Source organism: Cellulomonas sp. EB106-03-03-XG116 (assembly GCF_058792015.1).
The window spans coordinates 57,672-115,209 of the sequence record NZ_JBYTEP010000008.1 but is presented as its reverse complement, the minus strand read 5'-3'; the positions used below and the strand labels follow the sequence as shown (position 1 = coordinate 115,209).

General features: G+C 72.9%; 47 protein-coding genes and 3 tRNA genes (2 of these 50 only partly in view). 32 read left to right on the top strand and 18 right to left on the bottom strand.

Translation table 11 applies throughout. The features are described from left to right. Positions 1-2,039: the 3' portion of a DUF7507 domain-containing protein gene (locus tag AC3WUG_RS05780; protein WP_492326794.1), read on the top strand. Its footprint begins 790 nt before the window's first position; 2,039 of the gene's 2,829 nt are visible here — the last part of the coding sequence; its start codon lies beyond the left edge, outside the window; the stop codon is at positions 2,037-2,039. Here the strand turns inward: AC3WUG_RS05780 and AC3WUG_RS05775 are convergent. After that, on the bottom strand, positions 2,009-2,401 hold the full coding sequence (locus tag AC3WUG_RS05775) for a YchJ family protein (protein ID WP_492326793.1): 393 nt from the start codon (positions 2,399-2,401) through the stop codon (positions 2,009-2,011). The genes AC3WUG_RS05780 and AC3WUG_RS05775 overlap by 31 nt on opposite strands. A 19-nt stretch (positions 2,402-2,420) precedes the next feature. Beyond that, positions 2,421-5,228: an Ig-like domain-containing protein gene (locus AC3WUG_RS05770; RefSeq protein ID WP_492326792.1), complete on the bottom strand. Its 2,808-nt coding sequence runs from the start codon at positions 5,226-5,228 to the stop codon at positions 2,421-2,423. A 140-nt stretch (positions 5,229-5,368) separates the two neighbouring features. Between AC3WUG_RS05770 and AC3WUG_RS05765 the strand changes: the two genes are divergently transcribed. From AC3WUG_RS05765 to AC3WUG_RS05745, 5 genes are all read left to right on the top strand, one after another. After that, positions 5,369-6,634, top strand: a complete 1,266-nt coding sequence (locus AC3WUG_RS05765) for a threonine/serine exporter family protein (protein ID WP_492326791.1) — start codon at positions 5,369-5,371, stop codon at positions 6,632-6,634. A gap of 76 nt (positions 6,635-6,710) precedes the next feature. Then, a tRNA-Ser gene (locus tag AC3WUG_RS05760) sits at positions 6,711-6,799 on the top strand. Positions 6,800-7,076: 277 nt separating this feature from the next. Beyond that, the gene (locus tag AC3WUG_RS05755; RefSeq protein WP_492326790.1) at positions 7,077-8,753 is read left to right on the top strand and encodes an FAD-binding dehydrogenase; all 1,677 of its coding nucleotides are present in this window, start codon (positions 7,077-7,079) and stop codon (positions 8,751-8,753) included. Between the two features lie 177 nt (positions 8,754-8,930). Next, complete coding sequence (locus AC3WUG_RS05750) at positions 8,931-9,518, top strand: hypothetical protein (RefSeq protein WP_492326789.1); 588 nt, start codon at positions 8,931-8,933, stop codon at positions 9,516-9,518. Between the two features lie 78 nt (positions 9,519-9,596). Then, entirely contained in the window at positions 9,597-10,550 is a 954-nt protein-coding gene (locus AC3WUG_RS05745; RefSeq protein WP_492326788.1) for an ATP-dependent DNA ligase, read from the top strand. A 1-nt stretch (position 10,551) separates the two neighbouring features. Here AC3WUG_RS05745 and AC3WUG_RS05740 read toward each other — a convergent pair whose 3' ends face one another. After that, positions 10,552-11,463 (bottom strand): DUF368 domain-containing protein, encoded by a 912-nt coding sequence (locus AC3WUG_RS05740; RefSeq protein WP_492326787.1) that lies wholly within the window; start codon positions 11,461-11,463, stop codon positions 10,552-10,554. A 166-nt stretch (positions 11,464-11,629) separates the two neighbouring features. On the opposite strand from AC3WUG_RS05740, the gene AC3WUG_RS05735 reads away from it, so the two are divergent. After that, positions 11,630-11,702 (top strand) — tRNA-Arg (locus tag AC3WUG_RS05735). A 416-nt stretch (positions 11,703-12,118) separates the two neighbouring features. Next, positions 12,119-12,334: a hypothetical protein gene (locus AC3WUG_RS05730; RefSeq protein ID WP_492326786.1), complete on the top strand. Its 216-nt coding sequence runs from the start codon at positions 12,119-12,121 to the stop codon at positions 12,332-12,334. 1,279 nt (positions 12,335-13,613) lie between these two features. On the opposite strand, the gene AC3WUG_RS05725 is transcribed toward AC3WUG_RS05730, so the two are convergent. Beyond that, positions 13,614-14,483: a helix-turn-helix domain-containing protein gene (locus tag AC3WUG_RS05725; RefSeq protein WP_492326785.1), complete on the bottom strand. Its 870-nt coding sequence runs from the start codon at positions 14,481-14,483 to the stop codon at positions 13,614-13,616. An 89-nt stretch (positions 14,484-14,572) separates the two neighbouring features. On the opposite strand from AC3WUG_RS05725, the gene AC3WUG_RS05720 reads away from it, so the two are divergent. Then, positions 14,573-14,911: a MoaF-related domain-containing protein gene (locus tag AC3WUG_RS05720; RefSeq protein WP_492326784.1), complete on the top strand. Its 339-nt coding sequence runs from the start codon at positions 14,573-14,575 to the stop codon at positions 14,909-14,911. Positions 14,912-15,095: 184 nt separating this feature from the next. After that, positions 15,096-15,773, top strand: a complete 678-nt coding sequence (locus AC3WUG_RS05715; protein ID WP_492326783.1) for an NADPH-dependent F420 reductase — start codon at positions 15,096-15,098, stop codon at positions 15,771-15,773. A 398-nt stretch (positions 15,774-16,171) separates the two neighbouring features. On the opposite strand, the gene AC3WUG_RS05710 is transcribed toward AC3WUG_RS05715, so the two are convergent. Genes AC3WUG_RS05710 through AC3WUG_RS05700 form a run of 3 tightly spaced genes read right to left on the bottom strand, consistent with a single transcriptional unit; the run spans position 16,172 to position 17,977 of the window. Further along, positions 16,172-16,570 carry a (R)-mandelonitrile lyase gene (locus AC3WUG_RS05710; protein WP_492326782.1) on the bottom strand — a complete coding sequence of 133 codons (399 nt, stop codon included), beginning with the start codon at positions 16,568-16,570 and terminating at the stop codon, positions 16,172-16,174. Continuing rightward, the gene (locus tag AC3WUG_RS05705) at positions 16,570-16,878 is read right to left on the bottom strand and encodes a carboxymuconolactone decarboxylase family protein (RefSeq protein ID WP_492326781.1); all 309 of its coding nucleotides are present in this window, start codon (positions 16,876-16,878) and stop codon (positions 16,570-16,572) included. Before AC3WUG_RS05705 ends, AC3WUG_RS05710 begins: the two co-directional genes overlap by 1 nt. A gap of 49 nt (positions 16,879-16,927) precedes the next feature. Next, the gene (locus AC3WUG_RS05700; RefSeq protein WP_492326780.1) at positions 16,928-17,977 is read right to left on the bottom strand and encodes a zinc-binding dehydrogenase; all 1,050 of its coding nucleotides are present in this window, start codon (positions 17,975-17,977) and stop codon (positions 16,928-16,930) included. 271 nt (positions 17,978-18,248) lie between these two features. Here AC3WUG_RS05700 and AC3WUG_RS05695 point away from each other — a divergent pair, with 271 nt between their 5' ends. The 4 genes from AC3WUG_RS05695 (at position 18,249) to AC3WUG_RS05680 (ending at position 22,405) form a co-directional block, all read left to right on the top strand. After that, complete coding sequence (locus AC3WUG_RS05695) at positions 18,249-19,013, top strand: SDR family NAD(P)-dependent oxidoreductase (protein ID WP_492326779.1); 765 nt, start codon at positions 18,249-18,251, stop codon at positions 19,011-19,013. Positions 19,014-19,362: 349 nt separating this feature from the next. Further along, the gene (locus AC3WUG_RS05690; RefSeq protein WP_492326778.1) at positions 19,363-20,349 is read left to right on the top strand and encodes a PQQ-dependent sugar dehydrogenase; all 987 of its coding nucleotides are present in this window, start codon (positions 19,363-19,365) and stop codon (positions 20,347-20,349) included. A gap of 66 nt (positions 20,350-20,415) precedes the next feature. Beyond that, the gene (locus tag AC3WUG_RS05685) at positions 20,416-21,282 is read left to right on the top strand and encodes an LLM class F420-dependent oxidoreductase (RefSeq protein ID WP_492326777.1); all 867 of its coding nucleotides are present in this window, start codon (positions 20,416-20,418) and stop codon (positions 21,280-21,282) included. Positions 21,283-21,529: 247 nt separating this feature from the next. Further along, entirely contained in the window at positions 21,530-22,405 is an 876-nt protein-coding gene (locus AC3WUG_RS05680; protein WP_492326776.1) for a helix-turn-helix domain-containing protein, read from the top strand. Between the two features lie 55 nt (positions 22,406-22,460). On the opposite strand, the gene AC3WUG_RS05675 is transcribed toward AC3WUG_RS05680, so the two are convergent. The 4 genes from AC3WUG_RS05675 to AC3WUG_RS05660 form a co-directional block, all read right to left on the bottom strand. Further along, positions 22,461-24,176, bottom strand: a complete 1,716-nt coding sequence (locus AC3WUG_RS05675; protein ID WP_492326775.1) for a dipeptide ABC transporter ATP-binding protein — start codon at positions 24,174-24,176, stop codon at positions 22,461-22,463. After that, positions 24,173-25,156 (bottom strand): ABC transporter permease, encoded by a 984-nt coding sequence (locus AC3WUG_RS05670; protein ID WP_492326774.1) that lies wholly within the window; start codon positions 25,154-25,156, stop codon positions 24,173-24,175. The genes AC3WUG_RS05675 and AC3WUG_RS05670 overlap by 4 nt, the downstream gene beginning before the upstream one ends. Continuing rightward, positions 25,149-26,075 (bottom strand): ABC transporter permease, encoded by a 927-nt coding sequence (locus AC3WUG_RS05665; RefSeq protein WP_492326773.1) that lies wholly within the window; start codon positions 26,073-26,075, stop codon positions 25,149-25,151. Before AC3WUG_RS05665 ends, AC3WUG_RS05670 begins: the two co-directional genes overlap by 8 nt. A gap of 173 nt (positions 26,076-26,248) precedes the next feature. Then, positions 26,249-27,877 (bottom strand): peptide ABC transporter substrate-binding protein, encoded by a 1,629-nt coding sequence (locus tag AC3WUG_RS05660; protein ID WP_492326772.1) that lies wholly within the window; start codon positions 27,875-27,877, stop codon positions 26,249-26,251. 359 nt (positions 27,878-28,236) lie between these two features. Between AC3WUG_RS05660 and AC3WUG_RS05655 the strand changes: the two genes are divergently transcribed. Further along, the gene (locus AC3WUG_RS05655; protein ID WP_492326771.1) at positions 28,237-28,845 is read left to right on the top strand and encodes a TetR/AcrR family transcriptional regulator; all 609 of its coding nucleotides are present in this window, start codon (positions 28,237-28,239) and stop codon (positions 28,843-28,845) included. A gap of 80 nt (positions 28,846-28,925) precedes the next feature. On the opposite strand, the gene AC3WUG_RS05650 is transcribed toward AC3WUG_RS05655, so the two are convergent. The 4 genes from AC3WUG_RS05650 to AC3WUG_RS05635 form a co-directional block, all read right to left on the bottom strand. Beyond that, positions 28,926-30,113, bottom strand: coding sequence for an MFS transporter (locus tag AC3WUG_RS05650; RefSeq protein WP_492326770.1), 1,188 nt, complete (start codon positions 30,111-30,113; stop codon positions 28,926-28,928). Positions 30,114-30,139: 26 nt separating this feature from the next. Continuing rightward, a complete protein-coding gene (locus AC3WUG_RS05645; RefSeq protein ID WP_492326769.1) occupies positions 30,140-31,036 on the bottom strand; it encodes an aldo/keto reductase in 897 nt (298 codons plus the stop codon). A gap of 49 nt (positions 31,037-31,085) precedes the next feature. Then, positions 31,086-31,946 (bottom strand): aldo/keto reductase, encoded by an 861-nt coding sequence (locus AC3WUG_RS05640; protein ID WP_492326768.1) that lies wholly within the window; start codon positions 31,944-31,946, stop codon positions 31,086-31,088. A gap of 102 nt (positions 31,947-32,048) precedes the next feature. Continuing rightward, complete coding sequence (locus AC3WUG_RS05635; protein WP_492326767.1) at positions 32,049-32,936, bottom strand: helix-turn-helix transcriptional regulator; 888 nt, start codon at positions 32,934-32,936, stop codon at positions 32,049-32,051. A 283-nt stretch (positions 32,937-33,219) separates the two neighbouring features. Between AC3WUG_RS05635 and AC3WUG_RS05630 the strand changes: the two genes are divergently transcribed. The 4 genes from AC3WUG_RS05630 (at position 33,220) to AC3WUG_RS05615 (ending at position 36,518) form a co-directional block, all read left to right on the top strand. After that, the gene (locus AC3WUG_RS05630; RefSeq protein ID WP_492326766.1) at positions 33,220-34,302 is read left to right on the top strand and encodes an FAD-dependent monooxygenase; all 1,083 of its coding nucleotides are present in this window, start codon (positions 33,220-33,222) and stop codon (positions 34,300-34,302) included. A 433-nt stretch (positions 34,303-34,735) separates the two neighbouring features. After that, positions 34,736-35,080, top strand: coding sequence for a cyclophilin-like fold protein (locus tag AC3WUG_RS05625; protein WP_492326765.1), 345 nt, complete (start codon positions 34,736-34,738; stop codon positions 35,078-35,080). A gap of 13 nt (positions 35,081-35,093) precedes the next feature. Continuing rightward, positions 35,094-35,531 carry a cyclophilin-like fold protein gene (locus AC3WUG_RS05620; protein ID WP_492326764.1) on the top strand — a complete coding sequence of 146 codons (438 nt, stop codon included), beginning with the start codon at positions 35,094-35,096 and terminating at the stop codon, positions 35,529-35,531. 84 nt (positions 35,532-35,615) lie between these two features. Then, complete coding sequence (locus AC3WUG_RS05615; RefSeq protein WP_492326763.1) at positions 35,616-36,518, top strand: helix-turn-helix domain-containing protein; 903 nt, start codon at positions 35,616-35,618, stop codon at positions 36,516-36,518. Positions 36,519-36,926: 408 nt separating this feature from the next. Here the strand turns inward: AC3WUG_RS05615 and AC3WUG_RS05610 are convergent, their stop codons facing one another. After that, positions 36,927-40,184: a glycoside hydrolase family 3 protein gene (locus AC3WUG_RS05610; protein ID WP_492326762.1), complete on the bottom strand. Its 3,258-nt coding sequence runs from the start codon at positions 40,182-40,184 to the stop codon at positions 36,927-36,929. Positions 40,185-40,724: 540 nt separating this feature from the next. On the opposite strand from AC3WUG_RS05610, the gene AC3WUG_RS05605 reads away from it, so the two are divergent. Continuing rightward, entirely contained in the window at positions 40,725-41,186 is a 462-nt protein-coding gene (locus AC3WUG_RS05605) for a lipocalin-like domain-containing protein (protein WP_492326761.1), read from the top strand. A 111-nt stretch (positions 41,187-41,297) separates the two neighbouring features. On the opposite strand, the gene AC3WUG_RS05600 is transcribed toward AC3WUG_RS05605, so the two are convergent. Beyond that, on the bottom strand, positions 41,298-42,443 hold the full coding sequence (locus tag AC3WUG_RS05600; protein ID WP_492326760.1) for an MFS transporter: 1,146 nt from the start codon (positions 42,441-42,443) through the stop codon (positions 41,298-41,300). Between the two features lie 551 nt (positions 42,444-42,994). Between AC3WUG_RS05600 and AC3WUG_RS05595 the strand changes: the two genes are divergently transcribed. The 7 genes from AC3WUG_RS05595 (at position 42,995) to AC3WUG_RS05565 (ending at position 50,591) form a co-directional block, all read left to right on the top strand. Then, positions 42,995-43,366, top strand: coding sequence for a DUF2255 family protein (locus AC3WUG_RS05595; RefSeq protein ID WP_492326759.1), 372 nt, complete (start codon positions 42,995-42,997; stop codon positions 43,364-43,366). A gap of 216 nt (positions 43,367-43,582) precedes the next feature. Next, the gene (locus tag AC3WUG_RS05590; RefSeq protein WP_492326758.1) at positions 43,583-44,536 is read left to right on the top strand and encodes an alpha/beta hydrolase; all 954 of its coding nucleotides are present in this window, start codon (positions 43,583-43,585) and stop codon (positions 44,534-44,536) included. Positions 44,537-44,787: 251 nt separating this feature from the next. After that, the gene (locus AC3WUG_RS05585) at positions 44,788-45,738 is read left to right on the top strand and encodes an aldo/keto reductase (RefSeq protein WP_492326757.1); all 951 of its coding nucleotides are present in this window, start codon (positions 44,788-44,790) and stop codon (positions 45,736-45,738) included. A gap of 28 nt (positions 45,739-45,766) precedes the next feature. Then, entirely contained in the window at positions 45,767-46,723 is a 957-nt protein-coding gene (locus tag AC3WUG_RS05580) for a quinone oxidoreductase family protein (protein WP_492326756.1), read from the top strand. A 265-nt stretch (positions 46,724-46,988) separates the two neighbouring features. Beyond that, a tRNA-Ser gene (locus AC3WUG_RS05575) sits at positions 46,989-47,057 on the top strand. Between the two features lie 433 nt (positions 47,058-47,490). Beyond that, positions 47,491-48,309, top strand: coding sequence for a DUF4062 domain-containing protein (locus AC3WUG_RS05570; protein WP_492326755.1), 819 nt, complete (start codon positions 47,491-47,493; stop codon positions 48,307-48,309). Between the two features lie 152 nt (positions 48,310-48,461). Continuing rightward, complete coding sequence (locus AC3WUG_RS05565; RefSeq protein WP_492326754.1) at positions 48,462-50,591, top strand: Lsr2 family DNA-binding protein; 2,130 nt, start codon at positions 48,462-48,464, stop codon at positions 50,589-50,591. A gap of 123 nt (positions 50,592-50,714) precedes the next feature. On the opposite strand, the gene AC3WUG_RS05560 is transcribed toward AC3WUG_RS05565, so the two are convergent. Beyond that, the gene (locus AC3WUG_RS05560) at positions 50,715-51,743 is read right to left on the bottom strand and encodes a hypothetical protein (protein ID WP_492326753.1); all 1,029 of its coding nucleotides are present in this window, start codon (positions 51,741-51,743) and stop codon (positions 50,715-50,717) included. Between the two features lie 846 nt (positions 51,744-52,589). Between AC3WUG_RS05560 and AC3WUG_RS05555 the strand changes: the two genes are divergently transcribed. The 5 genes from AC3WUG_RS05555 to AC3WUG_RS05535 all read left to right on the top strand — a co-directional run. Continuing rightward, a complete protein-coding gene (locus AC3WUG_RS05555; protein ID WP_492326752.1) occupies positions 52,590-52,799 on the top strand; it encodes a DUF2180 family protein in 210 nt (69 codons plus the stop codon). Between the two features lie 142 nt (positions 52,800-52,941). Then, on the top strand, positions 52,942-53,298 hold the full coding sequence (locus tag AC3WUG_RS05550; protein ID WP_492326751.1) for a VOC family protein: 357 nt from the start codon (positions 52,942-52,944) through the stop codon (positions 53,296-53,298). Between the two features lie 109 nt (positions 53,299-53,407). After that, the gene (locus AC3WUG_RS05545) at positions 53,408-54,640 is read left to right on the top strand and encodes an MFS transporter (RefSeq protein ID WP_492326750.1); all 1,233 of its coding nucleotides are present in this window, start codon (positions 53,408-53,410) and stop codon (positions 54,638-54,640) included. Between the two features lie 151 nt (positions 54,641-54,791). After that, positions 54,792-56,999 carry an MMPL family transporter gene (locus AC3WUG_RS05540; protein WP_492326749.1) on the top strand — a complete coding sequence of 736 codons (2,208 nt, stop codon included), beginning with the start codon at positions 54,792-54,794 and terminating at the stop codon, positions 56,997-56,999. Positions 57,000-57,066: 67 nt separating this feature from the next. Continuing rightward, positions 57,067-57,538, top strand: the 5' portion of a protein-coding gene (locus AC3WUG_RS05535) for a phosphatase PAP2 family protein (protein WP_492326748.1). Its footprint extends 320 nt past the window's final position; only the first 472 of its 792 coding nucleotides appear in the window; its start codon is at positions 57,067-57,069; its stop codon lies beyond the right edge, outside the window.

Here is a 57,538-nt window from a genome sequence, read left to right as displayed (position 1 = left end):
TGATCGAGGCCGCCCGGCGCAACGTTCGCGTGACCGTGAGCCCCGACGTCCGACCGGTCGTCACGGTCGAGATCGACTTCACCGGGACCCGCGGCGCCTACCAGACCGTGCTGACGCACACCATGGCCGAGGACGCCCCGGCGACCTACAAGCTGGGCTTCGCCGCCGCGACCGGGGCGGTGAGCGACGTCCACCTCGTCCGCGACGTCGAGGTCCGCACCGTCGAGCCGCTCGCACCGCTGCACCTCGTCGCGCAGGTGGCGCAGACGGACGACCTCCCGGACGCGTTCCGGACCGGCAGCGTGATCCCGTTCGACCTGGTCGTCACGAACACGGACGCCGAGCCGCTGACCGACGTGCGGGTGCACGACCCGCTGGTCGGGCCCGACGAGGTGTGCGTGGTGCCCGAGCTCGGTCCCGCCGGGTCGGCGACGGCGTCGGTGACCTGCCGGGTCGAGGTCGTCGTCGGCGCCGAGCACGCCCGGGTGGGCGAGCTGCTGAACGCGGCGCGGGCGACCGCCGTCGGAGCGGACGGCCCGGTCGCGGCGGCCGCCGACGTGCTGGTGCCCATCACCGGGAGCCCGGCGCTGCAGGTCGTCGGCTCCGCGGCGGTCGACGTCGCCCAGGGCGGCCTGGTCACCGCGGGCGACGTCGTGCTCCTCACCTACGAGGTGCGGAACACGGGCGACGTGGACGTGGCCGACGTGCGGGTCGAGGAGCAGCTGGGCGTCCCGGTCGCCTGCGAGGCGACCGGGCTGGCGCCCGGGGAGGCGACGGCCTGCGCCGCGGAGCCCTACGCGCTGCGGGACGCCGACGTCCTCGCGGGCGGGATCACGAGCGTCGCCACCGCGGACGGGTCGGTCCCTGCGCACGCCGACCCGCTGGTCCCCGCGACGAGCACGGTGGAGATCCCGCTCGTCGCGGCGACCGCCGCCCTCGCGATCACCCAGGAGGCCGCGCTCGTCGCCGACCACGGTGCCGACCTCGCGGACGTCGGCGACCTCGTCCGGTACACGGTCGTCGTCGAGAACACGGGCGACCTCCCGCTCACCGGGCTCGCGGTGGCGCACGACAGGGCGGGTTCCGCCACCTGCGTGGCGGACGACCTCGACCCGGGTGGCTCGACGACCTGCGTCGGGGACGCCGACCACCTCGTGACGGAGGACGACCTCGTGGCGGGCGGGGTGGCGGCCGTCGCCCGCGCCGCCGCCCGCACGGTCGGCGGGACGGTCGCGGAGGCGCAGCACGCCGTGACCACCACGACGCGGCCGGCCGTGGCCGGGATCGCGCTCGCGATGAGCGCGGACGTCGAGGAGGACGGTGTCCCCGACGTGCAGGTGCGGTACGCGTTCGAGGTGACCAGCACCGGCACCGTCACCGTGCGGGACGTCGGGGTGGCCGACCTGCGGGTGGGCGACGTGCCGGTCGGCCCGGTCGTGTGCGACCGCGCGGAGCTGGCGCCCGGCGAGGCGACCGGGTGCGTGGCGGAGCAGCCGTACCTCGTGACCGACGCCGACCGGGAGGCGGGGGAGGTCCGGGCGACCGCCACCGCGCACGCCCGGGCGCCCGAGGGGGTGCCGGCCGTCGACCCGGTGACGGCCGAGGCGACGGCGGTCGTGCCGGGGATGGTCGTCGACCCTGAGCCGGAGCCCGAGCCGGAACCGAGCCCCGAGCCGGAGCCCGAGCCGGAGCCGAGCCCCGAGCCGGAGCCCGAGCCGGAGCCGAGCCCGGAGCCGGAGCCGAGCCCCGAGCCCGAGCCGGAGCCGAGCCCGGAGCCCTCGCCGACCACCCCGCCGGGCGGCGGCGGGGACCGCCCCGGGACCGGCGACGGCGACGGGGGGACCATCGACGCCGGCCCGCCGGGGTCGGCGCCGGGCACCGGCCCGACCGGCGGCGTGGACCCGGCCGCGGACGCGGGCGGCCTGGCCGTCACGGGCCCGGCGGTCGCCGGGGCGTCCGTCCTCGCGCTCGTCCTGGTCGCGGTCGGCCTGCTGGTCGCGCGCCGGCGTCAGGCGGGGTCGACGGACCCGTCGACGTAGGTCCAGGCGCCGTCCTCCCGGACGAACCGGCTCACCTCGTGCAGCGACCCGCGACCCCGCGGGTCGCTGTACGAGGCCCGGAACTCGACCGTCCCGGTGGTGTCGAAGGGCCCGCCGCTGTCGGTGCGGAGGACCTCGAGCCGCCGCCACACGACCGCGGCGTCCAGGTCCACCGTCCGGGGCCGGGTCGAGCGGTGCCAGGTCGTCCGGAGGTACGCGGGGTCCCCGACGGCGAACGCGCTGTACCGGGACCGCATGAGCGCCTCCGCGGTGGCGGCGGTCCGCTCGCCGTGGTGCAGCGGCCCGCAGCACTCGTCGTACGGCAGGCCGCTCAGGCAGGGGCAGCGGGTCGGGGTCGGCACCGGTCCAGTATCGGGCGGGTCAGCGGCGGGCGTCCCGCGCCCGGACCCGGGCCCGGACCGCCCGGGACCGCAGGGCGGCCTGCCGCAGCGCGACGCCCGCGCCGGCCAGGCCGAGCGCCAGCACCGCGAGCGGGAGGCTGTCGGCGCCGGTGCGCGGCAGCTCGTCGTCGGCCGCCCACGCGCCGGACCCGCCCCCGCCCGCCGACCCGCCGGGGCCCCCAGCGGACCCGCCGCCGGTCCCGCCCTCGCCGGGGTCCCCCGCGCCGGTCACCACCACGGTGACGACCGCGTTCGCGCACGCGGGCGACACGTCGGCCGCGCACACCTGGTACGTGAACGTGTCCGTCCCGACGAACCCGGGCGCCGGCGTGTAGACCAGCGCCCCGCCGACCAGCGCGACCGTGCCGTGCGCCGGCGGTGCGGTGACGTCGGGCGGCAGGACCGTGCCGAGGTCGTTCGCGGCGACGTCGATCGTCACCGGGGTGCCCTCGGGTGTGGTCGCGGCGTCGTCCACCGCCACCGGGTCGACGAGCACCGTCACCAGCCCGGTGCTGCACAGCACCGGGATCCCGTCGTCGCACACCGTGTACTGGTAGAGGTCGCGCCCCGCGAACCCGGGCGGCGGCGAGTAGGTGGTCGTGCCGCCGGACAGCGTCACGGTGCCGCCCGCGGCGGTCGGGAACGTCTGCACGAGCGTGACCGCGTCGCCGTCGGGGTCGCTCACGGCCGGGGAGCCGGAGACCGGGGTGTCGACGGTCGTCTCGAGGACGAGCGGCGGCGCGGCCGGTGGCAGGTTGTCCGGCCACACGTGCACGGTCACCACGGCGGTGGCGCAGTCGGTCGGGTCGTCGGGCGAGCACGCCTGGTACGTGAAGGAGTCCGTGCCGAGGTAGCCGGGGCCGGGGGTGTAGACGACGGACCCCGTCGCGGGGTCGACGGTGACCAGGCCGTGGTCGGGCGGGTCGACCAGCGTCGGGGACAGCGCCGACCCGGACGGGTCGTTGGCGAGCACGTCGATGGTGACGGGGGTGTTCACGAGGGTGGTCGTCTCGTCGTCGACCGCGAGCGGGTGCACGATCAGCGTCACCGTGGCGGGGGCGCTGCACCGCACCGGGTCCTGGTTGTCGCACACCTGGTACGTGAACGAGTCCGTGCCGACGAACCCGGCGTCGGGGAGGTACCCGAACCGGCCGCCCGGCAGCAGGATCAGCGCGCCGTCGGACGGTCCCGTCACGGTGCTGAACCGCAGCTGCAGGTCCGGGTCGGGGCTGGTCCCGGTGACGGTCGAGACGATCGGCCGCCCGACCACGGTCTCCCGCACGAGGTCGTCGGCGGTCGGCGGGTCCACGACGCCGGGCCCCGGCGTGACCGCGGTGGTCACGGTCTCGGAGTCCGCGGTGCCGTCGTTGTTCGACGCGTCGGGGTCGGGCGTGGTCGCGGTGGCGCTCACCGTGTTCACCAGCACGCCGCTGCCCGGCGCGGTGCCGGTGACGGTCAGCGTGACCGTCGCGCCGACCGCGAGCGTCCCCAGCGACCAGGTGACCGTCGGCGGGGCGACGACCCCGCCGCCCGACGCCGTCACGCCGGCGAGGGCGGGCGGGAGCGCGTCGGTGACGGTCACGCCGACGGCCTCGTCGGGCCCGGCGTTGGTCACGTCGATCGTGTACGTGAGCTGCCCGCCGGGTCCCACGAACGCCGGCCCGGTCTTGCTGACCTGCACGTCGGCGGACGCGGGGCCGACCGGGTCGGCGCAGTCCGGGGCGGGGTAGTCGGCGGGCCCCGGCACCACGAGGGCGCGGAGGTCGACGTTGGTCACCGAACCCCCGCCGGTGTCGGGGAAGGCCGCGCCGGGGACGTCGACGAAGATCGGCACGAACGCGGAGTCGCCGTCGAACCCGCCCTGCACCCCGGTGGTGCCGGTGAACACGTACCGCCCGAACCCGGTGACGGCGCCGTCGTCCGCCAGCGTGGTCGCGGTCAGGGCCGCGGTGGGCGCCTGCCGCCAGGTGCCCTGGTTGACGAAGCCGCCGCCCAGCGCGACCAGGCCGGTGCTGCTCGACCCTCCGTTGTTGGTGAACCCGCCCGACGCCTGGAGCACGCACACGTTGGTCAGCGCGCCCGAGCCGTTGACCACCAGATCACCGGCGAGGGTGGCGGTCCCGGCGTTCCGGAACGGCCCGTTGACGATCGTCGTGCCCGCGGCCGTGAGCGTGCCGTTGTTGGTGAGCGACACCGGCGAGTTGAGCGTCGCGCCGCCCGGCAGCGCCAGGGTGCCGTCGTTGACGACCGTGCCGGCCGCGGGGGTGAACGCGCCGGTGATCGTCAGCGTCGCCCCCGCCGCGTTGGTGACGGTCCCGGGTCCGTTGAGCGCCAGCCCGGCGAACGTGGCCGTCCCGGCGTTGTCCAGCACGAACCCCGCGTTCACCGCGACCGACGGCATCGTCGCCGTCCCGCCCGGCGCGACGTAGATCGTGCCGGCGGCGTTGTTGACGTAGGCCGGCGCGAGCGTCGCGCCGGCGGCGACGCACAGCGTCGCCCCGGCCGGCAGCGCGTTGACGCCCCCGACCTGGGTGCCGCCGGCCAGCAGGACGACCTCGCCGGCCGCGATGTCGAGCGCCGCGCCGGTCGCCGCGCCGCTGACCGTCCGGGTGGGCGCCGCGCAGTCGTCCGCGGGGGCGGCCTGCGCCGGACCGCCGGGGACCAGGGTCGCGAGCAGCAGCGCGCCCGCCGCGGCGAGGGACCACCGGCGCCGTGCGCGCGCCCGCCCCCTCCGCGCCGCCGCCGCCGTGGCGTCCCGTCGCGCTCCGCCGCCCGACCTCGTCCGCACCCTGCCCCCGATGTCTCGTGCGCCGGCCCCCGACCAGCACGTCCGGTCACGGTACCGAGGGAGCGGCCGGGTGGCGAGGGTGCCGCCGGGCCGGACCGACGTCCCGCCGACGGCGGTCCTGGCCCGCCATCATGGTGCGCGTGCCGACCCAACCGACCGACGACGAGCTCGAGCTCATCCGCCAGTCCGGCGTCGCGCTGCGCGTCGGGCGGCTGAGCCTGTCCGCGGGGACCGGGTCCTACCGGGTCAAGTCGTCGATGGCGCGGATCGCGCGGGCGATCGGCGTCGACCGGCACGAGGCGCACGTGACGCTGACCGAGATCACCACGACCTCGCACCGCGGCCCGAGCTTCCGCACCGAGGTCGCCGAGGTCCGGTCCGTCGGCATCAACGCGGACCGGCTGGCGGAGCTCGAGCACCTCGCCGGGGACCTCGCCCGGTCGGGCCGGCGCGCGACCGTCGAGGAGGTGTCCGCCGAGCTCGACCGGATCGAGCGCAAGCGGCCGCTGTACCCCGACGCGGTCAACGCGCTGTGGGCGGCGGTCGCGTGCGCGGCGTTCGCGTTCCTCAACAACGGGGGCCCGGTCGAGATGGCCGGCGCGTTCGTCGCGGCCTGGGTCGGCCAGCTCACGCGGCGGCTGCTGCTGCACCGCGGGTTCAACCAGTTCGGCGTCACCATGCTGGCCGCCGCGCTGGCCTGCCTCGCGTACCTGGGGCTGGTGTCGGCGGTGCACGAGCTGGGTGCCACGGAAGTGCGGCACGCGGCCGGCTACGTCTCGGCGGTGCTGTTCCTGGTGCCCGGCTTCCCGCTGGTCACCGGGGGGCTCGACCTCGCGAAGCTCGACTTCTCGGCGGGCGTCGCCCGGCTCACCTACGCGCTGATGATCCTCACCTCGGCGGCGCTCGCGGTGTGGGGCGTGTCGATCGCGGTGGGGCTGTCCCCGGACCCCGAGGCCGGACCCGTGCTGCACTCCGGGCTGCTCCTGGTGCTGCGCATGGTCGCGAGCTTCGTCGGCGTGCTCGGCTTCGCGCTCATGTTCAACAGCCCGTGGCGGATGGCCCTGGGCGCTGCCGTCGTCGGGATGGTCGCCAACACGGGCCGGCTGTACCTCGTCGGGGAGGTCGCGCCGCAGGCCGCGGCGGCGGGGGCGGCGCTGCTGGTCGGGCTGCTCGCCGCCGTGATCGCGCCGCGGCTGGGCGTCCCGCGGATCACCGTCTCCGTCCCCGCCGTCGTCATCATGGTCCCGGGCGTCTCGGCCTACCGGTCGGTGTTCTACCTGTCGAACGGGGACACCACCCAGGCGCTGGCGTACGGCGTCCAGGCCGGCCTGGTGGTCGTCGCGCTGTCGGTCGGGCTCGCCGTCGCGCGGATGCTGACCGACCGGGAGTGGGGCTTCGAGCACTGACCCGCCGAGTGCCGCGGGCGGCCCGCGGGGGCCGCTTTGCCGGGTGCCCGGGACGCCCGGTACTGTGTCGCAGTCTGGAGACGTCGCATAGCCAGGTCTAGTGCGCGACCCTGCTAAGGTCGTGAAGGGGCAACCCTTCCGTGGGTTCAAATCCCACCGTCTCCGCTTCCACGAGGGCCCGGTCATGGCGACCGGGCCCTCGTCGCGTGTCCGTGCGCCCAGCGGGCGGGGTGAGCCGCCGCGGACCGGTGCGTGTCGCGGTGAGGTCGTCACACGCGGGTGAGGTCGTCACGAACGTGTGACGACCTCACCAGGATGTGACGACCTCGCGGGCGGCCGTGCGCGCGGCCGCCGGCACCATCGTCTGACCCCGGCGCCCCGCTACAGTCGCCCCAGCCGGCGCCGCGACGGGGCGACGCCGCGGGCGGCGGGGGTGTGGCGCGTGGACGCGGACGTCATCGTGGTGGGCGGCGGGCTGGCCGGGCTGGTCGCCGCCGACGAGCTGGTCCGGGCGGGCCGGCGGGTGGTGCTCGTCGAGCAGGAGAGCCCGGCGAACCTCGGCGGCCAGGCCTGGTGGTCGTTCGGCGGCATCTTCCTGGTGGACAGCCCGATGCAGCGCCGGTTCGGCGTCCGGGACTCGCTCGACCTGGCGTGGCGGGACTGGCAGGGCACGGCCGGCTGGGACCGGCTCGACGGCGACCTGCCGGAGGACGCCTGGGCGGTGCGCTGGGGTCGGGCGTTCGTCGAATTCGCCGCGGGGGACGCGCTGCCGTGGCTGCACGAGCGCGGCGTCCGGTTCACGCCGGTGGTCGGCTGGGCCGAGCGCGGCGACGGCCTGCCCGGCGGGCACGGGAACTCGGTGCCGCGGTTCCACGTGCCGTGGGGGAGCGGGACCGGGATCAGCGAGCCGTTCGCGGACCGGGTGCGGGCGGCGGCGGCGGACGGGCGCCTCGCGCTGCGGTTCCGGCACCGGGTCGACGGGCTGGTGCGGACCTCCGGCGCGGTCACCGGCGTGCACGGCGCGGTCCTGGCCGACGACGACGCCCCGCGCGGGGTGCGGACGAACCGCGACGTGGTCGGGGACTTCGTGCTCACCGCCCAGGCGGTGGTCCTCGCGACCGGCGGCATCGGCGGCGACCACGAGCGGGTGCGCCGCTGGTGGCCCGACCGGCTCGGCACCCCGCCGCACACGATGCTGACCGGCGTGCCCGCGTCGGTCGACGGCCGGATGCTCGACATCGCCGCGGCCGACGGCGTGCGCCTGGTGAACCGGGACCGCATGTGGCACTACACCGAGGGCGTCGCGAACTGGGCGCCGGTGTGGCCGGGGCACGGCATCCGCATCCTGCCCGGGCCGTCGTCGGTCTGGTTCGACGCGCTGGGCCGCCGGCTGCCCCCGCCCGGGCTGCCTGGCCACGACACGGTCGGCACGCTCCGGCTGCTGCGGGCGGACCCGGACCTGCAGCCGTACGACCACTCCTGGTTCGTGCTGACCCAGAAGGTGATCGAGAAGGAGTTCGCCCTGTCCGGGTCCGAGCAGAACCCGGACATCACCCGGCGCGACTACCGGCTGCTGCTGCGGACCCGGCTGGGTCGCGGGGCGCCGGGGCCGGTCGAGGCGTTCAAGGAGCGCGGGGCGGACTTCGTCGTCGCCGGGACGCTGCGCGAGCTGGTCGCGGGGATGAACGCGCTGACCGCGGAGCCGCTGCTCGACCCCGCGGCGATCGAGCGGCAGGTCCGGGAGCGGGACGGGCAGCTGACGAACCCGTTCGCCAAGGACGCGCAGGTGCAGAGCATCCGGAACGCCCGGCGGTACCGCGGCGACCGGCTGCTGCGGGTCGCCCGCCCGCACCGGGTGCTCGACCCGGGTGCGGGGCCGCTGATCGGGGTGCGGCTGCGCGTGATCACCCGCAAGACGCTCGGGGGGATCCAGACCGACCTCGACGGCCGGGCGCTCGGGCTCGACGGGGCGCCCGTGCCCGGGCTGTACGCGGCGGGGGAGGCGGCCGGGTTCGGCGGCGGAGGCGCGCACGGGTACCGGGCGCTGGAGGGGACCTTCCTCGGCGGGTGCCTGCTGACCGGCCGCACGGCGGGGCGGGCGGTGGCGCAGGCGCTCTGAGCCGCCGGGCCGGTGAGGGTTCGGGATGCCTGGCACGCACACGGATCGCGGCGGCCCCCGTCGTGCCGTGACCGGACCTCGCGGCAGCACCCGGTCCCCGCGGCTGAGTGGTCGCGGCGTCCTAGCGTCGACGACGTCGCGGCCCGGTTCCGCGGCGCGGGCGACGGGAGGGCGGACATGCGGAGGCTGGTGTCGCGGGTGGTCGCGACGGCGATCGCGCTGACGGTCGGCGGGGTGCTCGGCGCCGGCGCGCTCGGGGCGTCGAGCGGGCTGCCGACGGCGGGGCTCGACCTGCGCGAGGGTGCGACGGGGCGGGTCCTCGTGCCGGTCCCGGCGCCCGGGGCGTCCGCCACGTTCCACATCACCGCGCGCCCCGCCGACGGCACGCCCTCGCCGCTCACCCTCGTGCTCGGCGAGGCCACCACCCCCGACGACGCCGACGTCGAGCTGACCCTGAGCGACGCCACCGGCGCCGTGCTCGCCGCCGGGAGCGCGGAGGGCCTGCGCGGCGCCCGGCTGGGGCTCGGCCTGGTCGGCGAGGAGCCGGTGACGGTGCACGGCACGGCCACCCTGCCCGAGTCGGGGCCCGCCGCCGCGGCGGGCGCGACGCTGGTGCTGCCCGTCCGGGTCGGCACCGCCCCGGACGGTGCCCGGTGGTCGCCCGGCTCCGGCGACCACGCGCCCGCGGGCGGCGTCGCGGCGGGCGTGCGCGTGGTCCGCGCGGCCCCGGCCGTGTCCGCGGCGCGGCCCGCGACGAGCGCCTGACGAGTCCGGTTTCACCCGGTCGAACGAAATCGGACGAAACCCCACATATGTGGAGGAAAGCGGGCGTACAGTTCGGCCGTGGCCCGAACGCCGGAGGACCCCAGCGGTCTCGCCCTGGCGCGCCCCGTCCCCGGGCTCGACGACACCGTCGGCCTGCCCGGCGGCACCGCCTGGGAGCCCAAGTGGGACGGCATGCGGCTGCTCGCGCTCGCCGACGGCCCGCGCACGCTGCTCCGGTCCCGGCACGGCGCCGACCTGACGCGGGCCTTCCCCGAGGTGACCGACGCGGTCGCCCGGCTCGTGCCCGCGGGGACCGTGCTCGACGGCGAGCTCGTCGTCCGCAGCGCCGGCCAGGTCGACTTCGGCGCGCTGCAGCGCCGGGCCGGCGCGGCGGACCCCGGCGCGTTCGCGGCCGCGCTGCCGGGCGAGTTCATCGTGTTCGACGTCATCCAGCGCGAGCACGTCGACCTCCGGCCCCAGCCGTTCATCGAGCGGCGCATCGCCCTCGAGGAGCTCGCCGCCGGCTGGGTCGGCCCGCTGTCCACCTCGCCGCTCACCGGCGACGCCGGCCTGGCCGCCCGCTGGTTCCGGGACCTCGCCGGGCTGGGCGTCGACGGCCTGGTGGCCAAGGGCCTCGACCAGCCCTACCGACCCGGCACCCGCGACTGGCGCAAGGTCAAGCACCGCTCGGTCGTCGACCTCGTCGCCACGGCCGTCACCGGGTCGGCCGCCCAGCCGGGCGCGCTGCTGCTGGCGCTGCCCGTCGACGGCGAGCTGGTGCCCGTCGGTCGCTCGGGTTCGATCGGGCTCGCCGCGGGGCTCGCGCTCGGGCGGCTCGTGACGCCGCTCGGGCCGCCGGGCGGTGCCACGTCGGCCATCGCGACCCGGATCGCGCCGCTGGTCGTCGAGGTGTCCGCGGACGTGCCGTGGGCCGACGGCGCCCTGGCGCGACCGGCGCAGTTCCTGCGCGCCCGGCCGGAGCTGCACCCCGTCGAGGTGGCGGCCGGCGCCGTGCTGGTGGGCTGCGGCTGACTCAGCCCGCGTCGGGCAGCGAGCGGGACCGCCGCTCGGCCGCGACGAGCGCCAGCACGACCGCCGCCCCCACGGCGAACGCCGCCGCCGCCAGCCCGACCTGGTCGCCCGGCGCCAGCAGCGTCCGGTCGTCCTCCTGCCACGGCCACAGCGCCCGCAGCGCCCCAGCCATCACGCCGGACAGCAGCACGAGCGTCGGGCGGCGCTGGCGCTCCAGCAGCCACTGCAGCGCCTTCACGAAGCACGCCAGGCCGATCACGATCCCGGCGAGGAACACCGCGACGTAGCCCCAGTCCCGGTCGTTCAGCGCCGCGAGCGTCGGCTGGTACAGCCCGAACGTCAGCAGCAGGAACGACCCCGACGTCCCGGGCAGCGCGAGCGCGCACGCCGCCACCGCCGCGGCCACCAGCACCACCGGGTAGGTGGGGCTCAGGTGCTGCGGCGGCAGCCCGACGAGCAGGAACACCGCGGCCGCCACCACCAGCGCCCGCGCCACCTCGCCCGCCGACCACCGCGCGCCGGCCATCCGCACCGGCACCACCAGCGCCGCGGCCGTCATGCCGAGGAACAGGCCGTAGAGCGGGACGGGGTGCTCCTCCAGCAGCGGCGCGATGAACCGCACCGTGATCAGCAGCCCGGGCACCATGCCGATGAGCAGCGGCACGATCACCGACCACCGCACCTTCCGGAGCTCCGCGCGGGCGCGCTCGCGGTCGGTCGCGGCCAGGCGCAGCGCGGAGATCGCGTGCCCGGCGCCGGTGACGGCGGTCTCGTAGGCGCCGGTCACCAGGGCGACGGTGCCGCCGCTGATGCCGGGCAGGGCCTCGGCGGCGCCGACGAGGGCGCCACGGGTCAGGGACCAGGGAGTCGAGGCGGGGCGGGACGTGGTGGCGGCGGAGGCGTCGTCAGGCACCCGGTCGACGCTACGGGGCGTGCAGGGGCCGACGCGAGGCGGCGGGGTACCTACGCACACCGTGCGCGGCACCGTCCCCGGCGGGGTGTGGCCGGGCGCACGTCGATCCGGTTTGGGCAAGGGGCGGTGCGACCTGTACTCTCTTCAACGGCCCTCCGGGGCCGATGCGCCCGTAGCTCAATGGATAGAGCATCTGACTACGGATCAGAAGGTTGGGGGTTCGAGTCCCTCCGGGCGCACACACGAGACGAAGGCCCAGCACCGGAACGGTGCTGGGCCTTCGCCGTTCCGCCAGGATCCGCGTTCTTGCAGTTCAGCGGACCGTGACGCGCCGGACACGGCCGCACCGAGGTCCGACGTCACCGTCGATGTCGAGCCGGTAGGGCCGCCGTCCGCGCCGCCCCGACCGCGCCCGCGGACACACCCCGGGACACACCCGCGCACACGCCGGGACACAGTCGCGCCGCCGTCGCGTGACGGGAGTGCGCGCGGTGGTGTGCGGGTACTGCCGGGTTCCGCAGAAGCCGGACCTATCCGGTACATGCCGCGACTACCGCCACCGAGCATCGCCGTCCGAACTCACCGGGGTCGGGTCCTCGACCCCCCGCCGGTCAACCCGCTCCTCGCGGGGATCCGGCCCACCAGCCACCGCCCCGTGCCCCGTCGCACGCTGCGTCCGGTCAAGCAGGCCGCCGCGACGCCGGTGCCCGCCGGGTACGTCGACGTCGCGGTCGCGGCGTCGCTGCTGGACCGGCCGGAGCACCTCCTCGCCTACCGCGCGCTCCACCACCCGCAGGAGCTGCCGCCGCACGTCCTCGTCGACGGACGCCCCTACTTCCGCCGAACCGATCTTCCTGGAGTCACCTCATGAGCACCTGGTCCCGCCCGTACATCACCGTCACCGACGCCGACGGGTTCCGCGTCAACTGGACCCTGCCGAGCCCGATGCCCTGGCCCGCCGGCGCCTGCGCCGACGAGTCCCTGCGCACCCCGGCCGACCTCGGCCTGCCCGTGGGCGGGACCGTCCAGGTCCGGTGGCGCACCCCGAACCACCCCAACCCGCGCTCCCTGAAGCGACCCACGTCCGACCTGCAAATCGTGGCCCTGGCCGGCGACGTCCGACGCGCTTACCTCGCCGAGGGAGCCGGCTGGACGCCTGACGCCAACGGCTGGCCGCTGCGCGTGCGGAGCCAGCGGGCCGCCACACCGACGCCGACCACCACCCCGGCGGTGGAGAAGACGGACGTCGTCCCGGTCATCGGTCCCCGCGCCGTGGTCAGCCCCGCCAACGCGACCATCGCCGACATCGCCAGCGGCCGGCTGCCGCTCGGCGCGACCGTCGCGCAGATCGTCACCGCGATCCGCCGCAAGCGCGAGGTCGAGTGGGCCGGCGCGCACAAGGTCAACATGCACAACATGCTCGACTTCCTCGAGCAGGTGCTGGTCTACACCGAACCGGTCGAGGACGACACCGACGCCGACCTGCCCGAGGTCGCCGCGTGGATGCGCGCCCGCCTCGCCCTGCCCGGGGTCGAGGTCGGCGGGTCCGTGCACATCGCGCTGCTGCTCGCCCCGGACCTCGAGCGGGCCATCGAGCACCGCCGCTACACCGACCGGCGCACCGAGCTGCTCAACAACCAGGCCCTCAAGCGGCACTACGACCAGTGGTCGCGGTACGAGGCCGCTATCGCCCGCCGCGCCGGCAGGTCCATGGGCGGGCAGCAGCCCAAGCGGCCCGCCGACCTGGTGCTGCGCGCCCCGCAGGTCCCGGTCGCAGCCCAGCCCGAACATCACCTCGTCCTCGTCGCAGTTGAGGATCAGCCCTGGGGTTCGCGACCGGTGGTGACCTGTTCGGCGGGCGGGCGTTCTTTGCCCTGGGCGAGCGCTAGCGCCGCTGCACACTCGTTCGCCACGACGGCCAATCGGCCTTCGAACGCGGCCCAGTCGGGGCACGACCTGCGTGACTCCCTTGTCGAACGACTGCACGGTGCTGTCGAGCTGCGCCACGGCACCGCGCGTAGCGCTCAAGGTTCTCGTTCGCCTGTGACCCACGGGGTCGTGGGCGGAGTCGCTCCCGATCCCCGTGCCGGGCAGACGTTCAGCGTTCGGCGCGTCCCGGAACCGAGCCGACGCCCGGCGACTGTCGCCGTCTACTGCGCACCGGGCGTGGGGTCAGGACGTGCAGCCGCGGCGTGCGCCGCCAGCTCCCGCAGTCGGACGAACGACTCGGTCCCGGCCTCGGCCGTCCAGATCACGACAAGCTGGTCGGGGTCCTGCGCCGACGACAGGATCTCCCACTCGAGGCGGAGTTCACCGACTACCGGGTGGTGGAGGGTCTTGACGCCCGTCCCTCGGCTCGCGACCTCGTGTGCGGTCCACAGCTGGACGAAGAACGGGTCACGCTCGGACAGTTCCGCGACCAGCGCCTCTAGCACGGGATCGTCCGGATACCGGGCGCTGTCCATACGGAGCTGAGCGATCGCGAGATCAACGACGCCCGGCCAGTCGGCGTACAGGGTCCGCATCGACGGGTCGGTGAAGAGAAGGCGCAGGAAGTTCCGCTTCGGCTCGGGGATCGCACCGAAGTCCGCGATGAGCGCCGCCCCCAGGGTGTTCCAACCGATGATCTGTGTCCGTCGCCCCAAGACGAACGCCGGGGTGTTCGACAAGTCGTCGAGCATCCGCTGCAGCGGCGCCTGGACGCGCTGGCGCGGCGGCCCGCCGGGATCGTCGCCGACCTTGCCCGCGAGCTCGAAGAGGTAAGCGCGGTGGTCATCACCCAGCCGGAGCACCCGGGCCAGGTCGGTCAGGACCGGGGCGGAGGCGGGAAGTCTGCCCTGCTCCAGTCGCGAGTAGTACTCAGTGCTGATCGAGGCGAGACGTGCAACCTCCTCCCGGCGCAAGCCGGGGACTCTGCGCGGCGAACCGGACACGTCGAGGCCGTAGTCCGCCGGACGGAGGTCGGCTCGGCGCGCCCGCAAGAAGTCCCCGAGCTCCCGCCACCGCTTCTCGCCAGCCACGTGAGCAGTATCCGCCACCGCGGGTCGTCGAAGGGGGGTGAGTTTTCCTCCCCTTTTGAGGTCGTCCGGGCGGTGGCACCGTCCTGCGCATGGACACCAACGCAACGCTTCCGAGCGTAGGACAGACCTGGCTCGCCGACCTCGGCCCGAACACGCCCCTGGGCCACTTCACCGTCGAGATCACCTTCGACACCCCCACGAGCGTCACCTTCTTCGTCACCGGTGGGGCGATCGCCGGCCGCACCGAGACGATGGACTACACCACCACGAAGGTTCGCGACGGCTTGTACGTTGTGCGCTGGACCGAGCCGGACTCGGGTGATCACGTGACCCACATCGAGGACTACACCGAGGGCGCGTGCATGGCCAGCTCGGTCATCGGCGGCGAGTTCATCCAGCTCGCCGGCACCTGGACCCGCGTCCGCTGACCACGGTCTGAGCGAGGGGCGTGACGGACGCGCTGACCCGCCTGTCCCAAGCCACGGTCGGGCCGGTGCGTTCTCTCCGTTGCACCTCGTCGCCCAGCGTCTCGGCAGCGCCGCTAACCGGCTCGGCCCAGCGCGACAGAGGACCCGCAGGTCATCTTGAACTCTTGATACGGAAAGGCACCACATGAAGATCGCCGTACTCGGCACCGGGATGGTCGGCCGCGCTCTGGCTGCGCGGCTGGACGGGCTCGGGCACGAGGTCGCCATCGGAACTCGCGACGTCGACGCCACGCTTGCCCGCCCCGAGACCGACGGCGCGCCGTTCTCCCAGTGGCTGGAGGACCACCGCGACGTCCAGCTTTTGTCGTTCGCCGACGCCGGGGCTTTCGCCGAGCTCGTGCTGAACGCGACGGCGGGCGCACGGTCGCTCGCGGCGCTCGAGGCCGTCGGCGAGCAGAACCTCACCGGCAAGGTCCTGCTCGACTTGGCGATCCCGCTCGACCTCTCGGGGGGCCTGCCGCCGCGGCTGATCACCGCGAACGACGACAGCCTCGGTGAGCAGATCCAGCGTGCGTTCCCTCGGGCTCGCGTAGTCAAGGCCCTGCACACCGTGTATTTCGAGGTCATGATTGACCCCAGCCGGATTCCGGGAGCGCACTCGGTCTTCGTCGCAGGAGAGGACGCCGACGCGAAGGCGAGCGTCCGCGGGATCCTTGAGCAGTTCGGCTGGCCGTCGGGCTCGATCATCGACCTCGGGGGGATCCGCACCGCGCGAGCTACTGAGATGTACTCGCGCCTGTTCTTCGACCTCTACGCCCAGTTCGGCACCTTCGACTTCAACATCAACGTGGTGCGCGCCTAACACACCGAACGGGCGACACGTAGCCGGGGACCGTGCACTGCACGGTGCCCGGCTACGACGTTGTTTGCGCTGGTCGACAACGGGCGACGCGTGCGTCGGCCCGTGAGATCGACCCAGCCATCACCCGCGAGCGCCCGCCGTGATCACCACATCGAGGGCGCCGGGCGCCGGTCCGACAAGTCCCGTACGAGTCGAGAAGCTCCGACGGGCGAGCCGAAGACGCCGCAACCGCGCTGCACGAAGCCGCGCACGTCATCGCGCACGGCGACCTGGAGCCCAAGGAGGTTCCTCGCGCGATCCGCAAGCTGGTTCGGCTGCGTGGCGTGAGTGGTCCGGCGCCGCGGCGCCGGAAGACCGCGCCGGCCCCCGCACGGGGTGCGGGGGCCGGATCCGGTTCGTCAAGCGGAGTACTGCTCGTCGGTGACGTGCTCGAGCCACGTCGTGGTCGCCGCCGGGTCGTCCGCGCTCTCCAGCATCGCGAGGTGCTCCATCCAGCACTCCGCGGTGGCGCCGTGCCAGTGCTCCTCGCCGGGCGGGGTGTAGACGGTCCGACCGGGCTCGACGCGCAGCACCCGGCCGTCGCGCGTGCCGACGAGCGCGGTGCCCTGAGTGACGCGCAGGTACTGGCCGCGGGCGTGGGAGTGCCAGGCGGTGCGGGCGCCCGGCGCGAAGCGGACCGTCGCGACGGACATGCGCTGGCCCGCGTCGTGCGGCACGGCGACCATGTCCACCCAGACGTCACCGGTGAACTGCTCCGGCGGGTTCTTCCCAGTGGTGGGGTTCGGGTCGATCTGCATCAGGCGAGCACCTCCTTCGCGAGCGTCAGGGCGGAGACCGCGCGGGGCCACCCGGCGTAGAACGCGACGTGGGTGATGGCCTCGACGATCTCCTCCTGGGTCAGGCCGTTCTCCAGGCCCATCGGGATGTGGCCGCGCAGCTGCTCGGTGTTGCCGGCGCTGACCAGGCTGGTGATGGTGATCAGCGAGCGGTCGCGCGGGGACAGCTCCGGGCGCGCCCACACCTCGCCGAACAGCACGTCGTCGGTCAGGTGCACGAACGCCGGGGCGATGTCGCCCACCATGCGCTGCATCGGGGACTCGGTCATGGGGATCCTCCTGGTTGCTCGTGGTCGGGTGCGCGGGTGGGTCCGCCGGTCAGGGGCGGAGCATGACCTTGAGCGCCTCGCGGGCGTCCATCGCGCGGTACCCGTCGGCGGCGTCGTCGAGGGAGACGGTGCGGTCGAAGACCTTGCCGGGCTCGATCGTGCCGTCGAGGACCTGCGTGACGGCGTCCTCCAGGTAGGCGCGCACGGGGGCCGGGCCTCCGTTGAGCGTGATGTTCTTGCCGAACAGCGAGCCGAAGCCGACCGGCGCCTCCTCGTACTGCGGGACGCCGACCCGGGAGATGACGCCACCGGCGCGCACGATGCCGTACGCCTGCTGGTAGGCGGGCATGTGGCCGACGGCCTCGAGCACGACGTGCGAGCCGGCGCCGTCCGTCAGGTCGAGCACCCGTTGCACGCCCTCGTCGCCGCGCTCGGCGACCACGTCGGTCGCGCCGAACTCGCGGCCCAGGTCGGTGCGCGCGGTGTGCCGGCCCATGAGGATGATGCGCTCGGCGCCCATCTGCCGGGCCGACAGCACCGCCGACAGGCCGACTGCGCCGTCGCCGATGACGGTGACGGTCTTGCCCGGCGCGACGCGGCCCATGAACGCGGCGTGGTAGCCGGTCAGGTACACGTCCGACAAGGTCAGCAGCGAGGCGAGCAGGGACTCGTCCGCGGTCGACGGGTCGACGTCCGGGACGACGACGAGGCTGCCGTCGGCCAGCGGGATGCGCGAGAGCTCGGCCTGCAGGCCGTTGGTGTCCGGGGTCGCGTAGAACCCGCCGTGCGGGCAGGCGGTCTGGAAGCCGTCGCGGCAGATGGGGCAGGTGTTGTCGCTGAACGCGAACGGGGCGATCACGAAGTCGCCCTTCTTCACCGAGGTGACGGCCGAGCCGGTCTCCTCGACGACGCCGATCAGCTCGTGGCCCATCGACTGGCCCTGCTCGGAGGCGGGCATCGAGTGGTACGGGTGCAGGTCCGAGCCGCAGACGCACGCGCGGACCGTGCGGACGATCGCGTCGGTCGGCTGCTGGATGACGGGCTCGGCGGTCTGCTCGACGCGGACGTCGCCGGCGCCGTACATGAAGGTCGCACGCATCAGTAGAACCTCCTCTGAATGGGACGTGGGATGTGCATCTAGGGTCCCGCGGCGGGCCTGCGGAGTCGCGCTCAGGACGGCCTCGAGGCAGGCCCTATCAGGACCCCCCTGCCGGCGCGCCGACCCCGACGCCGGCTCCTACCGTCGAACCGCGCAGCGCTCGCCGGGTTCGGTGCGACGCACGTCCGGTTGTCGGTCTCTCGCGACCGGCGACCCTCCCCACATCGAGTCCGCCTCACACCGAGGCCCTCCCACACCGAGGAGGAACGACATGCCCGAGAACCACGACTTCGCCGGCAAGAACGTGTACATCAGCGGCGCGGCCCACGGCATCGGCCGGGCGACCGCCCTCGCGTTCGCCCGGGCAGGCGCCGGGTTGACGCTGGTCGACCAGGACGCGGACGGCAACGCGGAGACCGCACGCCAGGTCACCGCGCTCGGCGCTCAGGTGCTGGAACTGCCCGGCGACGTGACCGACGAACGGCACGTCACCCGTGCCCTCGAGCGCACCGTCGCCAAGCTCGGCAGCCTCGACATCGCGTTCAACAACGCCGGCATCGAGCAGGACATGGGTCCGATCGACGAGCTGAGTGTCGAGCGGTGGGACCGCATCATCGAGGTCAACCTCCGCAGTCTCTTCCTCGCGCTCCGGCACCAGGTCCCCCTGATGAAGGCCGGCGGTGGCGGCGTGATCGTCAACACCACGTCCGGCGCGGGCGTCAAGGCGTTCCCCGGGCAGGCGGCGTACGTCGCGGCGAAGCACGCCGTCGTCGGCCTGACCAAGGGCGCCGCACTGGACTACGCGGACAAGGGCGTCCGGATCAACGCCGTCGCGCCAGGGATCATCGACACGCCGATGCGCCAGCGGGTGTTCGGCGCCGGCGACGAGGGCTACCAGAGCGCCGCCCAGCAGGAGCCCGTCGGGCGGCTGGGGACCCCTGAGGAGATCGCTTCGGCCGTCCTCTGGCTCGCCGGCCCGGGTGCGGCGTTCACCGTGGGGCACACCCTGGTCGTCGACGGTGGTCAGACCGCCTGACCAGCAGGTTTCCGCTGACCCGTCCTCGCGGCGCGGAGAGGGGGTCTGGCAGGACCCTCCCAGACGCCCTCGACCGCTGTCTACGGTCGCGTGCATGACCACGTCAGCGCACGTCGACCACCACCGCCCCGGTCGCGGGATGGTGCGCGTGGACGCCGGGGTCGGCCTCCTGGCGGCCAGCACCGGCACCGCGACGCCGGATCCCCGCCCAGCCCCGGTGGGTCCGGCTCGCCGAGTCACCCTGGGGAGACCCGTGCGACAGCGCCCACTGTGGCCGTGTGCGCTCACCCTGGCGCTGCTGTCGGCATGCAGCGCAGCCGGACCTGACGCACCTGGTCCCGGTAGCACCGTGGCGACGACGGCGGACGCCGGACCCACCCTCGCGGGGCCGGCCGTCGTCGCCACCGGGCTCGACGCTCCCTGGTCCGTCGTGTTCCTCGACGGCGTCCCGCTCATCAGCGAGCGGGACAGCGCACGCGTCCTGGAGCTCGCGGCCGACGGGACCGCACGCGAGGTCGGAGTCGTCGAGGGCGTGCGCCACGGCGGTGAGGCGGGCCTCCTCGGGCTCGCCGTGGACGACAGCGACAGGCTGTACGTGTACTCCACGGGCGCAGACGGCAACCGGATCGAACGCTACGAGGTGACCGGGACGGCCGGCTCGCACGCACTCGGAGACGCCGTCACCCTCGTCGACGGACTGCCTGCAGCGAGCTACCACGACGGCGGTCGGCTGGCGTTCGGGCCCGACGGCATGCTGTACGCCACCGTCGGGGACGCCGGCATGCGCTCGAGCGCTCAGGACACCGGGTCCTTGGCCGGCAAGATCCTGCGGATGACACCCGACGGGGAGGCCCCGCGGGACAACCCGTTCCCCGGCTCGCTGGTCTACAGCTATGGACACCGCAACCCCCAGGGCCTGGCCTGGGACGAGGACGGCACCCTGTACGCCTCGGAGTTCGGGCAGGACACCTGGGACGAGCTGAACGTCATCACCCCGGGCGCCAACTACGGCTGGCCCGAGGTCGAAGGCATCGCCGCTCAGGACGCGTACGTCGACCCGGTGCAGCAGTGGAATCCCGACCAGGCCAGCCCCTCCGGCATGACCTACCTCGAGGGCACGCTCTACCTGGCAAATCTGCGCGGCACCCTCCTGCGCGCGGTGCCCACCTCGGACCCGGCCACCTCCCGCGACCTCCTCGCCGGTGAGGTCGGCCGGCTGCGGGACGTGACGGTCGGCCCCGACGGACGCTTGTGGGTCCTGACCTCCAACACCGACGGGCGCGGGCAACCCGGCCCGGACGACGACCGGCTGCTCACGCTCGAGGGGACCGGGTGAGCAGGACCGATGGGCCACGGCCGCGGTGAACCGAACACACCGAGCACGACGGATAGGTGCTGACTCATGGAACTCGGTCTCCACATCGCCGACTTCACCTGGAACGGCGGACCCCGGACCCTCGGGCCTGAGCTGGCGCGCCATGTCCGGGACGCGGAAGCCGCCGGGATCACCCGCATCACGGTGATGGATCACTTCTGGCAGCTCGGCGAGGACCACGGCCTCGGCCCGTACGAGCACGACATGCTCGAGGCCTACACGACCCTGGGGTTCATCGCCGCACACACCGAGAAGGTGCTGCTGCACACACTCGTGACCGGAGTCATCTACCGCGAGCCGGCGATCCTGGCGAAGCAGATCAGCACCCTGGACGTCCTGTCCGGCGGTCGTGCCGGCCTGGGCATCGGCGCCGCCTGGAACGAGGACGAGTCCCGTGGGCTGGGGCTGCCGTTCCCGCCTCTGAAGGAGCGCTTCGAGCGTCTCGAGGAGACGCTGCAGATCTGCGAGCAGATGTGGTCGCCGTCCGAGGAGCCGTACGACGGGCAGCACTACCACCTCGGGCGGACCCTGAACGTCCCGCAGGGGCTGCGCGAACCGCGTCCGTACGTCATGGTCGGCGGCGGAGGCGAGAAGAAGACGTTGAGGCTGGTGGCGGAGCACGCCGACGCGTGCAACATCTTCGCGACGCCGCAGGCGGCCCACAAGCTCGAGGTCCTCCGCCGCCACTGCGAGGACGTCGGGCGCGACTACGACACGATCGAGAAGACCACCAGCTGGCTCGTCACACCCGAGACCACCAAGGACGACATCGTGCGCACCGCGCACGCCATGCGCGACCTCGGCTTCACGGTGGCATACCTGTTCGCCGGCGGGATCACCGAGCCCGGCGCGGTCATCGAGCTGTACGCCTCCGTCCTGCCCGAGATCCAGTAGCTCGACGCCCGCTCCCGCTCGGGCGCTGACCGGCTGTGGACCGAGCATGCGGCAGCGGAGCCACGTCCCCCCGATCCCCTCGGCCCGCCCGTCCCCTGCAACGGGCGAGCCGAGGGTCGCGGACGTCCCAGGCGACGCACGGCGGCCCCCGGCGCGGGTGGGTGCCTGCGCGCCGGACCTCCCCGGGGCAGAGGGGGGTCTGAGCGACCCCTGCTCGCGCGTGCACGACATGCCTACCCTCGACGGCATGGACCCTCGTGAAGAACTGCGCGACTTCCTGATGACCCGTCGTGGGCGAATCACCCCTGAGCACGCCGGGATCGCCACGGTCGGCATCCGGCGGGTCCAGGGTCTGCGACGTGAAGAGCTGGCGATGCTCGCGGGTGTCTCGACGGACTACTACTCGCGCCTGGAGAAGGGGAAGGTCGCGAATCCCTCCGAGTCGGTGCTGGAGGCGGTCTCGCGTGCGCTCGAGCTGGACGAGGCGGAGCACACCCACCTGCTCGACCTGGTCCGCGCCGGGGCACGCGGGAACCGCAGGACCACGCCGACCAGGCGTGGCGGCCCTGCACCGCGACCCAGCCTGCAGTGGATGGTCGACGCGATGACGGACGCCGCGGCGTTCGTCGTGAGCCCGGTTCTCGACGTGGCCGCGATGAACCACCTGGCTCGCGCCGTCTACTCGCCGATGCTGGAGGGGGCCCGGGACCAGCATCCGAACTTCGCCAGGTTCGCGTTCCTCGACCCTGCGTCGCGTGACCTGTACCCCGACTGGGAAGGAGCCGCGCGGGTGGCCGTCGCGCAGCTCAGGCTCGCGGTGGGCCGCCATCCGCGCAACCGCGCGCTGTCGGGACTCATCGGGGAGCTCGCGACGCGGAGCGAGGACTTCCGCTCGCTGTGGGCGGCGCACGAGGTCCGGCTCCACTTCGCCGGGACCAAGCACTTCGTGCACCCGGCGGTGGGCGCGCTCGAGCTCAGCTACCACACGGTCGAGCTGCCCAGCGACCCCGGGCACGCGCTGACCATCTACAACGCGGTCCCGGGGTCGCCCAGCGCGGACTCCTTGCGGCTGCTGTCGGCGTGGGCTGCGTCACGAGCCGACGAGCCGACCCGGACGACGTGACGGGACGTCTGGCTGGGCTCGTTCGACGTCGAACTCGGCCGGCTTCCCGGGGGCGTCACCGACCTGACAGCACGGTCGGGATCGATGCTCCGGGGATCGCATCGAGCAGGTCACGCGTGTACTGCTCGCGCGGGTGGTCGAACACGTCGTCCGTCGGGGCGTGCTCGACGACCCTGCCGCCCTGCATCACCACCACGGAGTCCGCGATCTGCCGCACGACCGCCAGGTCGTGAGTGATGAACAGGTACGCCAGCCCGAGCTCGCGCTGGAGCCCGGCCAGCAGCTCCAGCACCTGGGCCTGCACCAGCACGTCCAGGGCGGAGACCGCCTCGTCGAGCACGACGACCTCGGGCTGCAGCGCGAGCGCCCGAGCGATCGCGACGCGCTGGCGCTGGCCGCCCGACAGCTCGTTCGGGAACCGGCGCATCGCCGTCTGGGGCAGGGCCACCATGTCGAGCAGCTCGCGGACCCGGGCCTCGCGGCTGCGCCGGTCGCCGACCCGGTGCAGGCGCAGCGGCTCCTCGAGCGTCCGGTAGATCGAGAACTGCGGGTCGAGCGACCCGTATGGGTTCTGGAACACCGGCTGGATGCGCCGGCGGAACGCCATCTGCCGGCGCCCGGTCAGCGCCCCGACGTCCTGGCCGTCGAACTGCACGGTGCCGGACGTCGGCTCCAGAAGCCCGAGCACCATGTTCGCCGCGGTCGACTTGCCGGAGCCGGACTCGCCGACGAGCGCGAGCGTGCGCCCCCGTGCGAGCGAGAAGCTGACGTCGTCGACCGCGGTGAACTCGCTGGTGCCCGGCCCGTGCCCGCGCAGGCGGAACACCTTGGTCAGGTGCGAGGCCACGACGACCTCGTCCCGGCGCACCTCGGGCTCGGCGGCGTGCTGCGCGAGCTCCTCCTCGCTCGTCCGCCCCGCGGCGTGCGCCACCTGGATGCGGCGGGACGACAGCGACGGGGCCGATGCCACGAGCCGCCGCGTGTACGGGTGCTGCGGGTCGGCCAGGATCTGCCGCGCGGGACCCGACTCGACGACCTGCCCGCGGTGCATCACCACGAGGTGCTCGGCCCGCTCGGCGGCCAGGCCCAGGTCGTGCGTGATGAACAGGACCGCGGTGCCGAGCTCGGACGTGAGCGTCTCGAGGTGGTCGAGGATCTGCCGCTGCACGGTGACATCCAGGGCGGAGGTCGGCTCGTCGGCGATCAGCAGCGTCGGGCGGGCTGCGAGGCCGATGGCGATCAGTGCGCGCTGGCGCATGCCGCCGGAGAACTCGTGTGGGTACTGGTCTGCGCGCCGCGCGGCATCGGGCAGCCCGGCCTCCGCCAGCAGCTCGGCGACCCGGGTGCGGCGCTGGGCGCGCGAGCCGCGGAACCCGTTCGCGCGCAGTGCCTCGTCCACCTGGGTGCCGATCTTCCACACCGGGTTCAGGTTGGACATCGGGTCCTGCGGCACCAGGCCGATCTCGTCGCCGCGCAGCGCCTCCATCTCCCGGCGGCCGAGCCCGACCAGCTCGCGTCCGGCGAACCGGATGCTGCCGCCGGTCACCGTGCCCGTCCCGGGCAGCAGGTCGATGACCGCGTGGGCGGTGGTGGACTTGCCGGAGCCGGACTCGCCGACGATCGCCACGGACTGCCCCGGGTAGACGGTCAGGTCGGCGCCACGGACCGCCTGGACCTGGCCGGCGGCGGTGGTGAACGACACCTCCAGCCCGCGGATCTCGAGCAGCGGGGCGGCGAGGTCGACCGGCGTGCGGGGGGTAGGAGTGCTCATCGCGTGCGTGCCTTCGGGTCGAGGGCGTCGCGCACGACGTCGCCCATCATGATGAAGCCGAGCACCGTCAGGGCGAGGGCCCCGGCGGGGAACAGCAGGATCTCGGGGTCGGTGCGGATCGCGCCCTGCGCCTGCGAGATGTCGCCGCCCCACGACACGGTCGACGGCGGCAGCCCGATGCCGAGGAAGCTCAGCGTGGCCTCGGCGACGATGAACGTGCCGAGCGCGACGGTGGCGTAGACGATGATCGGCGCCGCGGAGTTCGGCAGCACGTGCCGCACCAGGATCGCGGCACGGCCCATGCCGAGGGACCGGGCAGCGGTGACGAACTCGTTGTTCTTCACCGACATCACCGTGCCGCGGGCGATGCGGGCGATCGACGACCAGCCGAACGACGCCAGCACCACGGCCACGGTCAGCGCGGTGCGCTCGGTGGCGACGCTCATGATGACGATCGCGGCCAGCACCAGCGGGATCGCGAAGAAGATGTCGGTCAGCCGGGACAGCAGCGTGTCCGCCCAACCGCCGAGGTAGCCGGCCAGCGCGCCCATCAGGGTGCCGACGGCGACGACGATCGCGGTGGTGAGCACGCCGACGGTCACCGACGCGCGGGCGCCGTGGATCGTGCGCGAGTAGATGTCGCAGCCCTGCCGGTCGAAGCCGAACGGGTGGCCCGCGCGCGGTCCGGCGAGCGCGTCCGCCAGGGCGCAGGTGCGCGGGTCGATCGACGTGAACACGCCGGGGACGACCGCGACGAGCACCACCGCCAGGATCAGCACGCCGGACACCCAGAACAGCGGCCGGCGGCGCATCCCGCGCCACGCCTCCGTCCAGAAGCCTGCGGGCGCGGCCGTGGTGGTGACCGCGTCGACGGCACCGAGGCCGCCCTCGTCGGTCGGCCGGGCGACGTGCTCCTGGCCGGTGCGCGGGGCGGTGCGCGTAGCGGGCGCGGTGCCGGGGGACAGGGGGGCGTCAGGCATAGCGGATCCTCGGGTCCAACGCGGCGTACAGCAGGTCGACCACGAGGTTGGCGACGATGTACACCAGCACGAGCACGGTGGTCAGGGACACGACGGTGGCGTTCTCGCCGCGGGTGATCGCGTCGTAGAGCGTCCCGCCGACCCCGCGGATGTTGAAGATGCCCTCCGTGACGATCGCGCCGCCCATCAGGGCGCCGAGGTCGGCGCCGAGGAACGTGACGACGGGGATGAGGGAGTTGCGCAGCACGTGCCGACCGGTGACCTGGGTACGGGACAGGCCCTTCGCCCGGGCGGTGCGCACGAAATCGTCAGACAGGTTCTCCTGCACCGACGTGCGCGTCAGGCGCAGCACGTAGGCGAACGACGTCGCGGCGAGCACGACCGCGGGCATCAGCAGGCTGACCACGCCGGGGTCGCGGCCCGCGGTGACCGGCAGCCACCCGAGGTTCACGCCGACGACGATCTGCAGCACGAAGCCGATGACGAACGTCGGCACGGCGATCACGAGCAGGCTGAGCACCAGGACGGTCGAGTCGAACACCCCACCCTTGCGCAGGCCGGCGACCAGGCCGAAGCCGATGCCGAACACCGCCTCGATGATCAGGGCCATCACGGCGAGCTGGAACGTCACGGGAAGCGCCTGCGCGATCACCTCGAGGACGTCGCGGCCCGTGAACGTGACGCCGAAGTCCAGAGTGAAGATCCCCTTGAGGTACAGCAGGTACTGGACGAGGAACGGCTCGTCGAGGTTGAACTGAGCCCGGATCTGCTCCTGCACGGCGGGGGCGAGACCGCGCTCGCCGCCGAGCGCCGCGACCGGGTCGCCGGGGCGCAGGAACACCAGGGCGTACAGCAGAAGCGTCGCTCCGAGGAACACGGGGATGACCTGCAGGAGTCTGCGGCCGATGTACCAGCGCATGCCGATGTCACTTCCGTCTCGGGGAGACCAGGTCCGGGCGCGGCGCTCCCGCGCCCGGACCTGGGGGCCGATGCGCACCCGGCCCTGGCAGGCTGTGGTCCGCGCCGGCGGTCGAGAGGGCTCGGGCCCGCGGCGTCGCCGACCGGGGGACGACAGCGCCGCGGGCACCGCCCTCACTCGGTCTTGGTGACCTGGTACAGGATCGGGTCGGAGTCCCAGCCGAACTCGACGTCGTCTACCGTGTCGGCCCAGCCGCCCGTGGCGTTGGAGTACCACAGCGGGATGCCGGGCAGGTTCTCGAACAGGATCGTCTCGGCGTCGGTGTACAGCTGGACGGCCTGCTCCGGGTCCGACGCGCCGTTGGCCTCGGCGAGCGTGGCGTCGAAGTCCGTGCTGGACCACTGGCCGTCGTTCGAGCCCGCGCCCGTACCGTAGATCGGGCCGAGGAAGTTGCTCATGGCCGGGTAGTCGGCCTGCCAGCCGCCGCGGAACAGGCCCGGCACGGTGCCGGAGTCACGGGCGTCCAGGAACTCGTCGAACGTCGGGTACGGGAAGAACTCGCATCCGATCTCGAGCACCGTGCGGATGTTGTTGCACACCGCGTCGACCCACGTCTGGTGGTCGGAGTCCGCGTTCGAGGCGATCTGCAGGGTGTATTCGCCGAGCGGCTCGACGGTCTCGGCCTGGGCCCACAGGTCGGCGGCCAGGTCGGCGTCGTAGTCCAGCACGTCGTTTCCGGGGATGTCCTCGGTCCAGCCGTCGATCACCGGGGAGGTGAAGTCGGTGGCCGGCGTGCGCGAGCCGGCGAAGATCGTCCCGGTGACCTCCGCGCGGTTGATCGCGTGCGAGATCGCCTGGCGGCGCAGCAGGCCGCCCGCGCCCTGGAACTCGGGCAGCCACTCCGGCACGGTCAGGACCTGGATGACCGCGGCGGGCTGGTTGACCGAGCGACCCTCCAGCTCGTCCTCGAACGTCGCGAACGCCGACGACGGGACGTTCTTGATGATGTCCAGCTGCCCACCGAGCAAGTCGTTGTAGGCGGAGTCCTCGTCGGTGTAGGCGATGAGGTCGACGCCGCCGTTCGCCGGCGTGCGCTCGCCCGCGTAGTCCGGGTTCGGGACCAGCGAGATCTGCGAGTCGTGCTCCCAGGACTCGAGCATGTACGGGCCGTTGCCGACCGGGGCCTCGCCGAACGCCTCGGGGTCGTCGTAGAACGACTCGGGCAGCGGGAAGAACGCCGCGTAGCCCAGGCGGATCGGGAAGTCGGACTCGGGCTGGTTGAGGTTGACGACCAGCGTGCTGTCGTCCTCGACGACCAGGCCGCCCTCCTCGATCAGCGAGGTGTTCGCGTCGTACGAGAAGCCCTGGATCGGCTCGAAGAAGTACGAGAGGTTCTGGGCGTTGTCGAGCTGCGCGGCCCAGTCCCAGGCGTTCGCGAAGCTCTCCGCGGTGACCGGGGTGCCGTCGGTGAACGTCCAACCGTCGGCGATGGTGATGGTCCAGGCCTGGTTGTCCTCGGACTCGATCGACTCGGCGACCTCGTTGTGCACCCCGCCCTCGGCGTCGTAGTACACGAGGCCGGCGAAGATGTTCTGCACCGTGGCCGAGCCGTTGGTCTCGTTGGTCATCGTGGGGATGAGCGGGTTCTGCGGCTCACCGTTGCTGACGGTGACGATGCCGCCGCTCGAGCCGCTGCTGCTGCCGTCCTGGGCGCCCTCGTCCGAGCCGGACGTGCAGGCGGTCAGGGCGAGGGCGCCGGCCAGGCCGAGGGCCGTGAGCGCGGCGAAGCGTCTGGTTCTCATGTGTTCCTCCGATGCGAGGCGGCGAGGGGGTGTGCCGCCGTCGGATGACGGCCGCCGGCTTGCCGGGGACGCGTCACGAATCGCGATGTGGACCCGGGGAGGCTATGTCCGATCCCGAGGGCAGAACGTCGATTCTGCAGCACGGAGTGCGTTCGTTATGCATCCGGGACCGTGGTTTTACGTCCCTGACACAGAACTGCGCGGAACGATACTGGGCGTTCTTGTTCGCGGCGGCGCGCGGCTCGTGCCGCGCAAATACCTCATCGCTGCGCCGATGACAAGGGGTCGGTTTGTCCCTCCGTCACCGCTCGCAACGGGGGGTAGCCTCGAGTGTTCACCGTGCTCGGCACCCGAGGAGAATGCTGACCTTGCCCACCCCGAAAATGCGCCGGCCGCGTGGAGCGGCGACTCGGCTGCGCATTCTCGACGCCGCGGACCTGCTGTTCTACCAGCGGGGGATCCGCAACGTCAGCGTCGAGGACATCATCGAGAGCGCCGACACGACGCGCATGACGATGTACCGGCATTTCCAGTCGAAGGACGAGCTGGCGCTCGCGTATCTGGAGCGGCGTGCCGACGCGGAGCGCCGCACCGTCGAGGCCCTGCTGCACGGGGGAGCGGCGCGAGGCGCCGACGTCCTCGAGCTGCTGGCCGACGCCATCGGCCTGGAGACGGCGGCCGGTTCGTTCCAGGGCTGCCCGTTCCTGAACGCGGCAGGGGAGTTCCGGGAGCCCGGGCACCCGGTGCGCGTCATCGTCGAGAAGCATCGTGCGTGGTACCGCGGCATCGTCGAGCGGTTCCTCGACGCCGCCGAGGTCGACGACCCGGCCGGGACGGCCGATCGGTTCGTCATGCTGCGCGATGGGGCGATGGTCCGTGGGTACTTCGGTGACGGCACCGGCCAGATCGAGGCGCTCGAGCGTGGCGTGCGAGCCCTCCTCTCGGACGAGGTGTCGCCGGCCGCGTGACGTACCGGGATCGGTCGGGGCTGAGCGCGGCGGCGCCCCGGTCCTCAACGGAGGACCGGGGCATCGGTGAGCGCCGCGCGTCAGCTCGTCGAAGCGAGCCGCTGTCGGCTCAGGGCCCACACCGCGAGCGCGAGCAGTGTCAGTCCGCACCCGGCGACGACGATCGCGTTCCACCCTCCGGCGCTCCACAGGCTCCCGGCGAGGCCGGACCCGACGGCTCCGCCGAGGAAGTTGCTCACGACGATCGCGGTGTTCAACCGGCTGCGGGAGTGCCCGGGGAGCGAGAGCAGCCGCGTCTGCGCGAGGACCAGGTTGCCCTGCGCGGCGACGTCGAGAACGACGATCACGGCGAGCAGGGCGGGGATCGAGGCCTGGGACGCCCACGCAGCCACGAGGGAGGTGAAGAGCAGGAGCAGGGCGGCACCGGTGGCGGGCACGGACCATCCCCGGTCCGTCAGGGCACCCGCCCGCCGGGCTGCGAGCGCCCCGGCGAGGCCGGCGATGCCGACGAGGCCGATCTGGGTGACGGAGAAGTGGAAGGGGTCGGCGGTGAGCAGGTAGGTCAGCGCGGTCCAGAACATCGAGAACACAGCGAACCCGGAGGCGGAGATCACCAGCGTGGGGGCGACGGCGCGGTACCGGGTCACGGTGGTCAGGACCGACCCGAGGAGGCGGAGGTACGGCACCCGCTCGCGCTCGTCGAGCTCGGGGATCAGGGAGCGCAGCACGAACGCCAGGGCGATGATCGCCACCGCGGCGCCGGCGAAGATCGCCCGCCAGCCCCACAGGTCGGCGACCACTCCGCTCACCGTGCGGGACAGCAGGATGCCGATGAGCGCCCCCGAGGCCACGGTCCCCACCACCTTCCCGCGCTGCTCGGGGGCGGCGAGCTCGCTCGCGAGCGGGGTGAGCAGCTGGGCCGAGACAGTGGTGAGACCGAGAGCCGCCAGCGCTGCGAGGAGCACGCTGAACGTGGGAGCAGCCGCGGCGCCGATCAGACCCGCGGCGGACACGCCGAGGAGCGCCGGGATGAGACGTCGCCGGTCCAGGACGTCGCCGAGCGGGACGATCAGGAAGATGCCGAGCGCGTACCCGATCTGGGTGACGGTCACGAGAACGGCCGCGGACGCAGCGGGAACGCCGAGCGAGGAGGCGATGACCTCGATGAGGGGCTGTGCCAGGTACAGGCTGCCGACGGCCGTGCCCGCGGCGACGGCGAAGGTGACGGTCCGTCCGCGGGTCATCGCCCGCGCGGTCTCGGTGGTCATCGTGCTCCTCGTTGCCGTTGCCGGACTCAGCTCTCGCTGACGTCGACGTCGAAGGTCGTGGGGTCGACCTCGTCGGGGTCGGGGCCTCCGCGCCTGCCGGTGTCCAAGGCGTCGAGACGGCTCAGCTCGGCGCCGGTCAGCTCGAAGTCGAGGACGTCGAGGTTCTCGGCGATGCGTGCCGGGTTCGTCGACTTCGGGATCGCTGAGCGGCCCTGCTGGAGGTGCCAGCGCAGCATGACCTGGGCGGGGCTCTTGCCGTGCGCCGCGGCGATCGCGGCGATGGTCGGGTCCTGCAGGGCGCTGGTGCGGTTCTCCCCCCACCCCGGGTAGAACGTGATGCCGCCGATCGGGGACCACGCCTGGGTGAGGATGCCGTGCGCGGCGTCCGCGGCCTGGACGGCGGGCTGCGTGAAGTACGGGTGCAGCTCGACCTGGTTGACCGCGGGGACGACCTCGGTGCGCGCCAGCAGCGCGTCGAGGTGGTGCGGCATGAAGTTGCTGACCCCGATGGCCCGCACCTGGCCGTCGGAGAGCAGCTGCTCCAGGGCGCGGTACGCCTCGACGGTGCGGTCGAAGTGCTGGGGCATCGGCTGGTGCAGGATCAGCAGGTCGATCTGGTCGACCCCGAGCTTGCGAGCGCTCTTGTCGAACGCGTGGCGGGTGGCGTCGAGCCCGTAGTCGCTCACCCAGACCTTGGTCTCGAGGAACACCTCGGAGCGGTCGAGGCCGGAGCGGCGCACGCCCTCGCCGACCTCGCGCTCGTTGCCGTAGCCGGCCGCCGTGTCGATGTGCCGGTAGCCGGCGGTCAGGGCGGTCGCGACTGCGGCAGCAGTGTCCTCGGGGGCGCTCTGGAAGACGCCGAGCCCGAGGGCGGGCATCGTGACGCCGTTGTTGAGGGTGAGCTGGGGAACCTGCCGGGTCATGGGCGGTCCTTCCGTGGGTGTGGTGGGTGCGGGTGGTCGGCGGTTCGGCTCAGGTGTCGAACCGGTGGGTGCCGAGCCAGGCGACCGAGGCGGGGTCGTGGTGGTCGAACGCGGAGCTGGCACCGGTGTCCAGGGTGGCGATGCGCGCCATCTGCTCGTCCGTGAGGGTGAAGTCGAGGACGTCGAGGTTCTCGCGCATGCGCTCGGGCCGCGCGGACTTCGGGATGACCACGATGTCGCGCTGCAGCAGCCAGCGCAGGACGGTCTGGGCGACGCTCTTGCCGTGCTGGGCGGCGATCTCCGTCAGGACCGGGTGGTCGAACAGGTCCGTGCGTCCCTGGCCGAGCGGCCCCCAGCTCTCGTGCTGCACGCCGCGCTCGCGCATGATCGCGTGGTCGGCGGTGCGCTGGAAGAACGGGTGAGTCTCGATCTGGTCGACCGCGGGGACGACCTCGTTGTGCTCGATGAGGTCGACGAGCCGGTCGGGGTAGAAGTTGGAGACGCCGATGGCGTGGACCAGGCCGTCGGCGTTCAGCTGCTCCATCGCGCGCCAGGACCCGTAGACGTCGCCGTAGGGCTGGTGGATGAGGAACAGGTCCAGGTGGTCCAGGCCGAGGCGGTCCAGAGACCGGTGGAACCCGGCCTTCGCGGCGGTCTCGCCGGCGTCCTGGACCCAGAGCTTGGTGGTGATGAAGAGGTCCTCGCGGGCGATGCCGCTCGCGGCGATGGCACGGCCGACGGCGGCCTCGTTCTCGTAGGCGGCGGCGGTGTCGATGTGCCGGTACCCGGCCTCGAGGGCGTCGCTGACGACGCGCTCGGCGTCGTCGCCGGCGACCTGGTAGACGCCGAACCCGATGGTCGGCATCTGAACGCCGTTGTTCAGCGTGACGGTGGGGATGTGCGGGCTCATGCCTGCGTCCTTCCTTGCGAGGTCCGCGCAGCGGGATCCGGGAGCGCGAGGGATCGACCGACCGACCAGGTGGTCGTCGGCACGGATGGGAGGTGGTCCGGCTCAGAGCTGCCGGGCTTCGTCCTGGTTCTCGCCGGCCTGCGCGTGGGCGGGGGCAGCGGTCCAGCTCGCGAGCAGCTGCATAGCCTCGGCGGTCCGGGAGGCCGGCTCGACGACGTACACGAGCATGACCAGACCGGGGTACGCCGGCATCTCGAACGTCTCGTACTCGAACTCGACGTCACCCACGGACGGGTGGTGGTACCGCTTGGTCCCCCGGCGGTACTGCACGACGTCCTGCTCGGCCCACAGCGACCGGAACAGGTCGCTCTGGGTGGACAGCTCGCCGACCAGGCGCACCAGGCCCGGCTCGTGGGGGGTCTTCCCGGCGCTGGCTCGCAGGATCGCGACGTTGTTGCGCGCCGCGAGGTCGTAGTCCCGGTAGAAGTCGCGGGCCCTCGGGTCGAGGAACTGGAACCGCGAGGCGTTGAACGGACGGTCCCCCGCCTGGTCGGCGAACGGGTACAAGGCCCACCCCAGCGTGTTGCCCGCCAGGAAGTCCATGCGGCCGTTCTGCACGAACGCCGGCGCGGTCATCGAGTCGAGCACGGCCTGCAGGCCGGCGGGGACACGCGTGGGCATGGTGCGCCCGGCGTGCGGTGCGCGACGCCCCTTCGCCCGGGCGAGGTTGCGCAGGTGCTCCTGCTCGACGTCGTCCAGCCGCAGGGCACGCGCGATCGCGTCGAGGACCTCGTCCGACACGTTCTGCACCCGGCCGCGCTCGAACCGGGTGTAGTAGTCGATGCTGACGCCCGCGAGGAAGGCGACCTCCTCGCGTCGCAGCCCGGGCACCCGGCGCGCGCCGGCGAACGGCTCGACGCCGACGTCCTGCGGCGTGAGCCGGGCGCGGCGCGAGACCAGGAAGTCGCGCAGCTCGGTGTTGCTGTTCACGTCGTCGAACGTACGCCGCTCCCACCGGGCCCGCCCGGCCCTGTTCAGCCTGGGGTCTGTCAGACCCCAGGCTGTCCCTGCCACGGCTGGACGTCCCTCTGCCGCCGCACGCGGGACACCGCTTCACTGCTGGACGGTCCGATCCGCCGCACCTGACGAGGCAACCATGACCCGCACCGCGCCCTCCGCTCGCCCCGAGCTCTCCACGTCGCGCCGGACCGTGCGCGTCCAAGCCAGCGCCGGCTCGCCTACCGCGCCGCGGGACGAACCCGACACGCGGCGCGTGACCGCGCTGGTCGTCGGCGCGTCGCTGTCCGGCCTGATGTCCGCCCTGGCGCTGTCGCGCGCCGGGATCGACGTGACGGTGCTCGAACGCTCCGGCGCAGACCGGCCGTCGGGGGCAGCGCTCGGGGTGGACGCACGCGACCTCGCGCCGGTGATCGGGTCTGACGCGACCCGCCGAGTCGTCGCCCGGCTGGGCGCGAGTGCCGGATCCGGCGTGGTCCCCGCGACGTGGGCGGCGCTCCACGCCGGGCTCCGGGACGTCGCCCTCGCCGACCCCGGCGTCGACCTCCGGCACGACACCCGGGTGACCTCCGCCGGGCAGGACGACGCTCACGTCTGGGCACGCACCGCGGACGGTGCCGAGCTAGCCGCGCAGGTCCTCGTGGGCGCCGACGGATACCGCAGCCTCGTGCGGCGCCGGATGTTCCCCGAGCACCCCGAGGCCGCGTTCGCCGGCTACGCCCTGTGGCTCGGGATCGCCCTCGAGCGCGAGCTCCCGGGCGTCGAGTGGCCCACGCGGTTCGACATCGTCTCCGCGAGCGGCTACCACCTCCTGGGGTACCCCCTGGCCGGGGACGACGGCTCGACCCGGCCTGGACACCGGCGGATGGGATGGGCGTGGTACGACGCGAGCCGCAACGACGTCCTGCACCGCGCCGGCGTCGTCCAGGGCGGCCGTGCGCGGGGCTCTCTGACCGGCGCGCAGATTCCCGAGGGCACGTACCGAGCGCTCATCCGGGAGGCCGGACGGACCTGGCCCGCCCCCTGGCGGGACGCGGTCGTGCGGACGCTCGAGCGCCGCGCCGCGGTCTGCATCCCGATCACCGAGTACCTCCCCGAGCGCCTGGTCACCGGCCGCACCGCTCTTGTCGGCGATGCCGCGCACGTGCCCACCCCGATGACCGGCATGGGCTTCGCCGCGTCGCTGGCCGACGCCGACGCACTGGCGGCGGTCCTGCGGGGCACGCGTCCGGGCGACGTCACGCGAGCGCTGCTCGCGTACCAGGACCGTCGCCTCGGACCAGCGCGTCGGCTGGTGCTCGACGGGCAGCAGTTCAGCCGGTCCTTCGCCGCAGGGTGACCAGGAGCCGTACGGCGTCTCGCGTCGCGGTCGTCAGGCGTGGGGGGACGTAGCCGGTCCCCCCACGAGGCGTGCACCGCCGGAGGGCGCGTGCCTACCGTCGACGCGGCGGGCACCGAGATCCGTCGTCACTTTCTCTGCCGCGAGGAGCAGCACCATGCGTCTGGTCGTCGAGCGCCCCCGTGGCGACGTCCGTGCCCACCGGCCCTCCGGCGGCAGGCTCGCCGTGGGCATCGTGGTGGGTGCGCTCACGGGGGCGCTGGCCGCAGGATGCACCGCGAGCACGACCTCGGAGGGCACACCCGGCGCGGCGTCTCCCGGCACGCCCTCGGCGAGCGCAGGCACGAGCCGGCCGACCGGGTCCGCCACCACGACACCGCCCGCGTCGGAGCCGGCCGCCCCCGGGGACGACGTCGTCGGTGCGGTCGTCCGGTTGACGTCGCAGGACACGCACGTCGACGTCACCATCGACCAGGACAGCCCCGCGGTCCGGGACTTCCTGTCGATGCTGCCCGTCACCGTCGACGTCGAGGAGTTCGCCGGGCGGGAGAAGATCGCCACGCTGCCGCGCGCGCTCGAGTACGCGGGCACTCCGGGCTCGGACCCCGAGGACGGGGACCTGATCTACTTCATCCCGTGGGGGAATCTCGGGTTCTACTACGACACCTCCGGCATCGGCTACTCCGACCAGACGCTGCACCTCGGCGTCTACGACGCCACGATCGAGCAGCTGGAAGCCCTGGAGGGCACCGGTGTCACGGTCGAGCGGCTCCCGTGATCCGGGGGACGAGATGACCGGCAGCCCGTCGGTGCCTGCAGACCCGGTGCGTCTCCGGATCCGCTCTGGTGACGCGACGATCGGTGCGACGCTGCTCGACAACGCAGCGACCCGCTCGCTCGTCCCCCAGCTCCCGCTGTCCGTGCGCTTCTCGGACTACGGCGGGCAGGAGAAGACCGCGCCGCTCCCCGGCCCGCTCAGCACGGCGGGCATGCCGGGAGGTGACTCCGCGCGTCCGCTGGACCTCGGGTACTACGCCCCCGGGGAGGTCCTGGTCCTGTACTACGCGGACGTCGGGTACTTCCGCGGCATCGCCCGGCTGGGACGCCTCGAGACCACCGTCGAGGCGGTCATGGCCGTGCCGGACGGGACGGACGTGGTCATCGAGCTCGCCGACCCGCCACGACGTGTGCAGCTGGAGGACGGCGAGGACACACCGGCGCGGTCGTAGCCCCACGTGGTGCCGGCGAACCCGGGCGAGGGGGTACCGGGCGGACCCTGGTACGCCCGTTCCGACGAACCTAGGGTCGCGAGCATGAACGCACGTGACGAGCTCCGCGACTTCCTGATGAGCCGACGCGCGCGCACGACGCCCGAGCAGGTTGGCCTCCCGACCTCCGGCAACAGGCGCGTCCCCGGTCTGCGTCGCGACGAGGTCGCGTCCCTGGCCGGCCTGTCCAGCGACTACTACGCGCGCTTGGAGACGGGGCGGGTCGCCAACCCGTCCGACGCGGTCCTCGGGGCCGTGTCCCGTGTCCTCGAGCTGGACGAGGCCGAGCACACGCACCTGCTCGACCTGGTCGCCGCCCGCGCACGACGCTCCCCGCGGCCCGCCGCGACCCGTCCCGGAGGCCCCGCCCCGCGTCCCTCCCTGCAGTGGATGGTCGACGCGATGACCGACGCCGGCGCGTTCGCCGTCAGTCCGTCACTCGACGTCGTCGCGATGAACGCCCTCGCCCGAGGCCTGTACGCCCCGATGCTCGACGGCGCGGGCGGCGCCCGGCCGAACTTCGCGCGGTTCGCGTTCCTGGACGACGCCTCGCGCGACCTCTACCCGGACTGGGCCGGTGCCGCTCGTACCGCGGTGGCGCAGCTGCGCATGTCGGCCGGGGCCTACCCGCGCAGCCGGAAGCTCGCGGGACTGGTCGGCGAGCTCGCGACCCGGTCCGAGGAGTTCCGGGAGATGTGGGCGACCCACGACGTCCGCCTGCACCACGCCGGGACGAAGTACTTCCAGCACCCGGCGGTCGGCGCCATCGAGCTGAGCTACCACACGCTGGACATCGCGAGCGACCCGGGCCATCGGCTGACGATCTACAACGCCGTCCCGGGTACGCCGTCGGCCGACGCGCTGCGCCTCGTCGCCGCGTGGGCGGCGACCCGCGTCGACGGGCAGGAGACGACGGGCCGCCGGCCGGCGCCTGCCCGGGACTCCTGATCGATCCGCCCGGGAGCGCACGGACAGTGCGCTCCCGGGCCGAGCTCACGCGAGGACGTCGAGTCCCGACGAGGACAGCACGACCGGGGCCGGCACCGGGGCCGGCGCGGGTCGAGGTGCAGCGGTGGGAGCAGCCGCGCTGATGACACCAGAGCCCACGGGACCGATCGAGCAGGACATGGATCCACCTCCTGAGGCGGGCCCGGCGGTTCCGGGCCTCGTCCGGCTGTTCGGCGGCGCGGCGACGTCGCTGAGCCGTCGTGGGAGGACCTGACAGGTCTCCCCAGGGTGGGGCGGCGGCGCGCTCCCCGAGGACCCCGTGATGCGGTCTGCCGCGCGGTCACCGGTAGAGCGATACACGGCCGACCGGGGCACGGACGCCTGCCCGTGCCCCGGCCGATTGTTTCGTCAGTCGCGCAGGAGCTCGTCTTCCTGACTCGGGTCGACCGCGAGGCCGCGCAGGTTGCGGCGGTCCGTGACGTCCGCGCCCGGAGGGGTGCCGCCGAGCTCGACCGTGATGGCGTCCACGCTGCGGATCAGTGCGGCGGAGGCCGCCTCGTCGGTGATGCGCCGCTCGACGACCGTGCGGAAGCGCTCCAGGTGGACCAGCGCGGTCCGGTCGTCGCCTCTGGCCTCGGCGGCGCGGACGCGGAACAGGATGTTCCGCAGCTGCACGACGTCCCGGCCCTGGACGACCTGGGTCTCCTCGAAGTGGCGCAGGAGGATGTCCAGGTCGCGGAGCGAGGTCTTGACGTAGAACCGGAACGTCTCCGACGTGACGTTGCCCGCCGGGTCGGTCGCGGTGACGACCAGCGTGTGCTGGCCCAGCGCGAGCCTCCACAGCTCGAGCGGGACGGACAGGTCGATTGGCTCGCCGTCGAGGGTCGACGCAACGGTGGCGGTCGGGTCGTCGATCGTGAAGCCGAAGTCGATCGTCCCGCCGACGCCGTACAGGCCGCCGTCGGTGAGGCCGGGCAGCTCGAACGTCGGAGCGGTGGTGTCCTCCGGCTCGACCGTGAACGTCGCCCGCAGGGGCAGGTCCTCGGACGACCTGCCCACGAGCACCGTGTATTGACCGGGCGCGATCTTCCAGCTGTCGCTGGCCTCGTCGAAGTACCCGAGCGGGTGCGTCGAGGCGGTCGGGTCGATCTGGACGTCCACCTCGGTCGCCGAGCCCGCTTCGGTGCTCACTCGTGCGTACCCCACCAGCCGGTTCGGCTCGCCGGTCGAGTCCGGGAGGTCGAGGTAGACCTGCGCGGCCTCGTCGCCGTCCCGCGTGCCGGTGTTGGCGACCGTGAACCCGACGTCGATCGGTGAGGTCCGTCCTGCTGGGGCGTTGACCTCGAGGTCGCTGTAGTCGAACGACGAGTAGGACAGGCCGTAGCCGAACGGGAAGAGCGTGTCGACGCCTGCCGTCTGGTAGCCCTTGTAGCCGACGGCGACGCCCTCGGTGTAGTCCACGTTCACGTCGCCCGCGCCGGCGTACGGGGCCACGACTCCTGGGGCGAGTGCGTCCTCGCTCGCGGGATAGCTGAGCGTGAGCTTGCCGGACGGGTTCACGTCACCCCACAGGACCCGGGCGAGCGCCCGACCTTGCTGCTGACCGCCGAAGTACGTCTGCACGACGGCCTCGACGTCGTCGAGCCACGGCATGGTGACCGCGCCGGCCGAGGAGAGCACCACGATGGTGTTGGGGTTGGCCGCGGCGACGGCTTCGATGAGCTGGTCGCCGCTCTGCGGCAGCTTCAGCGACACGCGGTCGTGCGCCTCGCCCTCGATCGTGTTGGCGTACACGATGGCCACGTCGCTGCTGGCTGCGGCGTCGACGGCCCTCTGCATCTCCGGTGACTGCGCGTCCGGGGGTGTCTTCCACTGCAGCAGCACCGTGCCGTCGTTGAGGATCTCGAACGGGGCGTTGCCGTTGAACGTGACCCGGATCTGGTGCGCCTCACCCTCGACCCAGCTCAGGTCGGGCGTCGTGGCGACGGGAAGCGTTCCGGGCGCGCCGTCCATGACCAGGACCTGCTGGCCGTCGAGCTCGAGCGTGGCGTCACCGAGCCCGGTCAGCGACAGCTGGTACGTCCCCGTCGCCGGCGGCGTGATCCAGCCCTCGTAGACGGCGGAGCCCGGGCACGTCGGACAGCTGACCGGCGGCGGCGCGACCTGCGACGGTCCCGGGGTGTCGAGCGTGGAGAGGATGCCGACGTCGTAGTTGACCTGCGGCGCGATGCGCTGCTCGTCAGGCGCTCCCTGGAAGTCCTGGGCCCGCCAGAACTGCGCGTCCAGGCCGGTGCCCTGACGGTTGGTGGGAGAGAGCACCGACGACGGCACGGCCGTCATGTCCCGGGCCTCGAGCATGTTCGCGCCGTTGGCCTGGTCGTTGCCCGCCACCCACTCGACGGTTGCGCCGGCGTCGGTCGCCCGTGCCGTGATGCCGTCGAGCGTGGTCGTCTCCTCGGTCGCGAGGACGAACGGCGTGCCGCCACCGATGGCGATGTGGTCGGCGTCGGCGCCGATCACTGCGATTTCCTGGGCGTCGTCTGCGAGGGGGAGGGCGCCGTCGTTCTTGAGCAGCGTGATCGCCTGCTCCTGCACCTCCTGGGCGATCCTGCTGCCCTCGGCGACGTCGATGGTGCCGGGCTCGATGGGGTTCTCGAAGAGGCCGAGCCGGAACATCGTAAAGAGGATGCGGTAGCACGACTCGTCGAGCCGCGACTCCGGGACGCTCCCGTTCTGAACCGCCTCGAGCAGGTGCTCCGAGTAGGCGTCCTTGTCCCCGGTCTCGATGTCGACGCCACCGTTGAGCGAGCCCAGGGTCGTGTGCGCTGCGCCGTAGTCGGTCCCGACGAAGCCGGTGAACCCGAAGGTGTCGAGGTACCCGCGCAGCGTGTGCGGGTTCTCGCACGCGTACTCGCCGTTGACCTTATTGAACGCACACATGACGCTGCCGGCGTCGGCATCCTTGATGGCGGCCTCGTAGGGCAGCGCGTGCACCTCACGAAGCGCCCGCTCGGTGACGATGTTGTTGCCGCCGTTGCTGCGGTTCGTCTCCTGGTTGTAGGCGAGGTAGTGCTTCAGTGTGGCCATCACACCGTTTTCCTGGAGAACGGTCGTGAAGTCGGTCAGGTAGTCGGCGGTCATGATCGGGTCTTCGCTGGGGCTCTCGTTGGTGCGACCCCAGTACGGGTTGCGCAGCATGTCACCGACGGGGCTGAGCAGGACGTTGGCGTCGCTGGCGAGGGTCTCGGCGGCCACCTGCTCCGCGTAGCGCCTCGTGGTCTCCCGTGACCACGTGGCGCCGAGCGCCTGCGCCGAGGGCAGCGCGGTGGCACGCTCGCCCGTGTTGAGCGTCTGCCAGCCGTGCGCGTGGATGCCCGACGCCGAGTCCTGCATCGCGAGCTCGGGGATCCCGAGGCGGGGGATCGGGGCGTTGTAGAACGCGTACGTCCCGAACTCCTGGTTGCCGCTCATGAGGTCGACCTTCTCCTCGAGGGTCATCTCGGCGAGGAGCAGCGTCGCGCGCTGGTCGGGCGACAGGGAGGTGTCCATCCACGGCCACGGCTCGTCGGCCGTCGCAGGCGGCCCGACAGCGAACGCGCTCGTCAGGATGAGAGCCGCGGCGGCGATGATGCCGGCTGCTCGCCTTCGTGCTGACGTCGTCTGCATCGTGTGGCTCCTTCGCCATCACCGTGCGCCTTCAAGGCCGACCGGCATGGGCCCGCGCGAACCCACGGCGGCCGTCCGGCCGCCGTGCGAACGGTGCGTTCCACCCGGGGTGCGGCGGTGATCACGGGCGTGTGCTGCTCGGACGTCGGTGCCGTGATCCCGCGACGACTGGAGTGCAGCATGCCTCCGTGTGGCTCTGCGGGTCCACCGTGTCTGCTTCGGCGAACTCCCCTGTGTAGACGGAGCCCTCTACGCCGAAGGCTTCCGACAACGTCCGATTGGATCACGGATGGTGGGCCGGCGGTACCCCTGCGTCGTCCCTCCGGTCGTCCTCCAGCCGGCGCCGCGCCAGCGGTTCGGTGACGTCGGCGACACCGCTGCGCGAGCACGGCGACCTCTCCGAGCGCCGGAGGCCGCGGTCGGGACGCGACAGGTCGCCCTCGCTGGGAGATGGGGGGACCGGTCCGGTCCTCCCGCCGGACCGAGACGTCCGCATAGCGTCGATTCGCTGGTGACCCCCCGAGCACGAAAGGTCACACCATGACATTCCCCAGATACATCGCGCTTCCGATACTGGCCGCCGGCGTCCTGCTCGCCGTCACCGGCTGCTCGCAGTCCGCCCCTGCGCAGGACGTCGACCCGATCGTCGGCGAGTGGACGATGACCACGCTCGAGACTGCCGCCGGCGAGGACTGGGAGACGGTGCCGTACTCCGGGCAGGTGGTCTTCACCGACTCCGGCACGATGGCGGTGCAGGCGATGAACCCCGACACCGACGCGCCCGACACCCCGCTGACGGTCAGCGGGTACGAGGCCTACTACGGGCCGGTGACGCTCGATCCCGAGGCCGGGACGTTCGAGGTGGAGATCGAGTCCGCAGCCGCTCGCGACATCATCGGCGAGACGTTCACCCGCAACTACGAGGTCACGGACGACACTCTCGTCCTGACACCGACCGACGAGGCCGAGGGCTGGCGCGTCACGTACGAGCGCGCCGGCTGACGCGGTCCACGGACACGGGCACGAGCCCGCTGCGCGACTCGCGCAGCGGGCTCGCCTGTCCTCCGCTGCGGGAGCAGGCGGCTCCCCGCGCCGCCGGGTGCGGCGCCGGTGTCACCTCGCGCTGAACGCGGTGCGCCGGCCGGCGACGCTCAGCACCAGCGCCACCGCGCCCAGCACGGCCATGAAGAGGGCGAGGACCACGCTGTCGAGATGCTCCAGCAGGACCGCGCCCGTCGTGCCGGCCGCGAAGATCGCGAGGTTGAACGCCACCGGCAGGAACGCGTTCGCGACATCGGCGTGCTCACGACCCGCACGCGTCAGGGCCGCCTGGAGCTGGGCGGCCGCGCCGCCGAAGGTCAGGCCCCAGAGCACCGACGCCGTCAGGACAGCCGGCCGTGAGCCCTGCCCGAGGGCGAGCACGACACCTGCGACGACGAACAGCGCGATGCTGAGGTGCAGCAGGAGCCGGGGATGGCGGTCCAGGAGCACGCCGGTCAGCCCTACACCGCCGATCGAGGCGATCCCGTAGACGAGCAGCACGAGATCGGGGCGCAGCCCGGTGCCGCCGTCACGGAGGAACGGGGCGATGTAGGTGTAGATCGTGTTGTGCGCCAGCATCCACACGAAGATCACCGCCAGCACCACCGGGACGCCGGCCATCGTGAACACCCGGGCGAGCGGGGCACGCGCCGTGTCCGCGTGCTGACCGGGGACGTCGGGGACGCACGCGGCGATGAGCACCAGGGAGAGCAGCGCCAGGACGCTGAGGCCGCCGAACGACCACCGCCAGTCGAAGGTCGTGCCCAGCCAGGTACCCAGCGGCGTGCCGAGCGCGAAGCCCAGGGGAGCCCCGATGGACACGATCGACAGCGCGAGCCCGCGGCGCTGCGGCGGGCTGATGCGCATCCCGTACATGGCGAGCATCCCCCAGATGATCCCGCAGAACGCGCCGGCGACGAACCGGGAGACCAGCGAGAGGGCGACGCTGCTGGAGATCGCGGTGACCGTGTTGGCGACCGTCAGGAAGGCGATGGACGTCAGGATCAGCGGCTTGCGCCGTACGCCGCGCGTGCGGCTGATCACGGGCACCGTCACCAGGACCGTGCCCAGCGCCCAGACGCTGATGAACTGCCCGACCACCCCCTCGCCGGTGCCGAGCCCGCCGGCGATCACCGGTAGCAGTCCGGCCGGCATCGTCTCGGCGCTCACCAGGACGAAGCCCATGAACGCGAGGAGGACGAGCGGCCCCCACGGCATCGAGGCCGGCGGGGACGCGGACGGGGGAGGCGAGGCGACGCGGAGCGAGCCGCTCGTCGGTGCGGGGGAAGGGCGTGCGTGATCCATGGGCTCTTTCGGGTCGTGGGGGCCTGCGGCCGCTGCGGTGGCCGTCGGCAGAAGGCGCGGCCCGGGCTGCTGCCGGCGGATCGGCTCCCGGGAACGTGCTCCGTTCTACGTGCCCCGGACCGTCGGTGCCAGGCCTTGACGCACCCCCCGATCGCCGCGCCCCGGCTGGATCGACCGCGCCGACGCCGGCCGGCTCCCCGCACCGCTTGGCGCCTCGGCGTCCGGTACGGCCGGCCGGAGAGGGGGTCCTGCGCGACCCTCCCTTGAACGCGGCCCTGGCTGGCTCCCGGCCCGCGGTCGAGGCTTGTCGGGAAGGACGAGTGGTGGCCGCGGGCGGTGCCGACGTCCGGGAGATCCAGGTGGGCCAGCTCGTGGCGCACCGCCGCATGGACTCCGGCGGCGTACGCGGCCGCCTGGTCCCCGACCTGACCCCTGATCCCGACCGAATCCGCGCAGGAGAGACCATGACGAGTTGGACCGACCAGCAGCTGCGGACGTTCGGCGACGCTGGTGAGATCCGGCTGGCCACCGAGCGCCCCGACGGCACTGAGCGGCGCGCCGTCCCGATCTGGGTGGTACGTGCCGGGGAGGGCGTGTTCGTCCGCTCCTACAACGGCTCTGACGGCAGCTGGTACCGCCAGGTCGTGCGGCACCCGAGAGCTCGGATCACCGCCGCCGGGATGAGCGCCCGGGTCGAGCTCGAGGCGGTCAGCGGCCCGACCCCGGAGGTGGACGCCGCCTACGCCGCGAAGTACGGCCACAGCGGCTACGGCGCGGCGATGATCCGCCCCGCCGCGGCCGCCACCACCCTGCGTCTGCGCCCGGCCGACGCGTGATCGACCGGCTTCGTTTCTTGTGGGAAGGAGGCGGCGCGGTGCGCGCACTCACCGAACGACCCAGCTACCTGGTGCAGGCGTTCTCGGGCTGGGTCGCGTTCCACGATCCCGCGCCGGGGTCTGCGCACCGGGGGGTGCGACAGGGCCTGGAGTCCGCCGAGCACCCCTCGTACAACCGAAGCATCCCGTTTCACACATCTTGAGGAGCAGCACACCATGCCGCTGACCCCTGACGGCTACACGTTCGAGCTCGCCGAGGGCGTGACCCGCCGCCGGGTGCGCTACCGGAACCGCTACGGCATCGAGATCGCCGCCGACCTGTACCTCGCCGCCGACCTCGACGAGTCCGCCCCGCACGCCGCACTCGTGATCGGCCCTCCCTATGGCGGCGTCAAGGAGCAGGGCCCCGGCGTGTACGCCAACCAGCTGGCGCGCCGCGGGTTCGTCGCCCTCGCGTTCGACCCCTCGTACAACGGCGAGAGTGCCGGCGAGCCGCGGCACGTGTCCTCCCCGGACGTGTTCGCCGAGGATTTCTCCGCCGGCGTCGACTTCCTCGGCACCCTGCCGTTCGTCGACCGACGGCGCATCGGCGCGATCGGCATCTGCGGCAGCGGGGGATTCGCCCTGAACGCTGCGCAGGTCGACACCCGGATTGCGGCGGTGGCCACCTCGGCGATGTACGACATCAGCGGCGTGCAGCGTGACGGCTGGTTCTACCAGCAGGGCGACGAGGACCGTCGCGGGATGCTCGACGGCCTGGCCCAGCAGCGGTGGGCCGACGTGGACGCCGGCGAGCCGGCCCTGACCCCGGTGTTCCCGGCCGAGTTCCAGCCCGAGGGCCTGGACCCGATCACCGCCGAGTTCCACGAGTACTACGTCACCGAGCGCGGCCACCACCCTCGCTCGGTCGGCGGGTTCACCGTCACCAGCAGCGCCTCGCACGTGAACCTCGGGGCACTGGCGCACCTGCAGGACATCGCCCCGCGGCCCGTGCTGCTCGTCACCGGTGAGCACGCCCACTCGCGCTGGTTCTCGGACAAGGTTCTCGAGCAGTCCGGCGACAACGCCCGCCTGCTCGTGGTGCCCGGTGCCCGGCACATCGACCTGTACGACCGCACTGACCTGATCCCGTTCGACGCGCTCGACGAGTTCTTCGCCAAGAGCCTCTGACACGACCACGACGGTGGCCTTCGACCGTGCAAGGCCACCGTCGCCCGGTCCCGCACCTTCGACGACAGAGAGCTGCTTGCGCCATGCCGACCTCCGCTCCCCGATGGGAACGCTCGGACCAGTAGGGGGTCCTGTTTGAACCCCTCACCTGCGTCGCGACCCGAGAGCGCGCTGCGTAGCGTCATTGGTCACCACCCCGCCCAGCCCGGTTCCCGCCGGTGCGTGGCGCCCCGACGAGCACGAGGAGATGTATGCGCACCGTCGCACTGGGGTCGAGCGATCGCCAGGTGCCCAACGTCATCGCGGGCATGATGAGGATCGCGGGCAGGACCGACGACGAGATCCGCACCGTGTACACCACGGCGCGCGACGCCGGGATCGACTTCTTCGACCACGCTGACCTCTACGGCTTCAACCACCCGGGCGGCGGTCGTCACCTGTGCGAGCAGCGGTTCGGCGACGCCCTGCGGCTGAGCTCTTCGGAGCGGGAGCAGATCGTCCTGCAGACGAAGACGGGCATCGTCGCCGAGGAGTGGCACTACGACTCCTCGTACGAGCACATCGTCACGTCCGCCGAGGAGTCGCTGCGCGCGCTGGGCACCGACTACCTGGATGTGCTGCTCCTGCACCGTCCCGATGCGCTCGTGGAGCCGGACGAGGTCGCTCGGGCGTTCGACCACCTCGAGACGACGGGCAAGGTCCGCTCGTTCGGCGTGTCGAACCACACCCCGCGACAGATCGACCTGCTCGGGACCGCGGTGCGTCAGCCGCTGGTGGCCAACCAGGTCCAGCTCTCGGTGACGCATTCCACGATCGTCGCGCAGGGTCTGTCGGCCAACATGGTCGGGCAGGAGGACTCCCTCGTCCGCGACGGGGGCGGGATCGTCGACCACGCCCGGATCAACGGCATCACGCTGCAGGCGTGGTCGCCGTTCCAGAAGGGCTTCCAGGACGGGGTGTTCTTCGGGTCGGAGGACCATCCGCAGCTGAACGCCGAGCTCGACCGGCTGGCGGCGAAATACGGCGTTCCCCCGATCGCCATCGCTACCGCCTGGATCACCCGCCACCCCGCCGGCATCCAGGTCGTCCTGGGAACCACCACCCCCGATCGCGTCCGCGACGCGGCCCTGGGGTCGGACATCCCGCTGACGCGACCCGAGTGGTACGGCCTGATCCAGGCCGCCGGCCACAACGTCCCGTGATCCGCCGACCTGAGCGAGGAGCTCCGTCATGAGCCGCATGCGTGCGTACGTCGCCCACCCCGGAGCCGATCGCCCCGTCCTCGAGGACCGGCCGGTCCCCGAGCCCGCCCCCGGCGAGGTGCTCGTCCGAGTGCACGCGGCGGCGCTGAACAACGGCGACCTGTCGCCGGTCGACACGTCGCAGGTCCCCGGATTCGAGTTCGCCGGCGAGGTCGTCGGTGCTGGTTCCCACGCGGGCGCAGAGCTCGTCGGGCGTCGGGTGATGGGCATCGGCGCGGGAGCGTTCGCCGAGTACGTCGTCGCGCACCACACCCACGTGATCGTCGTTCCCGAGGGGATCGAGCCGGGAGCGGCTGCGGCGCTGCCGACTGCGCTGTCCACGGAGTACGGGGCCGTCCAGCGCTCGGGGCTCGAGACGGGAGGCACCGTGCTGATCACGGCAGCGACCTCCGGCATCGCCCTGCACGGGATCCAGGTGGCGAAGACCCTCGGCGCCGGGTCGGTCATCGGGACGACCCGCGACGAGGGTCGGCGCGCCCTGCTGGAGCGCGCCGGAGCCGATCACGTCGTCGTCGCCGGCGAGGGGGACCTCGCCGATGCGGTGCAGGCCGTGACGGGTGGGCGGGGAGCGGACGTCGTGCTCGACCACGTGGGCGGAGCGATGCTCGACGACGCGATCCGGGCCGCGGCCCGGGGTGGTTCCGTGGTGAGCGTCGGTCGCCTCGCGGGCAGGTCCGCCGAGGTCGACCTGTTCGGGCTGGCACGCCGCGCCGTGATCCTGCAGTCGGTGTCGTTCGGGCTCACCCCGCCGCACGTGCTCGGCGACCTCCTCGCCGGTGTCAGCACCGACCTGATCCCAGCAGTCCGCGAGGGTCGGATCGCGCCGGTGCTGGACAGCACGCGACCGTTCGAGCAGCTCGGTGAGGCCCTCGACCGGCTCCGCACCGGACAGGCCGAGGGCAAGGTCACGATCGAGCTGCTCTGAGGGGAGCGCGAGCTCGAGGTGGCCGGCGTCGCGGCACACCCGAAAAGAAGGAGAGCACCATGGAGCACGCCCACCTCGGCAGGTCCGGGCTGGCTGATCGCGTTCGCGGTCGTCGCCGACTCATGACGTGGCGGACACATAGCGGACTGTCTTGAGGGTGTTGACGGACGGCGAGGTGCAGGAGGAGGGTTGTAGGTTAGAACCTACACACGGCCCACGGAGGTCCTGGTGGACGCGTTCGACTCTCCCCGCACGGTCCCCGGACGCGGGGTCGAACACACCCAGCATCTGACTACGGATCAGAAGGTTGGGGGTTCGAGTCCCTCCGGGCGCACCCAGCAGGCACAGGCCCAGCACCGCAACGGTGCTAGGCCTCAGTCGTTCCGTCAGGATCCACGTCGTTGCAGCTCAGGCGCTACTTCTCACCCGGGACCCGAGTGCTGCCCGTCAGTCCGGGTGACCTGGTGTGGGCCACGAACTGTGTTGTGGCGCGGGTGCGGCCCGACGGCACCCAGCGGTGGGTTCCGGGCCCGGGTCGCCACGTCGAGCTCTACCTCCTGCGCGTGTTCGTCCAGGACCCGACTGCCCGGCACGAGCTGGCTCAGCTCAGTCGCGACTTCGGGGGGCTCCCTGGACACCACGTGCAGGAGATGCTCGTAGCAGGTGCCGGTGTCCGTCGGCGCTTCCGCCGTCGGGCGACTGTGCACGGGTGACCGCTCCAGCCCGATCGTGAAGTGGGCGTCAGTGCTGTCCCCTACGTTCGGGTCGTGCCTTTCGATGCCGTCGCCGTCCGCGTCCTGATCGCCTCGCCCGGGGACGCCGTACCCGAGCGGGACAGCGTCGAGCGCGCGATTCACAGCTGGAACGCGGCGCGCGCCCAGCGGTCAGGGGTGCTCCTGCTACCGGTGCGGTGGGAATCCTCGTCGGTGCCGGTCCTGGGCGCGGACGCGCAGAGCATCATCAACAGTCAGATCGTCGACACCGCCGACGTCGTCATGGCGTTCTTCGACGCCCGCCTCGGGTCGGTCACCGCGCGCGGCCTGTCAGGGACCGCCGAGGAGATCGAACGCTCAGCGGCTGCCGGCAAGCCGGTGCACGTGTGGTTCTCCGATGAGGACCTGCCCTGGAACGTGGACCTGGAGCAGTTGCGGCGGCTACGCGAGTTCCAGTCCGAGCTGCAGACCCGCGGGCTGCTGGGCACGTACGCCGACCCCGAGGACCTGGCGTTCCAGGTCCGGCAGGCCCTTGAGCAGGACGTCGAGCCGTGGACCCACCGCGATGCCGGCCAGGGCGCCCCGAGGACCGGGCGCCCGCGGCTTCGTGCCCGCGGCGTCCAGCGCGCGTCCGCTTTCGAGGTAACAGTAAGCAACTCCGGGACGGCGCCCGCGGAGAACCTCGTCGTTCGGGTCCGCAACGACCGCGGCATCGAGCTGCAGGCGCACGGCCACGGCGACGGGGTGACGCTCCACGATGGAGCCTCCCTGACCTGGCAGTTATGGCTCTCCATCGGTTCCGGCACGCCGTCCGTGGTGCACATGGAGTGGATCGAGGCCGGCCAGCCACAGCAGATGGACCAGCCGATCTAAGTCCCGCGGTCACCCAGCCCACTCAGTGCGGCCGTGGCCACCGGCACTGTGACGGATCCACGCACGGCTGTCCGGGTTGTTTCTGAGGCCCCGCGGCACCCGTGGGTGGCGAACGGCACCCGTCGGCGCCGCCGACACGCTTGGATGAGGGGATGCAGGAGATGACGGTCCAAGTCACTGAAGGCGCCCTGAGTAAGGTCGCCAAGGGCGCGCACACTGCACTCGTGGAGCTGGTCCGCAACGGCATCGACGCCGACGCCACCACGATCGACATCACCGTCGACACCGTCGCCGGCCCCGTCGTGACCCTCGACGGGCGCAGTGCAGACGTGCCGGTACGGGTCCGGGTGGTGGACGACGGACACGGGATCTCTCCCCAGATCGCCGCCGGCGCGTTCGGCCGGTGGGGCGACTCGTGGAAGGCGGTCAAGCGGTTCTCTCCGGGCAAGCGGCTGATGCTCGGCAAGAACGGCGAGGGTCGTTTCGCGGTCTACGGGCTCGGTGCATCCGTGGAGTGGGACTCGGTGTACCGCGGCGAGCACGGCGACCTCGACGACGCCCAGTCCCGCAGAGTGCGGATCATCGGAAGCGCATCACGCCGTGACCACCTCGCGTGGGAGGAGCACGACGTACCGCCGGGAGGTGGGCACGGCACGACGGTCACCATCGAGCGCCTGGACGACAAGGGCTGGCTGCTGGAGGGCTCCTCCCCGCAGAAGCTCATCCCTGCTTTCGCGCTGGCAATGCGCTCCTACCCGGTGAGCATCACCTACCGGGGCGTGGCGCTGGATCCCTCGAGCGTGATCGAGACCGAGGCCGACTACCCGCTGGCCGTGCCGGGAGCCGAGGCCCGGTTGCGGGTCATCGAGTGGAACCGCCGGCTGGACCGCAACCAGCTGATGTGGTGCGACCTGAGCGGGATGACGTATTACGAGGAAGACCCAGAGATCCCCACTCCGGGATACCACTACACCGCGTACGTGGAGTGGGACGGTGCCCGGGCCGCATCGCACGACTTGTCGCTCGCGGACGGCTTCGCTGAGGAGCTCAAGCCGCTGCGTGACGCCGCGCGCCTCGCCCTGCACCAGCACTTCCTCGAGCGGGCCAAGGAACGCCGGGCCACCCTCGTCGACGACCTGCAGTCCGAGGGGACCTACCCGTTCGTCGGTGAACCCGTCGACGACGCCGAACGCGCCGAACGCGACCTGTTCGACGTGATCGCGGTGTCGGTGGCTCCCACGGTGCGGTCGATCAAGAACCACAAGGCGAAGCGGATGACGCTGTCGCTGCTGCGTGAGGCACTCGCCGCTGGCCCCAGTCGGCTGCGCAGCGTCCTCGAGCACGTCCTCGACCTGCCCGCCGAGGAGCTGGCGCAGCTGCACGACCCGCTGCAGGACATGTCGCTGTCCGGGATGGTCCGGATGGGCCGCACGGTCCACGAGCGGCTGCTGACCTTGCAGGGGCTGCGCGGGATGCTGTTCGACACCGAGCTCTACCGTCGTGTCCTCGAGCGTCAGCACCTGCACGAGCTGCTCGCCCGGAACACCTGGATCTTCGGTGACGAGTACGCGCTGTTCGCCTCCGACCAGACCCTGCGGACCGTGGTTCGGCGCCACATCGGTGGGCACCTGAACCGCGAGGACCTGCTTGACGCAGGCGTCGACGCGCTCGGGGATCGCGGCGACTTGCGACTGGACCTGGGACTGGCGGTGCAGATGCGTTCGTCCGCGACGGACCTGCACGTGCTGGTCGTGGAGATCAAGCGCCCGAGCGTCGACCTGAGCGAGGAGCACGCCGAGCAGATCGTGCGGTACGCCCGCGCCCTGACCCGTGACCCGGAGATGGCCGGTCGCAACGTGCGCTGGGAGTTCATGCTCATCGGACGTCAGACCGACGACGACCTTCCCAGTCGCCTCGACGAGACCGGTGAGTACACCAAGCTCGACAAGCTGCATCCCGTGCGAGTGGTGCCGTGGGCGGACGTGCTGCGCAGCTGCGAGTTCCGCCTGGAGTGGCTGCGTCAACTGCTGGGCGACGAGCCGTCGCGCGACGAGGGACTCGCGCACCTGCGGTCCGTACACGACACGCTGCTGCCAGCCGACCGCGTCGACGGTTCGGTTCCTCGCCCCAGGACTGGACCAGCCGGAGACGATCCTGCGCGCGTGCGCGCCTGGGCTCAGTCCATGGGCATCCAGGTCGCGCCGCGCGGCCGGATCGCGGCGACGGTCATGGACCAGTACCGCCAGGCACACCCAGTGGCATCGCCGGTGGACGCGACCTGAGCGGTCCCTTCCCCCGGCCTGCTGGTTCCCGGGACGGGCGCGGCGCGACCCGCGGGCAAGGATGAACACGTAGCCAAGGCTCTAGCACGACGTCGACGACCGGGCGGCGGTGCGCCGCCACGGCTACTCGAAGGCGTGGTCGGGGAGGAAGCGGGCGCCGGAGCGCGCCGCGAACGCCTGGAGCGGGCCGAGAATGCCGGCCCAGGTCGCCGCGTCCGCGAGCACCGCCTCGAGGTGCAGCGCCCGCAGCGTGCCCTCGGACGCCAGCACCTGGATCACGGCCGCCTCGGCAGGGTGGGCGAGCTCGTTCGCGTCGGTGATGACGTCGGTGACCGTGACCGGCCCCCCGTCCGTGCCGACGAAGCCCGCCTCGGTCAGCGCCCGCGCGGCGAGCGCCGCGTCCAGCGGGGCGAGCAGCTCCGGACGCTCCAGCCCCTCACCCGGGCCGCGGGCGAGGGTCATGTCCTCGCCCGCAGGCCGCGCCTGCGCGACCGGGGTCGCGAAGGGCTTGGACTCCTGGCGCGCGGGGGAGTTCACCGGCCACCAGTCGCTCGACCACCGGGTCGCCGGGGAGGTGGGCGCGGTGGTGGGCGCCAGGTCCAGGTACGGGCGCAGCAGCGACGGTGCACCGGGGGCGAGCGGCAGGGGGTCCGACCCGGGCCGGGCGAACCTCGCGAACAGCCTGCCCTCCTCGCGCAGCGACGGCGTGCCCTTGTACGCACCTCTGCCCCAGGTCCACAGCATCCCCTCCTCCTCGCCCCCGTCGCCGAGGAGCAGGGTCGGGGCGTGCTGCCGGCGGTCCGGCTGGTTCGGGCGCTCCTCGAACGCGTGCCACTGCGCGCGACCGGTCTCCCGTTCAAGCACCAGACGCACGTAGAACGACAGGCCCTCCGCGGCCACCTGCGCCCGGCGAGTCCCGGCTGAGGCCGCGCGTTGCTCCGGAGAGTCCTGCTGGAACCCGCACGGCGTGGGCCAGAACGCCGGCACCTCGTCCTCGCCGACACCCGGGCAGCCCTGGTCCACGAACGCCACGAACCACCGCCACAACGGCAACAGCGAGGCGGAGGAGCCGTCCATCTCGTCCAACGGACCGCCGGTGGCCTGCATCCACACCGCCAGCTCCCGCAGGCGCACCGGCTCGAGCGCGATCACGTGCTGTGCGAGTTCCTCAGCCTGCTCCCGCGTGGTCTTCTGAAAATACATCATCACCCCGGGAGGTAGATTGTAAACGGAATGCCAGCATTCACAAGTCGAGTCAGGACGGAGGGCGATGGGCCGATCTTCCCGTTCCAAGAGCTGGCCAGGAAGTGCCAGTGCACGCTATCGGTCTTGCCGGCTTGCAACAGGGCGGCATCCTTCTGGATTTGACGCTGCGCAAACTGACTCGAAACTCGCCCCACCTTCACCTCGTGAAGCGTTACATCTCCAGCGTCGTCAACCGTAACGACGTCCGGGTACCTGCATCCTCTGCACGATGCCGGCCGATCTTGGCTCAACCACAACGGTTCCTCGCGAGCGGACATGACCGGCTCGCCAAGTTGCTGCCTCACGTACTCCTCGCCTGCCTGCCCAGAGTTGATGTAACCCGTTGGCCTCGTGGGGTTCCGCACAAGCGTGGCCAGATTATTGGAGACCATCCGTTCCAGGTCGCCGACCGGCCTGTCCCAGCTCGCCATGTCGGCGAGCTGCCGGCAGTACGCCTGCAGCACCGCTCGCGGGGATCGCGGGCCAGAGGGTGCCGGGTGCACCGCCGCATCGTGGACCGACGTCGCCCGCCCCGGGCGTCAGGCGACTGCTGTCGCCCCATCGGGTGACGCCCGAGGTCGCCGACCCTCCGCCCCGCTCGACCGGGTCGTGCGGCGCCGCCGGCAGCCCGCCGCCACGGCGGCCCGCTCGGGCGACGCGACCCGCGACCTGTCCACGATGAGGACGCCGCACCCGACCCCGGCGACCTTCGCCTAGATTGGAATCATTCCAGAACAACGAACGGAGATCCGGGTGCTCTGCTACGAGGACGCCAAGAGGAACGTCGAGGTGCCGGCCGTGGCGTCGTGCCACGGCTGCGGTGCGGGGGTGTGCCTCGACCACCTCCAGGAGCGGTCCGTCCCCCGCGTCACGACCAACGGCGTGGGTGCGCCGACGGTCCGGCCCGACGGCCGGGTGCTGCACTGCGCCTCGTGCCTGACGGCGGCGGCCCGCGGGTACTGAACGACCGGCCGCGCCCGGCCAGCAGCCCGGCGCGCGCCGTCCTGGGCTCAGGGAGCCCGGGACCCCGGCGCGTGGCTCACCCGGGCCGCCCAGGGTCGCGGATCTCGACCACCCCGCCTCCGCTCCGCTCTACCGTGAGGCCATGACGACGCTCACCGTAGGCATGATCACGTTCGACACCACCGACGCGGTCGCCCTGGCGACGTGGTGGGCCCGGCACGTCGGCGGGACCGTGCGCGACGAGGCGGACGGCTGGTTCGTCACCGTCGAGCGGCCCGACGGCCCCGCGCTCGCGTTCCAGAAGGTCGGCGACCCCACGCCCGGGAAGAACCGGGTGCACCTCGACATGCACGCGCAGGACCGGGAGACCGCCGTGCGGGCCCTGCTCGCGGACGGCGCGTCGCTGGTGGCGCAGCAGGAGATGCCCGGGTTCCGCTGGACGGTGCTCGCCGACCCCGACGGCAACCAGTTCTGCATCGCGCAGGCGGACGGCGCCTGACGGCACCGCGGCCGACCCCGACCGGTCGGTAGGATCGCCCGGCAACGCTGCGCTCGCTCGCCGGCGGGGCCAAGGACGTCCGAACCGCGGAAAGGCAGCACAGCAGGCCGTGTACTCGCTCCTCCTGACGATCGTCTACGTCGCCTTCATCAGCCTCGGGCTGCCCGACTCCCTGGTCGGGTCCGGGTGGCCCGTGATGCACGAGGACCTCGGGGTCCCGCTGGCGTTCGCCGGGATCCTCACGATGATCATCTCGGTCGGGACGATCGTGTCGAGCCTCGCCTCCGACCGCCTCACGCGCCGGTTCGGGGCCGGCCTCGTCACGGCCGTCAGCGTCGGGATGACCGCGGCGGCGCTCGTCGGCTTCTCGCTCTCCGGCTCGTTCTGGCTGCTCTGCCTGTGGGCGATCCCGTACGGCCTCGGGGCCGGGGCGGTCGACGCGGCGCTCAACAACTACGTGGCCCTGCACTACGCGGCGCGGCACATGAACTGGCTGCACAGCTTCTGGGGCGTGGGCGCCTCGATCAGCCCGTTCATCATGAGCTACGCGATCGGCACCCGGCTGGGGTGGTCGGGCGCGTACGGGATCGTCGGCGGCATCCAGATCGCCCTCACGGTCGTGCTGCTCGTGAGCCTGCCGCTCTGGGGCCGGGTGAACCCCGTGCGGGCGGCCGAGCCCGCCGGCGACGACGAGGACGCGCCGGCGTCGGGGGCGCGCACGGCGCACGTCCCGCTCGCGCAGGCGCTGCGCATCCCGGGCGTGCTGCTGATCCTCACCGCCTTCTTCGCCTACTGCGCCCTCGAGAGCACCGCGATCCTCTGGGCCTCGACGTACCTCGTCACCGACCGCGGCGTCGACACCGCCACCGCGGCGGCGTTCGGCTCGCTGTTCCTGCTGGGCATCACCGGCGGGCGGTTCCTGGCCGGGTTCTTCGCCGACCGCGTCGGTGACACGCTCATGATCCGCGGGGGGTTCGTGACGGCCGCGGTCGGGGTCGTGCTCATCGCGCTCCCGGTGGGGACCGACGTCCTCGCGCTCGCCGGCCTCGTCGTGGCGGGGCTCGGCTGCGCGCCGATCTACCCGGCGATCATCCACTCCACGCCGGTGAACTTCGGGCGCAGCAGCTCGCAGGCGATCATCGGCATCCAGATGGCCGCGGCGTACACCGGGTCGACGCTCGCGCCGCCGCTGTTCGGGGTGCTGTCGACGTGGGCGGGGACGTGGATCTTCCCCCTGTTCGCCGCCGTGCTCGTCGCGCTCGGCCTGGTGATGTCCGAGCGGCTCAACCGCCTCGTCGCGCGCCGGGTGCCGAGCGGAGCCGGGGTCGGCGCCTCGTCCTGACGGCGCACGTGCCGGCGGGCACCACCCCGTCCGGACACCCGGTCGTACCGCGCACGCGGTAGCCGGTCCGCGCCCGCACGCCGATCCGGAGGCACCCCCCGCCGGGTGAGCATCGTCGACGTCCCGGACGACCGACGAGAGAAGACATCCCATGGCGACGTTCCTCGCACAGGTCGGGCGGTTCAGCGCCCGGCACAGGCTGCTGGTGGTGATCGCGTGGCTGGCGCTGTTCGCCGGCCTCGCCGGCGTCCTCGCAGCCAACGGCACGGGGGAGAGCGCCGACGACACGATCCCCGACTCCCGGGCCTCCCAGGCGCTCGAGCGGATGGCCGCGGAGTTCCCCGGGTCCGCCCCGGCCGAGGACGCGCAGACCCTGCAGCTCGTGTTCCACCCGGACGCGGGCGATGTCGCCGACCCGGCCGTGGCGCAGCGGATCGGCGCGGTGCTCGACGAGGCGGCCGACCTGCCCGGCCTGCGGTCCGTGACCGACCCGTTCGACCCGGCGCGCCCGGCGGTCGCGCCGGACGGGAGCCTCGCGGTGGCCACCCTGACCTACGCCGGGCTCGACGAGGCCGGCCAGGAGGCGTCGTACGCGGCGGCCCTGCGGCTCCAGGAGCAGGCGCCCGCCGACCTGGGGGTCGAGCTCGGCGGGAACCTGGTCCCGCTCGGCGCGCCCGAGCAGGGCGTGGGCGAGCTGATCGGCGTGCTCGCGGCGTTCCTGGTGCTCGTCCTGACCTTCGGCACCCTGCGCGCGGCGGGCGCGAACCTGCTCGTCGCCGCCTTCGGCGTGGGCCTCGGGGTCCTCGGCGTGCTCGCGTACGGCTCGATCACGCCGATCGGCGAGAACTCCCTCATCCTCGCGGCCATGCTCGGCCTCGCGGTGGGGATCGACTACGGCCTGTTCGTCCTGTCCCGGTTCCAGCAGGAGCTCCGGGCGGGCCGGACGGTGGAGGACGCGGTCGCCCGGGCCACCGGCACCGCGGGCACCGCCGTGGTGTTCGCCGGCGCGACGGTCGTCGTCGCCCTCGTCGCGCTGGTGGTGGCGCGCATCGGGTTCATCACCGTCATGGGCGTGGCCGCCGCGTTCGCGGTCGTCGTGGCGGTGCTGCTGTCGCTGACCCTGCTGCCGGTGCTGCTCCGCACGATGGGGCTGTCCGCCCTGCCCCGCCGGCACCGGCGGGCCCTCGCCGAGGGCCGGCTGCGGACGGAGGCGGACGCGGACACCGGCGCCGGCGGGTTCCTGCGCCGGTGGGGCGCCCTGGTCGTGCGGCGCCCGGTCGTGTCGCTGCTCGCCGGCGCGGTCGTGCTGGTCACGGTGGCGCTGCCGGTGCTGGGCATGCGGACGGCCTTCCACGTCCCGGGCGGCGCGGACCCGGAGTCGACGGAGCGCGCGGCCTACGACCTGGTCCTCGACGCGTTCGGCGGCGTGCAGAGCCCGCTGATCGTGCTGGCCGAGGGCGACCAGGTCGCGGCGCGGACCGCGGCGGTCGAGGAACAGCTGGCCGCCCTGCCGGGCGTGGCGAGCGTGAGCCCCGCCGAGATCGCGGACAGCGGGCGGGTCGCGCGGATCACCGTCGTCCCCACCGGCGGGCCGATCGACGACGCCACGAAGGACCTCGTGCACGAGCTGCGCGCGGACGGCGGCACGCTGGTCGACGGCGTCACCCTCGAGGTCACCGGCGAGACCGCCGTCGGCATCGACCAGGACGCCGCGCTGAGCTCCGCCCTCGTCACGTACGTGGTCGTGATCGTGCTGATCTCGATGGCGCTGCTGGTGCTGATGTTCCGCTCGGCCCTCGTCCCGGTCGTCGCGACGGCCGGCTACCTGCTGTCGGTCCTGGCGTCGTTCGGCGCGAGCACCGCGGTGTTCCAGTGGGGGTGGCCGTTCCCGCTGATCCGGGCCGCGCAGGGCGACCCGATGATGAGCCTGCTGCCGATCCTGCTCGTCGGGGTGCTGTTCGGGCTGGCGATGGACTACCAGGTGTTCCTGGTGTCCCGGATCAAGGAGATGCACGACCGCGGGATGCCGTCCCGGGACGCGGTCCTGGCGGGCTTCTCCCGCGCGGCCCCGGTGCTCGTCGCCGCGGCGTCGATCATGACCGTGGTGTTCGCCGGGTTCGCCAGCAGCACGTTCGCGGTGGCGGCGTCGATCGCGTTCGGGCTCATGGTCGGGGTCGTCGCGGACGCGTTCGTCGTCCGGCTGGTCCTGATGCCGGCGAGCCTGACGCTCCTCGGCGAGGCGGCCTGGTGGCTGCCGCGGTGGCTGGACCGGGTCCTGCCGCACGTCGACACCGAGGGCCACGCCCTGGCGGACGCGCCGGCGGCGCCCGCGCCGGACCCGGAGCCGGTCCGCGCCTGACTGCCGCGCCGCGCCCGCGCGCCGCGCTCGTCGAGCGCGCGCGGGCGCGGCCTGGGACGATCGCCCGATGCCCCCCGAGCCCTGGTACCGGCGGACCGCCGCCTCCGCCCGACGGTCGGCGCTCGCCGTGTGGCACCGCCGCGGGGAGCTGCGCGACCCCACCTCGCGCGCCGCGGTCGTCCTCGGGCTGCTGCTGGTGGTCGTGGGCGTCACCGGCCTGCTGGTCGTGCACGACGCGGTCGCGGAGGGGGACGACCTCGCCGAGGCCGACCTCCCGGTGCTGGACTGGCTGGTCGCGGCCCGCGGCCCGGGGGTCACGGCGTTCCTCACGGCGGTCTCGGCGGTGACGGGGCCCAGCGTGCTCCCGGTGGTGGTCGTCGCCGCGTGCCTGGTGTGGGGGCTGGCGACGCGCTCCTGGTGGCAGCCGGCGCTGCTGGCCGGGGCCATGGTGCTGTCGACGCTGGTGTCGCTGGCGATCAAGTCGGCGGTGGCCCGCCCGCGCCCGCCGCTGGACACCATGACGGTGCCGGGGTCGGAGT

What these genes read in the sequence shown, in the direction of transcription:
- AC3WUG_RS05750 (WP_492326789.1), top strand. Translation starts at nt 8,931, where the DNA reads ATGCGGAGGCTGGTGTCGCGGGTGGTCGCGACGGCGATCGCGCTGACG.
- AC3WUG_RS05720 (WP_492326784.1), top strand. Translation starts at nt 14,573, where the DNA reads ATGGACACCAACGCAACGCTTCCGAGCGTAGGACAGACCTGGCTCGCC.
- AC3WUG_RS05715 (WP_492326783.1), top strand. Translation starts at nt 15,096, where the DNA reads ATGAAGATCGCCGTACTCGGCACCGGGATGGTCGGCCGCGCTCTGGCT.
- AC3WUG_RS05710 (WP_492326782.1), bottom strand. Translation starts at nt 16,570, where the DNA reads ATGCAGATCGACCCGAACCCCACCACTGGGAAGAACCCGCCGGAGCAG.
- AC3WUG_RS05705 (WP_492326781.1), bottom strand. Translation starts at nt 16,878, where the DNA reads ATGACCGAGTCCCCGATGCAGCGCATGGTGGGCGACATCGCCCCGGCG.
- AC3WUG_RS05700 (WP_492326780.1), bottom strand. Translation starts at nt 17,977, where the DNA reads ATGCGTGCGACCTTCATGTACGGCGCCGGCGACGTCCGCGTCGAGCAG.
- AC3WUG_RS05695 (WP_492326779.1), top strand. Translation starts at nt 18,249, where the DNA reads ATGCCCGAGAACCACGACTTCGCCGGCAAGAACGTGTACATCAGCGGC.
- AC3WUG_RS05685 (WP_492326777.1), top strand. Translation starts at nt 20,416, where the DNA reads ATGGAACTCGGTCTCCACATCGCCGACTTCACCTGGAACGGCGGACCC.
- AC3WUG_RS05680 (WP_492326776.1), top strand. Translation starts at nt 21,530, where the DNA reads ATGGACCCTCGTGAAGAACTGCGCGACTTCCTGATGACCCGTCGTGGG.
- AC3WUG_RS05675 (WP_492326775.1), bottom strand. Translation starts at nt 24,176, where the DNA reads ATGAGCACTCCTACCCCCCGCACGCCGGTCGACCTCGCCGCCCCGCTG.
- AC3WUG_RS05670 (WP_492326774.1), bottom strand. Translation starts at nt 25,156, where the DNA reads ATGCCTGACGCCCCCCTGTCCCCCGGCACCGCGCCCGCTACGCGCACC.
- AC3WUG_RS05665 (WP_492326773.1), bottom strand. Translation starts at nt 26,075, where the DNA reads ATGCGCTGGTACATCGGCCGCAGACTCCTGCAGGTCATCCCCGTGTTC.
- AC3WUG_RS05660 (WP_492326772.1), bottom strand. Translation starts at nt 27,877, where the DNA reads ATGAGAACCAGACGCTTCGCCGCGCTCACGGCCCTCGGCCTGGCCGGC.
- AC3WUG_RS05655 (WP_492326771.1), top strand. Translation starts at nt 28,237, where the DNA reads ATGCTGACCTTGCCCACCCCGAAAATGCGCCGGCCGCGTGGAGCGGCG.
- AC3WUG_RS05650 (WP_492326770.1), bottom strand. Translation starts at nt 30,113, where the DNA reads ATGACCACCGAGACCGCGCGGGCGATGACCCGCGGACGGACCGTCACC.
- AC3WUG_RS05645 (WP_492326769.1), bottom strand. Translation starts at nt 31,036, where the DNA reads ATGACCCGGCAGGTTCCCCAGCTCACCCTCAACAACGGCGTCACGATG.
- AC3WUG_RS05640 (WP_492326768.1), bottom strand. Translation starts at nt 31,946, where the DNA reads ATGAGCCCGCACATCCCCACCGTCACGCTGAACAACGGCGTTCAGATG.
- AC3WUG_RS05620 (WP_492326764.1), top strand. Translation starts at nt 35,094, where the DNA reads ATGACCGGCAGCCCGTCGGTGCCTGCAGACCCGGTGCGTCTCCGGATC.
- AC3WUG_RS05615 (WP_492326763.1), top strand. Translation starts at nt 35,616, where the DNA reads ATGAACGCACGTGACGAGCTCCGCGACTTCCTGATGAGCCGACGCGCG.
- AC3WUG_RS05610 (WP_492326762.1), bottom strand. Translation starts at nt 40,184, where the DNA reads ATGCAGACGACGTCAGCACGAAGGCGAGCAGCCGGCATCATCGCCGCC.
- AC3WUG_RS05605 (WP_492326761.1), top strand. Translation starts at nt 40,725, where the DNA reads ATGACATTCCCCAGATACATCGCGCTTCCGATACTGGCCGCCGGCGTC.
- AC3WUG_RS05600 (WP_492326760.1), bottom strand. Translation starts at nt 42,443, where the DNA reads ATGCCGTGGGGGCCGCTCGTCCTCCTCGCGTTCATGGGCTTCGTCCTG.
- AC3WUG_RS05595 (WP_492326759.1), top strand. Translation starts at nt 42,995, where the DNA reads ATGACGAGTTGGACCGACCAGCAGCTGCGGACGTTCGGCGACGCTGGT.
- AC3WUG_RS05590 (WP_492326758.1), top strand. Translation starts at nt 43,583, where the DNA reads ATGCCGCTGACCCCTGACGGCTACACGTTCGAGCTCGCCGAGGGCGTG.
- AC3WUG_RS05585 (WP_492326757.1), top strand. Translation starts at nt 44,788, where the DNA reads ATGCGCACCGTCGCACTGGGGTCGAGCGATCGCCAGGTGCCCAACGTC.
- AC3WUG_RS05580 (WP_492326756.1), top strand. Translation starts at nt 45,767, where the DNA reads ATGAGCCGCATGCGTGCGTACGTCGCCCACCCCGGAGCCGATCGCCCC.
- AC3WUG_RS05565 (WP_492326754.1), top strand. Translation starts at nt 48,462, where the DNA reads ATGCAGGAGATGACGGTCCAAGTCACTGAAGGCGCCCTGAGTAAGGTC.
- AC3WUG_RS05550 (WP_492326751.1), top strand. Translation starts at nt 52,942, where the DNA reads ATGACGACGCTCACCGTAGGCATGATCACGTTCGACACCACCGACGCG.
- AC3WUG_RS05540 (WP_492326749.1), top strand. Translation starts at nt 54,792, where the DNA reads ATGGCGACGTTCCTCGCACAGGTCGGGCGGTTCAGCGCCCGGCACAGG.